The following is a 55,001-nucleotide window of genomic DNA, read 5'->3' as shown; positions in this document are numbered from 1 at the left end:
CCATCACATGTGCTTCGAGGTGGACGACATCCTGGCCGCCCGCGACCGGCTGAAGGCCGAGGGCGCGCGTGTTCTTGGCAGCGGAGAACCCAAGATCGGCGCCCATGGCAAGCCGGTCCTGTTCCTGCATCCCAAGGATTTCAACGGTTGCCTGATCGAACTGGAGCAGGTCTGATGAACCTGACCGGGGCAATCGTCCTTTACGCCGTGTTGTGGTTCCTGACCCTGTTCGTCGTGATCCTGATCGGTCAGCAAAGCCAGCAGGACGCAGGAGAGGTGGTGCCGGGCACGCCTGCAGGCGCCCCCGCAGACCTGCGCCTGAAGCGCAAGCTGATCTGGACTACGGCCATCGCGGCGGTGATCTGGGCCGCGATCGCCGTCGTGATCCTGGGGGGCTTTGTCACCCGTGGGGATATCGCGAACCTTGACCGGGTGTTCCGCTGATCAGATGGAACAGGTGCGTGAAGGCCGCCGCCGCCAGCAGCGGCACCGCGATGTTCACGAACGGAATCGCCAGGGCCACCGCCACCAGCACCCCGGCCAGCGTCACGCGGCCCGCATTGGCCTTGCGCAGCGCCGTGGCCTGCGGTTCGTCCAGGTGACGGCGCGCGGCCATCTGGAAGAACTCCCGCCCCAGCAGCCAGCCGTTCGCACCGAACAGCAACAAGGGCGCCAGCGGACCCAGGAAGGGCGTCAGGAACAGCGACAGGATCGCCACCACCAGCACGGCCAGCACGACCGCGACTGATTCCAGCAGCCCATCCATGAAATCCAGCCCCGCCCCCCGGCGGGCCGGATAATGCATTTCCTCGACCACGTCGGCCACGCGTTCTGCAAACAGGCCTGCAAAGCCCGCCGCGACCGGAGCCATCAGGAAGAACCCCATCAAGGGGAACAGCGCCAGCGATCCCCAGGACAGGGTGGACCCGATATCCCAAGGTCCGATCCAGGGCAGGGTCAGGCTGCCCGGCACGAAACTGCGAAGCGCCCAGAAGACGGCCGACTGCAGCGCCACGAACAGCAGGATCGTCAGCGCGATCCCCATCAGCGCCAGCCGCAGGATTCGGGGCCGCAGCAGATCGAGCCAGGCCAGGATCAGCGCGCGAAAGACCGTCATTCGAGCCAGGTCGTCTTGCTGGCGACGTCGGGGCGGGGGCGTTCGGGCGGCGTTTCGCCCCGGCTGCCCAGATGCACCAAGCCCACGATGCGCTCATTTTCGGACAGACCCAGGTGGCTGCGCCCGAAGGTTTCGTCCAGGACCGCCGGACCCGTCAGCCAGGCCGCCCCCCAGCCCGAGGCAAGCGCCGCATTGACAAGCCCCAGGCAGACCGCGCCCGCCGACAGGAACTGTTCCCAGCCGGGCACCTTGTCGCTGGCCACCGGGGCCGAAACGACCGCCACGATGACCGGCGAATCGAAAGCCGAAGCAGCCTTCTCTGCCGCCGCCTGTTCCTGACCCATGGCCAGCACCCGATCCCGCAGGACGGGGGCCAGCCGGTCCAGGGCCGCGCGTTCCAGCACCACGAAGCGCCAAGGTTCCAGCTTGCCGTGATCGGGCGTGCGGGCGGCAATCGTCAGAAGGCGCAGGATCTCGGCCCTGTCAGGGGCGGGGGCGCGCAGCATCTTGGGTGGATGCGACCGCCGGCTGGCCAGGAAATCCACCGCGGCATCGTTGCGATAGGACATGTCAGTCTCCTTTTCCCGCCGTTCTTTCGCAAAGCGGCAGAGGGCGCAAGCTAGCCCCGCTCGATCCGATAGTTGCCCTCGGGCAGGTTTAGCGCCAGCCGCAATTCGGTCAGCTGATGCATCGACAGGGTGATGCGCACCACCTCCTCGTCCGGGCCGATCTGTTCCAGGACCACGCGGTCGTCGAAGGACAGGATCACCACATCCTCGTTCAAGGGGCCGGTATCGGGATCGACCTCGTCGATCAGGGTGATGACCGTGGCGTCGAAATCATGCTCGATGGTGAACATCGTCGTCTCCTTGTTTCACGCCGACATTCGCGTGATGTGCAGCCCCCGACAAGCGGGCAGGGTTTGCACGGGTTTTCGCGACCAGCTAGGATCATGCAAGCGAAGCGCAACGATCGCGCCAAGGCAAGGCGCGGCATCGGCAAGGGGCGGACAATGAAGCAGGTCACGGCGGTTCTGTGTGCGGGGGTTCTGGGAATCGCGGCCTGCGCCCCGGTGCCCGTGGATCAGGTGCCGATCCCCACCGGACCCTACGGCGCGGCGCAGCCTGTGCCGGTCCTGACCAATGACGGAACGCCGCAATCTGCAGCCCGCATGTTCGTGTCCGTGATGCGCCGGATGGAGCCGGCAGTCGAACGCGAATGCCTGCAAAGGCGCACACAGCCCATCAATTGCGATTTCCAGTTCGTGGTGGATGACCGGCCGGGTCAGGAAGCAAACGCTTTCCAGACCATCGACGCCACCGGCCGGCCGATCATCGGCTTTACCCTGTCGCTGATCGCCCAGACCCGGAACGGCGACGAAATCGCCTTTGTCGTGGGGCACGAGGCCAGCCACCATGTCCTGAATCACCTGGATCGCAAGGCGGGTGCCGCTGCGGCAGGGGCGGTGATTCTGGGGAGCATCGCCTCGGTCTATGGCAACAACCCCGACGCCATCGAAGCGGCCCAGCGAATCGGGGCGTCAGTCGGTTCGCGCTATTATTCCCGGGATTGGGAACTGCAGGCCGACTATCTGGGCGCGATCATGACCCTGAATGCGGGGTTCGATCCCATAAATGGCTCGCGTTTCTTCGAACGCATCCCTGATCCTGGCGATCATGTGCTGGGCACCCACCCGTCGCGGGCCGCGCGCCTGGCCCAGGTGCGCCAGGCTGTGGCTGATGTTCAAAGCGGCCGAATACGTTGACGTAAACTGTGAAGGCAGTGGCAAAAAAGTCACGAAAACGCGTCGTTTCGCACAGGCGCTCTCCTTTCCGTGATTCTCGGTAATGAATCCGCCAAAAAAGCCGGCTGGATATCAGCGCGTTATTGCACAAATATCACGTTGATAACCCATAAGGCGAAAACTTGCCGAAAATTCGTGAAAAAAAGGTAACGACCCGGCGGATTTCTGCTTTTGTAGTTATTACCATGCACATAAAGTGCAATCATCTGGATCGGGTTGACGCGATGTCCCTAGGCTCGCGTTTGGAGTAGCGGAATGATCGGCGTAGTCGTATGGAGTAGCGCAGAGCGCGAGAAGGCAGTGATCTGGTGCGAAGATCATGCTTCCCTTGCTTATCTGCAGGGCCGCGAAAACCTTGTCCATGCTGCCCGTTGGCCGCAGCCGGGTGATCTGGTCGAACTGGAAAGCGAGGTTGTCGGCGCGCTGCGCAATGCCCGCAGGGTTGTCATGCTGTCTGAACAGGAATTCGCGCATCTTCCCGGAATGCTGCGGGCCACGGCCACCCCGGCCGAATCGCATCTGCGCGTTGTATCCGTGTCCCCAGCCGCCGAGTCGAGAGAGCGGCTGATCCCCGAGCCAGAGCTTCGAGTCGCCGCCGCCCGCTGACCTTAGCCTCAGACTCCGCGCGACAGGGCTGCGACGCCCGTGCGCGCCAGATCGACAAGCCCAAGCGGCCGCATCAGATCTGCGAATGCATCCAGCTTGGTCGGCGTTCCGACCAGTTCGAAGACAAAGCTTTCCAGTGTCGAATCGACGACATTGGCGCGGAAGATCTCCGCTATGCGCAGGGCCTCGACCCGTTTTTCGCCCTGGCCGCGCACCTTGAACAGCCCCAGTTCCCGTTCCACCGCCGGCCCTTCGACCGTCAGATCGTGAACCTCGTGCACGGGCACGATCCGGCCAAGCTGCGCCTTGACCTGGGCGATGACGGCAGGCGTGCCCCGCGTCACAAGGGTGATGCGCGATCGGTGGCCGGTATGATCGACCTCGGCCACGGTCAGGCTGTCGATGTTGTAGCCGCGCCCGGAAAACAGCCCGATCACGCGGGCCAGGACGCCCGGCTCGTTCTCGACCAGGACGGCAAGGGTATGGCTTTCCTCGACCTGGGAATTGGGGTCGCGCAGGTCATAGGCCGAATGGCTGGACGCGCCCTTCTGGATGTTCAAAGCATTCATTGGTCTGCCCTATCTTCTGTGCAGAAATATCCCGGGGTGTGGGGCAGCGCCCCACATGATCACACCAGCACGGCGCCTTCGGATTCGATCACGCCGAATGTCGCGGCCTCGCCCAGCAGCATTTCGTTATGCGGCTTGCCCGACGGGATCATCGGGAAGCAGTTCTCGTGCTTCTCGACCAGGACGTCCAGGATGAAGGGTCCGTCGTAATCCAGCATCTGCTGGATCGCGTCATCCAGTCCCTTCGGGTCGCGGACCACGGCGCCTTTGCAGCCGAAGGCCTCGGCCAGCTTGACGAAATCGGGCAGGCTGTCCGACCAACTCTGGCTATAGCGTTCGCCATGCAGCAACTGCTGCCACTGGCGAACCATGCCAAGCCGTTCGTTGTTCAGGATGAACTGCTTGACCGGCAGGCGGAACTGCACCGCCGTGCCCATTTCCTGCATGTTCATCAGCCAGCTTGCATCGCCCGCCACGTTGATCACCAGGGCGTCGGGATGGGCCATCTGCACACCGATGCTGGCAGGCAGGCCGTAACCCATCGTTCCCAGCCCGCCCGAGGTCATCCAGCGGTTCGGCCCGTCGAAATGCAGGTATTGCGCGGCCCACATCTGATGCTGGCCAACCTCGGTCGTGATATACCGGTCGCGCCCCTTGGTCAGCGCCTCCAGCCGTTCAAGCGCGTATTGCGGCTTGATCAGCGTGTCGCTGTTCCGATAGGCGAGACAGTTCTTCGCCTTCCATCCTTCGATCGTCTGCCACCAGTCGCGCAAGGCTGCGCTGTTCACCTTGCGGCCGCGCGATTTCCAGACCTTCAGCAAATCTTCCAGGACATGGCCCACGTCGCCGACGATGGGGATGTCCACGCGGATCACCTTGTTGATGCTGGAAGGGTCGATGTCGATGTGGGCCTTGACCGAATGGGGGCTGAAATCGGCGACCCGCCCGGTGATCCGGTCGTCGAAGCGCGCGCCGATGTTGATCATCAGGTCGCAGCCGTGCATCGCCAGGTTCGCCTCGTAAAGGCCATGCATCCCCAGCATTCCCAGCCAGTTCTTGCCCGACGCCGGATAGGCGCCAAGCCCCATCAGGGTCGAGGTGACGGGGAATCCCGTGGCATCCGCCAGTTCGCGCAGCAACTGGCTGGCGCCGGGACCGGAGTTGATCACGCCGCCGCCGGTGTAAAGGATCGGGCGCTCGGCCCCTTCCATCAGTTCGGCCAGACGGGTGATGGCCTGGATGTCGCCCTTGCGCGCCGGCTGGTAACGCCCCGGCTCGACCTGCTTCGGCGCGACATAGGTGCCGCTGGCAAACTGCACGTCCTTCGGAATATCGACCAGAACCGGTCCGGGGCGGCCCGAGGTCGCGACCTGGAACGCCTTGTGGATGGTTTCGGCCAGCTTCTCGGTATCCTTGACCAGCCAGTTGTGCTTGGTGCAGGGCCGGGTGATGCCCACCGTATCGGCTTCCTGGAAGCCGTCGGTTCCGATCATGAAGGTCGGGACCTGGCCCGACAGCACGACCAGCGGGATCGAATCGAGCAGCGCATCGGTCAACCCGGTGACGGCATTCGTGGCGCCCGGTCCCGAGGTGACCAGCACGACCCCCGGCTTGCCCGTGGACCGGGCATAGCCTTCGGCCATGTGGACCGCCCCCTGTTCGTGGCGGACCAGGACATGGGTGATGTCGTTCTGCTGGAACAGTTCGTCATAGATGGGTAGCACCGCCCCGCCCGGATAGCCGAATACCGTGTCGACGCCCTGATCGCGCAGCGCCTCGACAACCATTCTTGCACCCGTCATCGTTCGGGACATGCCTTCCTCCATCCTGTTCACACGCGGCCATACCCGCCCGCGAGTCGGCGCAAACTATGGAGGCAGGCGATCAGGGTCAATGGGGTGGCGCGGATAAAATGGCGCGGTTCACACGAAATTTGTAATTTTCTTTCGCGGATCAGCGATCGAATTGCGGCAGCGCGATCCGGGCGACCTGTTCGACAATGGGATCGACGGACAAGGGATGGGCCTCGTTCGAATGATCCTCGGGATTGCCGATGTTCTGCCAGACCCCGCCCTTGTAGATCTCCAAGGCCGAGAACTTGGCCTTGTAGTCCATCTTGCGGCTGCCCGGCACCCAATAGCCCAGATAAATATAGGGCAGCTTCGCCGCCCGCGCGATCTCGATGTGATCCAGGATCAGGTATGTCCCCAGGCTCGCCGGTTGCAGGACGGGATGATAGAAGCTGTAGACCAGGCTAAGGCCATCATCCAGCACGTCGGTCAGGCAGACGGCCGCCAGGAAGTCGTCGCCGGGCGCCAGCCGTTCCGGCTGGTCGCCGCTGCAGCGGTATTCGATCACCCGCGTCTTGACCGGCGTTTCCTCGATCATGGCGGCGAATTCGAAGATGTCCATGTCGGCCATGCCGCCATCGGCGTGGCGGCTGTCCAGGTAACGGCGGAACAGTTCGAACTGCTCTTCCGTGGCCCAGGCGCTTGTCGCCAGACGCCGCAGCCCTGCGTTGCGGCGCATCAGCCGGCGCTGCGTGCGCGAGGGCTGGAAATCCGCAACCCGGATCCGGGCGGACATGCAGGCCACGCAGCTTTCGCAGCTTGGGCGATAAAGGACGTTCTGCGACCGCCGGAAGCCCTGCCGGGACAGGGCGTTGTTCAGGTCGGACGCATTGTCGCCATGCAGCGCGGTGAACAGCTTGCGTTCGGCACGGCCATGCAGATAGGGGCACGGCTGCGGTGCCGTCACATAGAATTGCGGCGCATGGGGCAGGGTATGTCGCATCAGCGCAGGCCCTTATGGCGGATTGTCGTTGCAGAACTGATCATGCGCCAAAAAGGATCCGTATGCTCATCCGTTGATTTTCGCGAAAGCCTAACAATGATTGCACCAACCGCCAAGCCGGGAAAGGGTTAAACCTTGAAGTGATCCGCTGGCCGACGTTGACGAGGCGGGGGCTTTGGCTAGTCTGCCGCCCATGGATTTCGCCGCACGCATTACCCGTCTTCCCCTTGTCGCCGATCCCGACCGTGCCCGGCATGTCCTTGCCCGGTTTCCCGCGCTGGATCCCGCCCTGATCGCGCTGATCGGCGGTGCGGCAGGGTGCAGCCCCTATCTGGCGGGCCTTTTGCAGAAAGAGGCGGAGTGGCTGCCCGGCGCCCTTGATCACGAGGATGTGGTCGCACGCGAGACGGCGAAGTTCGACGACCTGCCCCCCGACGATCTGGCGGTGGCTTTGCGCCGGGCCAAGCGGCGGGTCGCGCTTCTGGCCGCCCTGGCCGATCTGGGCGGCGTCTGGACGCTGGAACAGGTCACGGGCGCGCTGTCCGACTTGGCCGACCGGGCCGTCGATCTGGCCCTGCGTGCCCAGGTTGCCCAGGAACGGCGCCGGGGCAAGCTGCCTGAAACGGACGCCCCGGCCAGCGGGGTCTTTGCCCTGGCGATGGGCAAGGGGGGCGCGCGCGAACTGAACTACAGTTCCGACATCGACCTGATCGTGCTGTTCGACGAAACCGCATATGCGGACGCCGACCAGCAAGAGGCGCGGGCGGCGCTGATCCGGGCCACGCGCAAGATGGCGACGACGCTGTCCGATGTGACCGAACACGGCTATGTCTTTCGCACCGACCTGCGGCTGCGGCCCGATGCCTCGGTCACACCGGTCTGCATCTCGGCCGCCGCGGCCCTGGCCTATTACGAGGCCGAGGGCCGCACCTGGGAACGCGCGGCCTTCATCAAGGCGCGCGCGGCGGCGGGCGACATCGCGGCGGGCGAACGCTTCCTGCGGGAACTGCGCCCCTTCGTCTGGCGCAAGCATCTGGATTTCGCGGCCATCCAGGACGCGCACGACATGCGCCTGCGCATCCGCGACCACAAGGGACTGGGCGGGCGGCTGGAAATCCCCGGCCACAACATGAAGCTGGGCCGGGGCGGCATCCGCGAGATCGAATTCTTCACCCAGACCCGCCAGTTGATCGCGGGCGGGCGCGATCCCGACCTGCGATGCCGCGACACCGTGGGCGGGCTGGCGGCCCTGGCGGACAAGGGCTGGATCCCGGCGGATGTGGCGCGCGACCTGGCCGATCATTACCGCCAGCACCGCGACATTGAACACCGCATCCAGATGGTGAACGATGCCCAGACCCATTCCCTGCCCAGGGACGGGGCCGGGATCGCCCTGATCGCCGCGATGATGGGAGAGGGGGATGCCGATGCCTGGTGCACCCGGCTGCGCGCGCGGCTGGATCATGTGCATGACCTTACGGAAACCTTCTTCGCACCGGGCGAGGCTGTTCAGCGTCCGTCGATCTCGGTCGAATCGCAGGCGATCATTGACCGCTGGCAGACCTATCCGGCGCTGCGGTCGGCCCGCGCGCAACAGATCTTCCGGCGGGTCGAACCGGAGCTTTTGTCCCGCATGGCCAGGACCGGCCACCCCGACGAGGCGCTGTCGCGGTTCGACGGGTTCCTGTCCGCGCTGCCCGCCGGGGTGCAGATCTTTTCCCTGTTCGAGGCCAATCCCCAGTTGATCGACCTGCTGGTCGATATCTGCGGCAGCGCGCCGGGGCTTGCGGCCTATCTGACACGTCATTCGGCGGTGCTGGATGCGGTGCTGGGGGGCAGCTTCTTTTCGGCCTGGCCGGGCGCCCAGGGCTTGCGCGCCGATCTGGACCGTGTGCTGCAGGCCGCGCTGAACGGCCCCGGCGGCGGATATGAGACGGCCTTGGACAGTGCCCGCCGCTGGGCGCATGAATGGCATTTCCGCGTGGGCGTCCATCACCTGCGCGGCCTGATCGACGCGGACGAGGCGGCCGGCCAATATGCCGATATCGCCGATGCCTGCATCGCCGCGCTGTTTCCCGTCACCACCGCCGATTTCGCCCGCAAGCATGGCGCGCCGCCGGGCCGGGGGGCCGTGGTGCTGGGCATGGGGTCGCTGGGCGCGCGCACGCTGAATGCCGGGTCCGACCTGGATCTGATCGTGATCTATGACGCGGACGGTGCCGAGGCCTCGGACGGCCCGCGCCCCCTGGCGGCGCGTCCCTATTACGCGCGGCTGACGCAGGCCATGATCACCGCCGCCTCGGCCCCGACTGCCGAAGGGCGGCTCTACGAGGTGGACATGCGGCTGCGCCCCTCGGGGCGGCAGGGGCCGGTGGCGACCGCGATCCAAAGCTTTGAAAGCTACCAGATGACCGAGGCCTGGACCTGGGAACATCTGGCCCTGACCCGCGCCCGCGTCGTGGCCTGGGCGGGCGAGGGGGCCGAGGGGCTGGCCCATGACGTCGAAGCCTTGCGTCTGGCGGTGCTGCGGCGGCGGGGCGGGGATCCGCGGGTGATGCCTGATCTGGCGGACATGCGCGAACGGATCTTTGCGGCCAAGCCCATGGACGGCGCCTGGGAGGCGAAAACCGGACCCGGTCGGCTGCAGGACATCGACCTGCTGGCGCAATCGCTGGCGCTGCGCACGGGGGATCCGGCACGGGGGACGCTGGCGCAGTTGCGGGCGGGCAGGCGGGCGGGGCTGATCGCGCCCGCGGACGCCGACAGGCTGGGGTCGATCTGGCGATTCCTGTGGCGTCTCCACGCCTCGGGCCGATTGCTTACGGGCAAGCCGCTGGACATGGACGACATAGGTCTGGGCGGGCAGGAATTCCTGTTGCGGGAAAGCGGCGCGGCATCGGTTGCCGAACTGGCCGACCGGCTGCGCCATTCCTGCGCCGAGGCGGCTGGCCTGATTGACGCGGGCCTGCCGGTGGCCTCGGGTGCGCCGCTGGCCTAGGCGCTCTTGCGGATGGGCAGGGCGGGGGTCGCCTCGACGGCGGTCGCGACCGCCGGTTCTTTCGGCAGGACCGCATCCCGGCGTTCACCGATCTGGCCCAGCAATGGCACCGCCACCGTCCCGTCCGCCATCACGACCGCAGCGTCGGCCGCGTCATAGATGCCGTGCGCGGTCTTGTCCCAATAGAAGGGCTTCACGACCACCTCGTAGATCGCCTTCCAGCCCGCCAGGCAGCCCAGCGGGAAATACAGGTGCAGGCTGGGCACCCAGGCCATCAGGTGCCGGTGCTTGTCGGCCCGGACGGCCCACATGCCCACCCCGATGGACAGCAATTCGGACGCGACAAAGGTGCCGAACAGGGCAGGGATCGCGTAACCGCCCCAAACCCCGGACAGGGGTTCGCGCAGGGGATGCGGCAGGCCCAGGCTCAGCAGCCAGAAGCTCCACAGGATCGGGGCCAGCAGATATTGCGACAGGCTGCCCAGGAACTGGATCTGGAAGCCCAGGAACCGCCACGCCCCCAGTTCGCGCCACAGCGCGCGCGGGTTGCGCATGTGGACGCCCCAGGTCATCGCATAACCCTTGAGCCAGCGGGATCGCTGCTTGATCCAGGGCAGGGCGCGGCAGTTCGCCTCCTCGTCGGTGGTGGTGTCGATGATCTTGGTCCGCCAGCCGCGCCGCGCCAGGCGCACGCCCAGGTCGGCATCCTCGGTCACGTTCCAGGCGTCCCAGGCGCCGACCTGTTCCAGCGCGTCGCGGCGGAAGAACAGGGTGGTGCCGCCCAAGGGGACGACCAGGCCCAGCCGCGCGACGCCCGGCAGGATCACCCGGAACCAGGCGGCGTATTCGATGGTAAAGCATCGGGCCAGCCAGTTGGTGCGGGGGTTGTAGTAGTCCAATGCCCCTTGCAGGCAGGCCACGTCGGCCGGCGCAAAGTGAAAGCGCCGCGCCACCTTGTGCAACTGGTCGGGATCGGGGCGGTCCTCGGCGTCCCAGACGCCGATGATCGCGCCGCGGCAGAAATTCAGCGCATAGTTCAGCGCGCGCGGCTTGGTCTGGACCGGGCCGTTCGGCACCTCGACCACGCGGATCCAGCCGGGCAGGCGGGCGCCCTGAATGGCGTTGCGGGTGACCTGGTCGCTGGCCTCGATCACCAGAAGGATGTCGGTCAGTTCGCGCGGATAATCCAGCCGGGACAGGCGGCCCACCAGCTTGCCCGCGACATCGCTTTCGCGGAACAGGGGCACCATGACCGAGATTACCGGCAGCGGCCGGGTCATCTCTGTCCTGGCGCGGCGCCCTTGGGCCAGATTCTCGGCCAAGGCGCGGCCCTCTGCCTCGATCCGGCGGCTGGCGATCAGCGCCGCCAGCTTCAACCCGCTTTGCGCCACAAGGGATGCAGTGGCCCACAGGGTCAGCGCCGACAGGACGAACACCGGGACCAGCCAAAGCCCGATGGCCAGTGCCGCCATCAGCCCCATGGCGATGCGCCCGGTGCGCGCCTCGTTCCGGGACCGGCAGGACTCGCCGGCGGGAACGCGCGTCTCGGCCTGGCGGATCATGGCGATGCGGCGGACGGCCAGGATGGCGGCCTGGACCTGATCTTCGCTGCACAAAAGCATTCGGACCTGGCCAAAGCTTTCGGGGAAGAGCGGGATAAGCGCCGCAAAGGCTTCGGGTCGGGCCGTTGCGATCCAGGTCACCCCCCCGATGCGGCGCCAGGGCAGAATGGCATTGGTCAGGCAGAATTCCGTTCCCAAGGCGTCGATCAGGCGCGGATCGCCCGGCGTTTTCGCGGGATCCAGCGCGGTGGTGCGCCATTGCCGGCACAGGGCGCGCAACAGCGCCTCGGGCGTGACCCAGCCTTGCGACAGGAGGATCTGGCCCAGGCGGCTGTTCTGCCGCCCGCGCATGACGCTGGCCTTCAGCAGGTTGCCGGGATCGACGGCGCCGTCTTCCAGAAGCAACTGGCCCAGGGGCGCCTGGTGCCGGGGGGCCATGGTCGGCGCAACCGCAGGCGCAGTCGCATCGGCGGAAACAAAGGCAACTGGCTGCGGACTGACCATGGGCGATTCCCTTTCGGATCGCCCATGGGTGGCATGAAAGCGGTTAAGAAGGCGTTAAGCGCCGGTCCGGCGGTTGCGCATCGCGTCGGTGAAACGCTGGAACAGGTAAAGACTGTCCTGCGGACCCGGCGCGGCCTCGGGGTGATATTGCACCGAGAAGACCGGCTTGTCCTGAACCCGGATGCCGCAATTGCTGCCGTCGAACAGGCTGACATGGGTTTCGATCACGCCGGCGGGCAGGGTCTGGCTGTCCACCGCGAAGCCGTGGTTCATCGAGGTGATCTCGACCTTGCCGGTTTCGGTGTCGCGCACCGGATGGTTCGCGCCGTGATGGCCGTGGCCCATCTTCACCGTCTTCGCGCCAAGCGCCAGGGCCAGCATCTGATGACCCAGGCAGATGCCGAAGATCGGCATGTCGCGGTCCAGCAGGTCCTTGATCATCGGCACGGCATATTCGCCGGTCGCCGCCGGGTCGCCGGGACCGTTCGACAGGAACACGCCTTCGGGGTCATGCGCCAGAACCTCCTCGGCGGTGGCGGTGGCGGGCAGGACGGTCACGTCGGCCCCGAAGGCCACCAGGGACCGCAGGATGTTGCGCTTGGCGCCGTAATCCAGCGCGACCACCTTGAAAGGCTTCTGTTCGGGCGATGTGCCGAAGCCCTTGCCCCATTCCCAGGCGCCCTGATCCCAGCGATAGCTTTGCCGGCAGGTGACATCCCTCGCCAGATCCAGGCCGACAAGGCCCGTCCAGTCGCGGGCCTTGGCGACCATGGCGGCGATGTCGAAATTGCCATCCGGGTCGTGGGCCAGCACCACATGGGGGGCGCCCTGCTGGCGAATTGCGCGGGTCAGGCGGCGGGTATCGACCCCGCCGATGCCGATGCGGCCGCGCCGGGCCATCCAGTCGGGCAGGTCGCCCGCCGCGCGCCAGTTCGACGGATCGGTCGGATCCCAGCGGACGACGATGCCGCTGGCGACGGGATCGGGGGCCTCGTCATCTTCCGGCGTGATGCCGGTGTTGCCGATATGGGGGAAGGTGAAGGTGACGACCTGGCTGGCATAGGAGGGATCGGTCATGATCTCCTGATAGCCGGTCATCGCGGTGTTGAAGACCAGCTCCGCCACGACCTCTCCGGGGGCGCCGAAGCCCTGGCCGTAGAAGACGGTCCCGTCGGCAAGCGCAAGGCAGGCGGTCGGCTTGTTGGCCATGGCAGGCACCCTCTGTCTGAAATCTGCCGGTGAATAGGGGGCATGGCGCGCAAGGTCAAGAACAACGCCTGTCTTGATTTGGCGGGTCCACTGGCCTAGATCGCAGGCTTTCGTGCCCACGGAGACGCAAATGGACCTGCGAGCCACCCTGCAAGCCGCCACCAAGGACGCCATGAAGGCCAAGGACAGCGCCCGTCTGTCAACGCTGCGCCTGATCGGCGCCGCCATCAAGGACCGAGAGATCGCGGCCCGCGTGGGCGACGGCGACGGCACGCTGAGCGAGGCTGACCTGATCGCGATCCTGTCCAGGATGGTCAAGCAGCGCCAGGAATCGGCCAGAGCCTATGAGGAAGGCGGGCGGCTGGAGCTGGCAGAAAAGGAAGAAGCCGAAATCGGCATCATCCAGGAATTCCTGCCTCGCCAGTTGTCCGAGGCGGAAACCGCCGCTGCCATCGACGCAGCCATTTCGGCATTGGGCGCCACCGGCATTCGTGACATGGGCCGGGTCATGGCTGAACTGCGCGACCGCCACGCGGGGCAGATGGATTTCGGCGCTGTCGGGCCAATGGTCAAGGCGCGGCTGCTGAACTGAACGCCCTGCGGGCGCTCATCGGGGCAGGAGGAGACCGCCATGCCCGCCAAATCGAAAGCCCAGCAGAAAGCCGCTGGCGCGGCGCTCTCCGCCAAGCGGGGAGATGCGACGGTCAAAGACCTGAAAGGCGCGTCCAAGGACATGCATATAGCATGAACAACCCGCAGCTGAAGGACCTTGCCAAGACCGGCCACAAGGGCAAACCTGAACATAAACGCGACTGATCAGCGCAGGCTGGCCAGCCTGCGCAACAGGTCGTCATGCAGGCTGCGGCGTTCCTGGGGCGTCAGGAAGGCGCCCAGTTCGATTTCCCGCCGGCCGTCGGTCAGTGTCAGATAGGATTCGACCGGCCCGCGCCGCAGGATCGGCCGCAGCCAATAGCTGTTCGTGGTCCATTCCCGCAGGCGTCCGCCCGGATCATGGCGCACCACCCGCGCGGTCCTGCGGTCCAGGACCAGTTCCTCGGCCATCTCGCCCTGGGAGTAGCTGCGCTGGATTGCATACCAGACCCCGCCGATTACCAGCAGCACGAAGGGCAGCAGGCCCCACAACACCGCAGTTCCCAGCATCGCCACCACCGGCAGCGCCATGAAGCCCGCCGTGACCCCGATGAACCACACGAATCCCTTGCGCGGCAGCGATTGATAGGGCCACAGCCGCAGCCGATATGACAAGGCCCCGGAGTGATCCGGGGCCGTATCCTGCCATTCATAGGGCATCAGTGTGCGCGGCTGTGGTCCCAATCCTCGCGCTTGGGCAGTTGCTCGAACGTGTGTTCGGGCGGGGGCGAGGTCAGGGTCCATTCCAGCGTGTCCGCATGTTCGTTCCAGTAGTTGTTCTGGGTCACGCGTTCGCCCGCACGCAGGGTATAGAACACGATACCGATGAAGAACAGGAACGATGCAAAGGACAGATAGGCGCCCAGCGAGCTGATATAGTTCCAGAAGGCGTATTCCACAGGATAGTCGATGTAGCGCCGGGGCATCCCCTGGCGGCCCAGGAAGTGCTGCGGGAAGAAGGTCAGGTTCGCCCCGATGAACATCATCCAGAAGTGCAGCTTGCCCGCCCATTCGGGATACTGGCGGCCCGACATCTTGCCGATCCAGTAATAGACGCCCGCGAACAGCGCAAAGACCGCGCCCAGCGACATGACGTAGTGGAAGTGCGCCACGACGTAGTAGGTGTCGTGATAAACCCGGTCCAGCGGCGCCTGGCTGAGGACAACGCCGGTCACGCCGCCCACGGTGAACAGGAACAGGAAGCCGAAGGCCCAGAGCATCGGCGTCTTGAATTCGATCGAGCCGCCCCACATCGTCGCGATCCACGAGAAGACCTTGATGCCCGTGGGCACGGCGATCGTCATGGTGGCCAGCATGAAGTAGGACTGCTGGGTCAGCGACATGCCGACCGTGTACATGTGGTGCGCCCAGACGACGAAGCCCAGCACCCCGATCGCGGCCATGGCCAGGACCATCGGCAGATAGCCGAAGATCGGCTTCTTGGCGAAGGTCGAGATGACGTGGCTGATGATGCCGAAGCCCGGCAGGATGATGATATAGACCTCGGGGTGGCCAAAGAACCACAGGATGTGCTGGTACAGCACCGGGTCACCGCCGCCGGCCGGGTTGAAGAAGTTCGTGCCGAAGTTGCGATCCATCAGCAGCATGGTGATGGCGCCGGCCAGAACGGGCAGGGCCAGCAGGATCAGCCAGGCGGTGATGAAGACCGACCAGGCGAACAGCGGCACCTTGAACAACGTCATGCCGGGGGCGCGCATGTTCAGGAAGGTGGTGATGATGTTGATCGAGCCGAGGATCGAGGATGCGCCCGACACGTGGACCGCGAAGATCGCCAGGTCCATCGAATAGCCGGCCTCGGTCGTGGACAAGGGCGGATAAAGAACCCAGCCGACGCCCGAGCCGAGCTGGTCCGACCCGCCCGGCGCCAGCAGCGAGGCGATGCCCAGGGCGACGCCCGCCACATACATCCAGTAGGACAGGTTGTTCAGGCGCGGAAAGCTCATGTCCGGGGCGCCGATGTGCAGCGGCATGAAATAGTTGCCGAAGCCGCCGAACAGTGCGGGAATCACCACGAAGAACATCATCAGGACGCCGTGATAGGTGATCATCACGTTCCAAAGATGCCCGTTCGGGGTGCATTCGGCAGTCGAGTCGGCAATGAAGCGGGCGCCTTCCAGGCACATGTACTGCACGCCGGGGCTTTGCAGTTCCATCCGCATGTAGACGGTGAAGCTGACCGCGATCAGCCCCACGATCCCGGACGTGAACAGGTAAAGAATACCAATGTCCTTATGATTGGTGGACATGAACCAGCGGGTGAAGAACCCGCGTGTGTCGTGATGGTCGTCGTGGCCATGAACGGCTGCGTCTGCCATACCCGAACTCCCTCAGATATCATGATCCGGTCCGGCAGACCGGCTATTCCCTTCGGGTGGTTCTAGACCAGCCGTGCCGACCCGGCAATGCCCTAAGGGCGCCGGGACGGCAGCTTTTGGTCGCAGATGTGCCGACCCGGTTCAGCGATAGACCAGAACCGGGATCTTGGAATGCGTCAAGAGCTTGGTCGCCTGGCTGCCCATCACCACCGCCGCCATGCCGCGGCGCCCGTGGGACGCCAGGGCGATCAGGTCGCAGCCTTCGTTTAGGGCGGTGTCGATGATCGCCTGATAGGGGCTGTCATGCCATTTGTGATGGGTTTCGATCCTGACCCCCGCCGCCGCGGCCTTGTCGCGCGCCGCCGCAAGAACCTTGTCCGCGTAGGCGCGTGCATCCGCATCATAGCTGGCGCGCGAACTTTCGACCTGCATCGCATCCGCGCTGAGGATGTGGAAGGGTTCGGTCACAGTGACGACCGTTACCGCCGCGCCGATGCTGGCGGCCAGGGCCATGCCCTTGTCGACCGCCTGCGTGGCCAGTTCGGATCCGTCGGTCGGGATCAGGATATGCTTGAACACGATGCTCCTCCTGTGGTGACGGCCACGCGCCTGCGCGACCTGGTTGCGCGATGGACGCTGCCACGGAGAAAGCGTTGAAAGAATGATCTGAATCAAATTGGCCGACCCAAGGACGGATCGGCCCGAACCAGTTGGGGGGGGGTGCGTCACTGCGCCGCAGGCGACGCGCTTGCCAGATAGGCCGCGATATCGGCCTGGTTCTTGTTCAGCTTGAACGTCATCTTGGTGCGGGCCGAACTGTCGCCGGTCTTTTCCTGCACGAACTTGTTCGGGTCGGTGATATAGGCAGCCAGATCCTCGACCGTCCAGACCTCGCCCGCGTCCTTCAACGCGATCAGCGCCTCGGAATACTTGTAGCCTTCCTGGGACGCGGCGGGACGTCCCACGATGCCATAAAGGTTCGGCCCGGTCGCGCCGCCCTTCACGATATCCTCGCCTTCCGGCGACTGGATCATGTGGCAAGCCTTGCACTTGCGGAATTCCTTTTCGCCGACCGTGGCATCGCCGGCATCCTGTGCCAGTGCGGGCATGGCTAGGGTTGCACCCATCAGGGCGCCGATGATCGCAAATCTCATTCTTTCCTCGCTATTCCAAAGAAATTGGAAGTCCCAACCAACCTTCTTAAGGGCGATCGGTTCATTTGCCACCCGTCAGAAGGTCGCATCCGGCAAAAATCAGTTATCCGAAGATCGTATCGAAGCTTCGGCGCAACGCCACGTCCAGATCCGCCATGCCGACAGGCAGGCCCAGATCGACCAGGCTGGTCACGCCGTGCCCGCTGATTCCACACGGAACGATGCCGGAGTAATGCGACAGGTCGGGTTCGACATTGACGGCGATGCCGTGGAAGCTAACCCAGCGGCGCAGCTTGACCCCGATGGCCGCGATCTTGTCGTCGCGGATGCTGCCGTCGGGCAGGGGCGCCTTGTCGGGGCGCGGCACCCAGACGCCCACGCGCCCTTCGCGGATCACGCCCGTCACGCCGAAATCCGCAAGGGAGGCGATCACCCAGGCCTCGAGCCGCGCCACGAAGGTCCGCACGTCGCGGCCGCGCCGGTTCAGGTCCAGCATCACATAGACGATGCGCTGCCCCGGTCCGTGATAGGTGTATTGCCCGCCCCGACCGGCCGCATGGACCGGGAAGCGCGCCTCAAGCAGGTCGGTCTGCCGTGCGCTGGTTCCCGCGGTATAGAGCGGCGGATGTTCGACCAGCCAGATCAGTTCGTCCGCCTGCCCCGCATGGATCGCCGCGACCCGCGCCTCCATGAAGGCTATCGCGTCGTCGTATCCCGTCAAGCCGTGTGCCGTCATCCATTCCACCATGGGCACGGTCTGGCCCGGCCTGCGCGCGGCGTCAAGCAGGGGCGTCAGAATCCCCCTTTTCAATCCCCCGCGCCTCGGCTATCACCCGGCCCACTGCCCGGATGCGGTCGTGGCGGAATTGGTAGACGCGCAGCGTTGAGGTCGCTGTTCCTTAACCGGAGTGGAAGTTCGAGTCTTCTCGACCGCACCATCTTTCCCTTACATCCATCCATGAAAACAGGGCGTAGGCCCGTTACGGATGAGAGATGCGATGAAGATTGCCGTGGTGGGTCTTGGCTATGTCGGCTTGTCGAATGCGGTCCTGCTGGCCCAGCATTCCAGTGTCGTGGCCCTGGACATCGACGCAGGGCGGGTCGCCGCCGTCAATGCCCGCCAAAGCCCCATCGAGGATGCCGACATCACCCGCTTCCTGGCCGAGCGTGATCTTGACCTGACGGCCACCACCGATCCGCAGCAGGCCCTGTCAGGCGCCGATTTCGTGATCGTGGCCACGCCGACAAACTACGATCCCCGCACCAATGGCTTCGACACCGCCTCGGTCGAGGCTGTGATTGCCCTGGCCCGCCAGCACGCGCCCGGCACGCCGATCATCGTCAAGTCCACCGTGCCCGTGGGCTTCACCCAAAGGATGCGGGCCGCCACGGGGTTCGACGGCATCATCTTCTCGCCCGAGTTCCTGCGCGAGGGGCTGGCGCTGCACGACAACCTGCATCCAAGCCGGATCGTGGTCGGCGACAAGGGCGAAGCAGGGCGGTGCTTTGCGGCGCTTCTGGCGCAGGGCGCGATCGACGCCGATGTGCCGGTCCTGTTCACCGACTCGACCGAGGCCGAGGCGATCAAGCTGTTCGCCAATACGTTCCTGGCCATGCGCGTCGCCTATTTCAACGAACTGGACAGCTATGCCCTGACCAATGGCCTCGACCCCTATGCCATCATCCGGGGCGTAGGCCTGGATCCGCGGGTGGGTGATTACTACAACAACCCTTCCTTCGGTTACGGCGGCTATTGCCTGCCCAAGGATACCAAGCAATTGCTGGCGAACTATTCGGCCGTGCCGCAGAACCTGATCACGGCCATCGTCGAGGCCAACCGCACCCGCAAGGATTTCATCGCCGACCAGATCATCGCCCGCAATCCCCGGACGGTCGGCATCTATCGGCTGGTGATGAAGGAAGGTTCCGACAATTTCCGCGACAGCGCCGTCCAGGGAATCATGAAGCGGATCAAGGCCAAGGGCATTTCCTGCATCGTCTACGAGCCGGTCCTGCAAGCCGATCACTTCTTCCATTCCCCGGTCGAGCGCGACCTGGAAACGTTCAAGGCCAAATCCGACCTGATCATCGCCAACCGCCGCCACGACGACCTGGCCGATGTGGGCGACAAGCTGTTCACCCGCGACCTGCTGCAACGCGACATATGACCCCGGCCGCCCGCATATCCGCCGCGATCGAGGTTCTGGACCACATCCTTGCCGGACAGCCTGCGGAACAGGCTCTGCTGCGATGGTCGCGGGCCAGCCGCTTCGCGGGGTCGGGCGACCGGGCGGCGGTGCGCGATCTGGTCTTTGACGCGCTGCGCTGCCGCGACAGCCACGCGGCCCTGGGCGGCGGGTTGACGGGCAGGGGGCTGATGATCGGCGGATTGCGCGCAGCGGGCCGGGATCCGGCGGAATACTTCACGGGCCAAGGCCATGCGCCCGCCCCTCTTGGACCGCAGGACAGCCCGGAAAACGCCTATGAGGCGCTGGATATCCCAGGCTGGCTGCGCCCGCTGTGGGATGCCTCTCTGGGCGATCGGGCCAAGGCCGTGGCCGGGCTGATGCGGCAGCGGGCGCCGGTCTGGCTGCGGGTCAATCCGATCAGGGCCGATGCCGGGCAGGCGGAGGCAGCCTTGAGCCAGGATGCCATAACGGTCGAACCTGATTTCCGGCTTGGCACCGCCCTTCGGGTGACGGCGAATGAACGCCGCCTGTCGCAAAGCCGCGCTTATCGCGACGGCCTGGTCGAACTTCAGGATCTGTCCCCGCAAATGGCCTGTGCGTCCTTGCCGGTGACGACGGGAATGCGGGTCCTGGACTACTGTGCCGGGGGTGGAGGCAAGACGCTGGCCATCGCGGGGCGCGCACCGGATCTGACGCTGGTCGCCCATGACGCCGACCCCGCCCGGATGCGCGATCTGCCGCAGCGCGCGGACAGGGCGGGGGCCAGGGTGCGGATCGCCGCCCGCCCGTCCGGCAGCTTCGACCTGGTGATCGCGGACGTGCCCTGTTCGGGATCCGGGACATGGCGGCGCACGCCTGATTCGAAATGGCGCCTGACCCAGGCAGGCCTCGACGAGCTTGTGGCGTTGCAGGCGCAGATCCTGCGGCAGGCGGCGACCTTGGTCGGGTCGGGCGGGCATCTGGCCTATATGACCTGTTCGCTGCTTGATCCCGAAAACGGTGCCCAGATCGACCGCTTCCTGCGCGACAACCCGGACTTTCGGCAGGTGGCGCGGCATCTGTGGACCCCGCTTGATGCCGGCGACGGCTTTTTCCTGGCGCTGATGGTGCGCGGATGAGCAGCCGAGGCGCCATTAACGCCTTGTTAAGCGGTTTGGCGGTATCGAGCATCTGGAAGGCTTGGAAGGGGGCTAGACGGATGAACCTGGGGGACACGCAGACCGCCGTGTCGCGCAATGCCGCGGTGGCGCTTCCGTTCCTGATGCTGCCGGTGGTCATCGCTGCCGTCGCGGCGCTGGCCCTTCCGCAAAGCGGCTATGGCCTGCTGGCCCTGGTCATCGGCACTATTGCGGTCGCCTGGTATATCCTGGGGGGCGTGATCTCGATGGGGTATGTGCTGGATCGGCTAGCGGCGCGGCGGGCGCTGGCGGCCATCCGGCAGGAGGTTGGCGATACAGCCGACCCCGTCTGGATCTGCGATTCCGACGGGCTGGTGATGATGCAGAACGACACCGCGCGCCAAGGGTTCGGCGACATTGCCGGACAGAACATCCTCCGGCTGATCGCGCAGCTTCGAGCGGATGCGGATGACGACCTGAAAGGCCTGATCCGTCGGGCGGGCTATGCAGGCTGCGCCGATCTGGCGCTTGCGTCCGGGGACACGCTGACGCTCAGCCGGGCCGAAGATGCGCCGCTGCAAATCTGGTCCTATCACAGGCGTGGATCGCTGCCCCCCGTCCCGTCGATCGAGGAGGACGTCGATACTCCCGACGACTTCGAGGCGATCCCCGTGGCCCTGCTGCGCATCGCGCCCAGCGGCCATATCCGCCGGGCGAACGCGGCGGCCCGCCGGCTGCTGGGACGCAGCTTGCCCCAGGGGGCCGAGCCGGTCCATATCGGCAGCCTTCTGGACGGACCTGGCCGCCCGGCGGGGGAATGGATCGCCGAAACCCATGCCGCCCGCCGAAACGACGCCCGGTCCGAGGTGCTGCGCCTGCGTGCCCCGGACGATGCCTCGAAGGAGCAGCATTTCCAGGTCACGCTGGCCCTCGATCCGGTCGAACAGTCCGGCCTGATCGCGGTCCTGCACGATGCAAGCGCCCTGAAGACGCTGGAGGCGCAGTTCGTCCAAAGCCAGAAGATGCAGGCGATTGGCCAGCTTGCAGGCGGGGTCGCGCATGATTTCAACAATCTTCTGACCGCCATCAGGGGGCATTGCGACCTGCTGATGCTGCGCCACGACAAGGGCGATCCCGATTATGCCGATCTGGATCAGATCGGCCAGAACGCCAACCGTGCCGCGGCCTTGGTGGGCCAGCTTCTGGCCTTTTCGCGCCGTCAGCAGCTCAAGCTGGAAACGCTTGACCCGCGGGACGTGCTTGCGGACCTGACGCATCTTCTCAATCGGCTGGTCGGCGAAAAGGTAACGCTGACCATCGCCCATGATTCCGCCCAACGCGCAATTCGCGCCGACAAGAGGCAACTGGAGCAGGTCATTATGAACCTTGTCGTGAATGCCCGCGACGCGATGCCCGCGGGCGGCAACATCCAGATCAGGACCGACGTGCTGACCATCGACGGCGATCTGTCCCGGGACAAGGTTTCGCTGCCCAAGGGCGACTATCTGCGCATCCGCGTCACGGACGAGGGCTGCGGGATCGATCCGGCGCTGCGCGACAAGATCTTCGAGCCGTTCTTCACCACCAAGCGCGTGGGCGAGGGGACCGGCCTGGGCCTGTCCACCGCTTACGGCATCGTCAAGCAGACCGGCGGCTATATCTTCTGCGACAGCGAAGTGGGCAAGGGCACCTGCTTCTCGCTCTATTTCCCGGCGCAGACTGCGATCGAGCAGGTGGTCCGGCCGACATCCTCGCCAGCGGCGATCCCCCAGCCCGCGCAGCGCGCAAGCGTTCTTCTGGTCGAGGACGAAGCCCCGGTTCGCGCCTTTGCCGCGCGCGCCCTGCGCCTGAAAGGCTACGAGGTCCACGAGGCCGCCAGCGCCGAGGAGGCCTTGGGCCTTCTGGACAACGCGCTGCCCGTGGACATCTTCGTCACCGATGTGGTCATGCCGGGCATGGACGGGCCAAGCTGGGTTCGCGCCGCCTTGCAGGACCGGCCGGGGACCAAGGTGATCTTCATGTCAGGCTATACCGAGGATATCTTCGGCGAGGGCCATGACCCGATCCCCAATGCCGCTTTTCTGTCCAAGCCCTTCACCTTGAACGAACTTGTCCAAGCCGTCGCCAGCCAGTTGCAGTCTCCGCCCCGCCGGCTGGATGCATGAACGATTTGTTAATCATTCATCGTCCAGATTGGTTAAGGAAATGCGAATCCAGGCAGGATAGTCCTTGAAAAAGGCGCGCCGAACGCGCATTTATCCACAAGAACAAGAAGTGAACATGAACCCCCTGAAGGCCGGCAGATTGCCGCGCCGGCCGGGCTGTGAAATAACGGTAAGGACCATATGGCACAGGCGAGCATCTTCGACATGAACGACAAGCGCAGCGCGGACAAGCAGAAGGCGCTCGACAGCGCCCTGGCGCAGATCGAGCGTCAATTCGGCAAGGGCTCGATCATGAAGCTGGGCAAGGACAGCCCCGTGGCCGAGATCGAGGCGACCTCGACCGGATCGCTGGGCCTGGACATCGCGCTTGGCATCGGCGGCCTGCCCAAGGGGCGCATCATCGAAATCTTCGGGCCAGAAAGCTCGGGCAAGACCACGCTGACGCTGCATGTCGTGGCCGAGGAACAGAAAAAGGGCGGCGTCTGCGCCTTTGTCGATGCGGAACATGCGCTTGACCCGCAATACGCCAAGAAGCTGGGCGTGAACCTGGACGAGCTGCTGATCTCGCAGCCTGACACCGGCGAACAGGCGCTCGAGATCGTGGACACGCTGGTCCGTTCCGGTGCGGTCAGCCTGGTCGTGGTCGACTCGGTCGCGGCGCTGACGCCCAAGTCCGAGATCGAGGGCGACATGGGCGACATGCAGATGGGCAGCCAGGCCCGCCTGATGAGCCAGGCGATGCGCAAGCTGACGGCCTCGATCGGGCGGTCCAACTGCATGGTGATCTTCATCAACCAGATCCGCATGAAGATCGGCGTGATGTTCGGCAACCCGGAAACCACCACGGGCGGCAACGCGCTGAAATTCTATGCCTCGGTCCGCCTGGACATCCGCCGCACCGGCGCCGTCAAGGACCGCGACGAGGTGATCGGCAACACCACCCGGGTCAAGGTCGTCAAGAACAAAGTCGCGCCCCCGTTCCGGCAGGTCGAGTTCGACATCATGTATGGCGAGGGCATCAGCAAGGTCGGCGAGTTGATCGACCTGGGCGTGAAGGCCGGCGTGGTCGAAAAGTCGGGCGCCTGGTATTCCTATGGCGACGAACGCATCGGCCAGGGCCGTGAGAACGCCAAGCAGTTCCTGCGTGACAATCCCGACCGCGCCACTGCGATCGAGGACAAGATCCGCGCCAGCCACGGTCTTGAATTCGCGGTCGAGGGCGGAGAGGACGACAGCCTGACCGAGGAGTGATCGGTCCAGTCGGAAAATGGCGAAGGCGCGGCATCTGCCGCGCCTTTTGCATGTCCCGGCCCTGCCTTCAGAAGATCAGGGACAGGATTCCGACCACGACCAGCAACCCGATGATGAAGATGACGCCGATCGTGCCGCCGATGAATTTGAGCATGTGATCCTCCTGCTTGTCCGAAACAACGGGTGCGTGGCGCAACTTGTTCCGGCCAGCGGTCGCTGGACAGGAACCCGCGCGCCGGATAGACCATGCCAGCCCGGTGACGGCCGGTGTGCGACCCAGCGATGAAGGCCTGCCATGCCCAGTCTGAACGACATCCGATCCACATTCCTGAACTTCTTCGAGCGAAACGGCCACAAGGTCGTCGACAGCTCGCCCCTGGTGCCGCGCAACGATCCCACGCTGATGTTCACCAACTCGGGCATGGTGCAGTTCAAGAACCTGTTCACCGGGGTCGAGACGCGCGACTACAAGCGCGCCACGACGGCGCAGAAATGCGTGCGGGCAGGCGGCAAGCACAACGACCTGGACAACGTCGGCTATACCGCGCGCCACCACACCTTCTTCGAGATGCTGGGCAATTTCAGCTTCGGCGACTATTTCAAGGAACAGGCCATTCCCTTCGCTTGGGAACTGCTGACCAAGGATTTCGGCATCCCCCGGGACAAGCTGCTGGTCACTGTCTATCACACCGACGACGAGGCCGCGAACATCTGGAAGAAGGTCGCGGGCCTGACGGATGACCGGATTATCCGCATCCCCACCGACGACAACTTCTGGCGGATGGGCCCGACCGGCCCCTGCGGCCCCTGCACCGAGATCTTCTTCGACCACGGCGACCACATCTGGGGCGGCCCTCCGGGTTCGGCCGACGAGGACGGCGACCGCTTCATCGAGATCTGGAACCTCGTTTTCATGCAGAACGAGCAGTTCGAGGACGGGTCCATGCGCGCGCTGGACATGCAGTCGATCGACACCGGCATGGGGCTGGAACGGATCGGCGCGCTGCTGCAGGGCAAGCACGACAACTATGACACCGACCTGATGCGTTCGCTGATCGAGGCTTCGGCCCACGCCACCAGCAGCGACCCCGATGGGCCGGGCAAGGTCCATCACCGAGTGATCGCGGACCACCTGCGGTCCACCAGCTTCCTGATTGCCGACGGGGTGATGCCCAGCAATGAAGGGCGCGGCTATGTGCTGCGCCGGATCATGCGCCGGGCGATGCGCCACGCGCATATGCTGGGCGCTCAGGATCCGGTGATGCACAAGCTGGTCCCTGCCTTGGTCCGCCAGATGGGCGCGGCCTATCCCGAACTGACCCGCGCGCAGGCGATGATCGAGGAAACCCTGCGCAGCGAGGAGACCCGCTTCCGCCAGACGCTGGACCGCGGCCTGCGGCTGCTGGACGATGAACTTGCCAAGCTGCCCGAAGGGGCGAACCTGCCGGGCGAGGCGGCTTTCAAGCTGTATGACACCTATGGCTTCCCGCTGGACCTTACCCAGGACGCGCTGCGCGAGCAGGGTCGGGCGGTCGATACGGCCGGTTTCGACACCGCGATGGCCGAACAGAAGGCGAAGGCCCGCGCGGCCTGGGCGGGTTCTGGCGAGGCGAAGGACGCCGCCATCTGGCTTGAACTGGCCGAAAAGCATGGCTCGACCGAGTTCCTGGGCTATGACACCGAGGAGGCCGAGGGCCAGATCCTGGCGGTCGTAGCCGATGGCGCGGACGTCGGCGAGGCCACCGAGGGGCAGTCCGTGTCCATCGTCGTGAACCAGTCGCCCTTCTATGCGGAAAGCGGCGGACAGGTGGGCGACACTGGCCTGATCAAGACCGAAACCGGCGCGGCCCGCGTGACCGACACGAAGAAGGTCGCGGGCGTCTTCCTGCACCTGGCCGAGGTGACGCTGGGCACCATCAGCCGCGGCCAGGGCGCCACGCTGTCGGTCGATCACGACCGCCGCAGCGCGATCCGCGCCAACCATTCGGCCACCCACCTGCTGCACGAGGCGCTGCGCCGCGCGCTGGGCGACCACGTCGCGCAGCGGGGCAGCCTGAACGCGCCTGACCGCCTGCGCTTCGACTTCAGCCACAACAGCGCCGTTTCCCCCGAGGAACTGTCGCAAATCGAGGCCGAGGTGAACGACTTCATCCGCCAGAACAGCCCGGTCGAGACGCGGATCATGACGCCTGACGACGCGCGGGGCCTGGGTGCGCAGGCGCTGTTCGGCGAGAAATACGGCGACGAGGTTCGCGTAGTGTCGATGGGCAGCCTGGCCGGCAGCGGCAAGGGCGCGGACGGCCAGACCTATTCGCTGGAACTCTGCGGCGGCACGCATGTGGTGCGCACGGGCGACATCGGCGCCTTCGCCCTGTTGGGCGACAGTGCCAGCAGCGCGGGCGTGCGCCGGATCGAGGCGCTGACCGGGCAAGCCGCCTTGTCGCATCTGCGCGACTCCGATCGGCAACTGTCCGAGATCGCAGGCATCCTCAAGGCGCAGGCCGGCGACGTGGTCAATCGCGTCAGGTCGTTGGCCGACGAGCGCAAGGCCCTGGCGAACGAGGTCGCGCAGCTGAAGCGCCAGCTTGCTATGGGCGGCGGCGGTGCGGGCCAGGCTGCCAAGGACATCGGCGGCGTCAAGTTCATCGGCCGCCGGGTCGAGGGCGTGGGCGGCAAGGAACTGGGCGCGCTGGTCGATGAGATGAAGTCGCAGCTGGGCAGCGGCGCGGTGCTGGTCCTGGCCGAGGCCGATGGCAAGGCCACGGTCGCGGCGGGCGTGACGCCGGACCTGGTGGACCGGATCAGCGCCGTGACGCTGGTGCAGACCGCAACGGCCGCGCTTGGCGGCAAGGGCGGCGGCGGTCGTCCCGACCGCGCCCAGGGCGGCGCACCCAGCCTGGCGGCTGCCGACGACGCCATCGCCCAGGTTGAAAAACTGCTGGAGGAAACGGCATGACTGCCCTGTGGATCGCCCATGTGACCGTCACCGACCCTGACGCCTATGCGAAATACGCGCAGGCCGCGGGTCCGGCCATCGCCGCGCATGGCGGGGTTTTCCTCGCCCGCGGCGGGCGTTACCAGCAGATGGAAGGGAACGACCGCCCCCGCAACGTGGTCGCCCGCTTTCCCAGCTTCGATGCGGCCGTTGCCTGCTATAACAGCAGCGAATACCAGGCGGCGCTTGCCCACGCGAAGGGCGCGTCGGAACGCGACCTTGTGATCGTCGAAGAGACGCCGCCGCCCGCGAAATAGGCTAGGCATATCATCCTTTCGTGGTATTTCTGGGGCAAGAACAGAAACGCGAAGGGGCAGGGTCATGTGCCGTTGGGCCGCCTATGTGGGCCAACCGATCTTTCTTGAGGACATCGTCAGCCGGCCGGATCATTCGCTGATTCGGCAAAGCCAGGGCGCGCGGCGATGTGTGACGCCGGTCAATGCGGACGGCTTTGGCCTCGCCTGGTATGGCGAGCGGCCCGAGCCGGGGCTTTACCGCGACGTGATGCCTGCCTGGTCCGATCCGAACCTGCACAGCCTTGTGGCGCAGGTCCGGTCCGGGTTGTTCATGGCCCATGTCCGCGCGTCCACCGGAACGGCGACCAGCCGCAACAACTGCCATCCCTTCGTGTCGGGCCGCTGGTCCTTCATGCACAACGGCCAGTTCGGCGGCTATGCCGCCTTCCGCCGCGATGCCGACGTGATGATCCCCGACGATCTTTACCCTTATCGCAAGGGCGCCACCGACAGCGAGGCGCTGTTCCTGATCGCCCTGGGCGAGGGGCTGGACCGCGATCCCAAGGGGGCGATGGAACGGGCCATGGCGCGCCTGACCGATCTGGCGATGCGGCGCGGCTCGGCACCCCATGTGCGCGCCGCCTGCGCCTTTTCCGACGGACAGCGGCTTTACGCAATCCGCCATGCCAGCGACGACCAGGCGCCCAGCCTTTTCCACCGCTGGTCACAGACCAGGGGCGGCCGCGCGGTGGTATCGGAGCCGCTGGAGACCGAAGAAGACGATTGGATCGAGGTGCCGCCCGGCAGCTTCTGCATCTTCGACCGCGACGGTGTGACGGTCGAGCCGTTCCAGCCCCAGATCCAGGCTTGCGCCGCCTGACCCTTCAGACCTGCGAAGGGGCAGTGCGGGGCGCGGGGGGCGTTGCCTCATCCATCGTCGCGCCCGCGTCGGTCGTGTTGCCCGCGACGATTTGGTCGCTGGGTTTTGGTGCGGCGGCGCGGGGCAGGTCGGGCATGGGTTCCGGGGCGCGCGCGGGCGAGGCTGCGGCGGGATATTCCGGCTGCGGCTGGCGCGCCATCGTCCCGGCCGTCGGGGCCAAGACCGTGCGGCGGAAGACCAGCAGGTTGTGATAGACGGTGCTGCGCCCGGTCAGGCCGCTGCGTTCCTCGCTGGGCAGGACATCGGCGCGGACATATTCCCAGCCGTCCCTTGCCATCCGGTTCAGTTCAGCCGTCAGGGCGACCGAGTATCGGTCCGCGGGGGTCTTGGCATCCTTGGCCTTCTCTCCGCGCAGGGGGGCCGGAATGACGCTGTATTCGAACTGGCTCAAGACGATGCTCCCTATGATGCGCGGCCTGCATCCCGCGATAACCTGATGCAGCGATTGCGGTTCCGGCCGTCGGAACCGCCCCCGTCACATGCCGAGTTTCCGGGCGACCAGGTCGTTGACCGCCGCCGGATTGGCCTTGCCGCCGGTGGCTTTCAGGACCTGGCCCACGAACCAGCCCGCCAGCTTGGGATTGGCGCGGGCCTTTTCGACCTGGGCGGGGTTCGCGGCGATGATCTCGTCCACGGCCTTTTCGATGGCGCCCAGGTCGGTCACCTGGCGCATCCCGCGGGCCTCGACGATCTGCGCGGGATCGCCGCCCTCGGTCCACAGGATTTCGAACAGGTCCTTGGCGATCTTGCCCGAGATGTCGCCCTTGGCGATCAGGTCGATCACGCCGCCAAGCTGGTCGGCCGACACGGGCGAGGTGTCGATCGTCAGGCCTTCCTTGTTCAGGCGGCCGAACAATTCGTTGATGACCCAATTCGCCGCCTGCTTGCCGTCGCGACCCTTGGCAACCGCCTCGAAGAAATCGGCATTCTCGACCTCGGCGGTCAGGACGCCCGCGTCGTATTCCGACAGGCCCAGTTCCTTGACGAAGCGCGCCTTCTTTTCGTCCGGCAGTTCGGGCATGGCGCGGGCGATGTCGTCCACCCAGGCTTGTTCGATGTCCAGCGGCAGCAGGTCGGGGTCGGGGAAATAGCGATAGTCATGCGCTTCCTCCTTCGACCGCATGGACCGCGTCTCGCCCTTGTCGGGATCATAGAGGCGGGTTTCCTGCACCACCGCGCCGCCGTCCTCGATGATGGCGATCTGGCGGCGGGCCTCGTATTCGATGGCGGCCTGGATGAACCGCAGCGAGTTCATGTTCTTGATCTCGCAGCGCGTGCCCAGGTGGCTGAAATCGCCGCTTTCCTGGTAGCGTTCATAGGCGCCGGGTTCGCAGACCGAGACATTCACGTCGGCGCGCAGGTTGCCGTTCTGCATGTTGCCGTCGCAGGTGCCCAGGTAGCGCATGATCTGGCGCAGCTTGGCGACATAGGCGGCCGCTTCCTCGGGGCCGCGGATGTCGGGGCGGCTGACGATCTCCATCAGGGCCACGCCCGTGCGGTTCAGGTCCACGAAGGACATGTTCGGATCCATGTCGTGGATCGACTTGCCCGCGTCCTGTTCCAGGTGGATGCGTTCGATGCGCACGCGGCGGGCGACGCCCGGGGCCATGTCCACGATCACCTCGCCCTCGCCCACGATGGGGTGGTAAAGCTGGCTGATCTGATAGCCCTGCGGCAGGTCCGGGTAGAAATAGTTCTTGCGGTCAAAGGCCGAACGCAGGTTGATCGCGGCCTTCAGCCCCAGGCCGGTGCGAACCGCCTGGGCCACGCAGAATTCGTTGATGACTGGCAGCATGCCGGGCATGGCCGCATCGACGAAGGCCACGTTGCTGTTGGGTTCCGAACCGAAGGCGGTCGAGGCACCGGAAAACAGCTTGGCCTTTGAGGCGACCTGGGCATGCACCTCAAGCCCGATGACCAGTTCCCAATCGCCTTTCGCCCCAGCGATGGTCTTGGGCTGGGGTGCGGTGAAGGAAAGATGGTCAAGCATCGGGAACCTCGGATAGGTCGGGCGCGTATGTCAGATGCAGCCTTTTAGGTCAGCGCGCGGGTGATGTCACGGGGCGGCAAGGCCAAAATCGCGTCGTTCCCGTCGGCGGCGAATCGCCGATCTGACGGAAAATTCGCCATAAAGAGTTAACAGCCGACATCAAAAGGCGCCTTTCGGCGGATTTCCGACCATCGAACTTCTGCCTCTTGGCGTGTTGTCGCCGACGATTTTGCTGCTGTCTTGCCAGATTTTCCGTCCGGGATATGCGGTTGTTCAGCGAAACAACCCCCGAGGCCCAGATGCGCGCTGCGCTCCTTCCACTCGCCGCCCTGGCTTTCCTGGCTGCGTGCCAGTCGACCCTGACCCCGCAATCCGAATCCAAGGCCGAGGCAGAAGCGCAGCAGATGCAGCTTGCCGTCAAGCCGCCGATGCGGTGGGGACAGGCAGCCGGGTCCGAGCAGTGGACGCAGGCGACGCTGGCGGCACTGGACCGCGAGGGGGTCACGATCCTGTCCCGCGTGCCAGGCGACATCGACAGCTTCTGCCCCAATTATGAACAGTTGAACGCCACCGGGCGCAAGGCGTTCTGGGCGGGGCTGCTGTCGGCAGTGGCCAAGCATGAAAGCACCTACAACCCGCAGGCCAGCGGCGGCGGCGGGAAATGGCTGGGCCTGATGCAGATCGCGCCAGCGACCTGGCGCAACTATGGCTGCAATGGCAACATCAAGAACGGCGGCGATAATATGTCCTGCGCGGTCAAGATCATGTCGCGGCAGGTCGCGCGCGACAACGCGGTCGCCCATGACGGCAACGGCTGGCGCGGCATCGCCCGCGATTGGGCTCCGCTGCGCAATGCCTCCAAGCGCGCGGATATCGCCGCCTGGACCAGCAGTCAGAGCTATTGCCAGCCGAAGGCATAAGGGGCTTCGCCCCTCGGCCCTTCGGGCCTCACCCCAGGATATTTGAACACAGAAGATGAGGGCGGGTTTTTCCCGCCCTTTACCTTATCGCAGCGCGGCAAGGATTCGCGCCCAGGACCGTGCGCCCTTGGCGAAGCTTTGCACGTCGTATTTCTCGTTCGGGGAGTGGATGCGGTCGTCGTCGCGCGCGAATCCGATCAGCATCGAATCCATGCTCAGGATCGTCTTGAAATCGCCCGCGATCGGGATGGATCCGCCGCTGCCGATGAAGGCGGCCTCTTGCCCCCATTCGTCGCCAAGCGCCTGGCGGGCGGCAGCAAAGGCCGGGTCGCGGGTGTCCATGACGCTGGCCGGGCTGCCGCCGTGTTCGTGGAACTCGACCGTGCAATCGGGCGGCAGGAAGCGGTGGACATGGTCGCGGAAGTCTGCGCGGATGCGGGCCGGATCCTGTCGGCCGGTCAGGCGGAAGCTGACCTTGGCGCGGGCCTCGGCCGGAAGCACGGTCTTGAAGCCCTCGCCTGTATAGCCGCCGGTGATGCCGTTGATTTCCGCCGTGGGACGGTTCCAGGCCATCTCGACCGGCATCCGGCCCTTTTCGCCGATGGGGTCCGACAGGCCCACGCGGCCCAGCATCGCGCCCGCATCGAAGCCCAGCGATTCCCAGTCACGGCGCAGTTCTGGCGTCAGCTCATCCACGCCGTCATAGAAGCCGGGCAGGGTGACGCGGCCATCCGCGTCCTTCAGCGCCGCCAGGGCTTGCGCGAGCACCATGACCGGATTGGCCGCCAGCCCGCCGAACAGGCCGGAATGCAGGTCACGGTCCGCGCCGCGGATCACGACCTCCTCGCCCACCAACCCGCGAAGCTGCGTGACGATGGCGGGCCGGGTGCCGCCGAACAGTTCGGTGTCGCAGATCAGCGCCAGGGATGCCCGCAATTCATCGGCATTCTCGTGCAGGAAGGGGCGCAGGGAAGGGGAGCCGGACTCTTCCTCTCCCTCCAGCAGCAGGATCAGGTCGCTGGGCAACTCGCCATGGACCTCGCGCCAGGCGCGGAAGGCCTCGACAAAGGTCATCAGCTGGCCCTTGTCGTCCGATGCGCCTCGGGCGCGGATGACGCGGCCCGCAGGGGTTTCCTCGACCTGCGGGTCGAAGGGCGGGTGGTCCCAAAGCGACAGGGGATCGACCGGCTGCACGTCGTAATGGCCATAGAACAGCAGGGGCCGCGCACCGCCCGGCTGCGACCGGGCGACCACCATCGGATGCCCCGGCGTGTCGCGGATTTCGGCGTGGAATCCGATCCCTGCCAGTTCGTCCCGCAACCACGCGGCGGCGGCCCGGACATCGGCCGCATGGGCGGGATCCGTCGAAACCGAGGGAATGCGCAGAAGCTCTGCCAGCCGGCCCAGGGCCGCATCCAGTCCCTCATCCAGCCGGTGCAAGATCGCGTCCAATGTGGTATGCTGTGCCATGTCGTCCTTTGTCTTTCCGAGTCGTTTTCTAAGTATTCACAATGGTCCTTTGGTCCACATGCGACAATTTTAACCTGTCATTCGCGGCATTTGACATGTATCAACGTCAGACCGCGCGCGATCTGACAATGATTGCCCCCAGCCAGCTATGCAAGGGAACGCCCGCAATGAATTATGATGCCGCCCTGGACCAGGCTATCGGTCGGCTGCACGAGGAAGGGCGCTATCGCACCTTCATCGACATCGAGCGGGTGAAGGGCCAGTTTCCCCAAGCCATCTGGACGCGCCCCGATGGCGAGAAACAGGACATCACCGTCTGGTGCGGCAACGATTACCTGGGGATGGGCCAGCATCCCGTGGTGCTGGCGGCGATGCACGAGGCCCTGGACGCCGTGGGCGCCGGTTCGGGCGGCACGCGCAACATCTCCGGCACCACCGTCTATCACAAGCGGCTTGAGGCCGAGCTGGCCGACCTGCACGGCAAGGAAGCCGCGTTGGTCTTTTCCAGCGCCTATATCGCCAACGACGCGACGCTTTCCACGCTGCGCAAGCTGTTCCCCGGCCTGATCATCTATTCGGACGAGCTGAACCACGCGTCGATGATCGAGGGGATCAAGCGATTCGAGGGCGCCAAGCGCATCTTCCGCCACAACGACCTGGTCCATCTGCGGCAGTTGCTGGAAGCTGACGACCCCAGCCTGCCCAAGCTGATCGCGTTCGAATCCATCTATTCGATGGACGGCGACTTCGGGCCGATCAAGGCAATCTGCGACCTGGCGGACGAATTCAACGCCCTGACCTATCTGGACGAGGTTCATGCAGTCGGCATGTATGGTCCGCGCGGCGGCGGCGTGGCCGAACGCGACGGGCTGATGGACCGCATCGACATCTTCAACGGAACGCTGGGCAAGGCCTTCGGTGTCTTCGGCGGCTATATCGCGGCAAGCGCCAAGATGGTGGACGCGATCCGGTCCTATGCGCCGGGCTTCATCTTCACGACCTCTCTGCCGCCCGCAGTGGCGGCCGGGGCGGCGGCCTCGATCCGGTTCCTGAAGGGGGCGGAAGGCCAGCACCTGCGCGATGCCCAGCAGCTTCATGCGCGGATCCTGAAGATGCGGCTGAAGTCGCTGGGGATGCCGATCATCGACCACGGCAGCCACATCGTTCCGGTCCATGTGGGCCATCCGGTCCACTGCAAGATGCTGTCGGACATGCTGCTGCGCGACTATGGCATCTATGTCCAGCCGATCAATTTCCCGACCGTGCCGCGCGGCACGGAACGGCTGCGTTTCACGCCGTCTCCGGTCCATGCGCCGCGCCAGATCGACCATCTGGTCAAGGCGATGGACAGGTTGTGGTCACATTGCGCACTCAACCGACAGGAAATGAGCGCGTAACGCATTCCACGAGTGAACTGCTCTCGCCTGCGTGATAAGCTCGCGTTAAAGAACAAAAGATATCGTCCGATTCGGGCGATCTCTGGCAGCGGGCGATGAGGCGGACAGAAGATGAGCAGGCTGCGGGCTGAGAACCCGGCAGAGGAGATTTCGCAGGTGGAGGAAGTGCATCATTTCCTCGACGATGACACGCGCCTTGGCGATATCATGCGGGGCGAACGGGCGACTTTGGGCAAGTCGCTGCTGGATGTGCAGCGGGAATTGCGCATCCGTGCCTCTTACGTTGCCGCGATCGAGAATTGCGACATCACCGCCTTTGACGCGCCCAGCTTCGTTTCAGGGTATGTCCGGTCCTATGCCCGGTATCTGGGAATGGATCCCGACTGGACCTTTCGGCGCTTCTGCCTTGAATCGGGCTTCCAGCCCACGCATGGCATGGCACAGGCGGCGGCGGGCCCGAAGCCGCTGAAGCGGCCCTCGGATCCGGTCGAGGCGCTGGCCAATCCGAAGGCGTTGTTCATTCCCCAGCAGGAAAGCTTCTGGTCCGACATCGAACCGCGTGCGATCGGCGCATTGCTGGTGCTGGTCGCGCTTGTCTGCGGTCTGGGCTATGGCGGCTGGGCCGTCCTGCAGGAGGTGCAGCGCGTGACGCTGACCCCGGGCGAGAACGCGCCGGGCGTCGTGACCGCGCTTGATCCGGTCGAGGGTGCGGGCATGGCCGAACCCGCGCTGGATCTCTCCGATACCACGAACCTGGCGCAGGCTCTGCCGCAGCCCGAGGGGTTGGACAGGCTCTATCGCCCGCAGATCCTGGAAGCGCCGGTTCTGACCGCGCGCGACGGTCCCATCGCCGCCATCGACCCTGGCCTGACATCGGTGCCTGCCCCGACGGATCAGGCCCAGGCCGGTCCCGAAACGGCCACCGCCATCCAGCGCGCCCTGGCCGAAGCCGGAGCGGTCGAATTCGGTCCGCCCATGCCGGCAGAGGCCACTGCCGCGATCACCGTCGCGCCCGACGCCCCGGCCCTGGAGCTTCTGACGGCGCGGCCCGCCTGGGTGCGCGTGACTTCGGCCGACGGGACGGTTCTGCTGGAAAAGATCATGGATGCAGGCGAACGCTTCACGCTGCCTGCCCTGGAGGAGCCGCCCCTGCTGCGCACGGGCAATTCGGGCGCCGTTTATTTCGCGGTCAACGGCCAGACTTATGGTCCGGCGGCGCCCGGTCCGCAGGTGGTCAAGAACATCAAGCTGTCGCCCGAGGAGGTGACGGGCAGCTTTGCCCTGGCCGATCTGACTGCCGACCCCGAACTGGCGCAGCTGATCGCCGTGGCGCAGGCAACGCCCGTCACCGATGGGCAGACGACAACGGAATAGCGTCCCGCGATCGCCGGGGGACTTTGCGTCCCCCGGACCCCCTGCAGGATATTTGGGCCAGAATGAATGAAGGGGGTTATTCCCCCCAGGTGCGTTCCAGCAGGTTGATCCAGTTTTCGCTGGCGATCTTGCGGATCAAGGCCTCGCCATAGCCATGCGCTTCCATTTGGGCCAGCAGGGCGGGAAGGGCGGCGGCATCCGGCAGGTCGCGCGGCATCAAAGCACCGTCGAAGTCGGATCCTAGGGCCACCCCATCCTCGCCCAGGATCGCCAGCAGGCGATCCAGATGGCGCAACATCGTATCGAAGCCTTCCAGTGGCAGGCGGCGCCCGTCTTCCCGCAGAAAACTTGAGGCGAAGTTCAGACCAACCAGCCCGCGGCTGTCTGCGATCACCTGCAACTGCCGATCGGTCAGGTTGCGGCTGCTTCTGCTGACGCCGTGCACGCAGCTGTGGCTGGCGACCAGCGGCGCGGTGGACAGGGCGGCGACGTCGTTGAAGCCCGCCTCGTTCAGGTGCGACAAATCCAGCATGATCCGCAGGCCGTTGCATTCGCGGACCAGGGTGCGGCCTGCATCCGTCAGCCCGTCCCCCGTGTCGGGCGACGAGGGAAAGGCGAAAGGCACGCCGTGGCCATAAGCAGTAGGGCGTGACCAGACCGGTCCCAGGGACCGCAGCCCCGCCGCGTGCCACAGATGCAGGGCATCCATGTCGGAAATCGCCTCGGCCCCCTCCATATGCATGATCGCGGCAATGCGGCCTGCGGCCACGGTTTCGCGGATGCCGCGCGCGGTGGTGACGATGTCCAGCGTGCCGGTCCGTTCCAGCGCCTTCAGCGCGGCGGCTTGGGCGAAGGCATGGGGCAGGGCCTGGACAAAGGGGATCTGTTCGGGCAGGGGCATGGCAAAGGGCGGGTTTTCCATCAAGGCCACCGCGGCGGCGTCGTTCGGCCCCTGGGGCGAGGGGATCCAGATCGCGAAGAACCCGCCGATCATCCCGCCTGCCCGCGCGCGCGGCAGGTCCAGATGACCCGTGCCATCACCGTCCAGCCAGACCCCGGTGCCCCCCGTCACGACGCGTTGCAGGAAATCGTTGTGGCCGTCGAATACCGGGATCATCCGCTTCTCCTTCAATCTTGCCCCGACCATGCACATCCCGGCGCGCGCGGCAATGGCTGGCGCTTGGCGCGCGGCGCGATTCGGCCTTAGGCTGGCCTCGCAAGCGACAGGAGACGCCAGCCATGCCCGACATCCGCCCCGATTTCGATGGACAGACCGTCATCACCACCTTCGAGGTGACGCCCGGCAGTGCCCATGACGTGCTGGATCTGCTGACCGAGGCCTGGGACCAGGTGATCCGCCGCCAGCCGGGCTTCGTGTCGGGGGCGATTCATCTGAACGACGCGCAGACCCGCATCGCGACCTATTCGCAATGGCGCGATCGCAATGATTACCAAGCCATGCTGCGCAGCGACGAGATGCGGCGCAGGAACCGCGACATCAACAGCATGTGCAAGAGTTTCGAGCCGGTGATGTACGAAGTGCAAGCGGTCTTCGACACCGATGCTGCGACTGCGAAATAACCCGTGCAATGGCAGCGCCTGACCGCTAACCTTCCGTCAACCCCGAGGGCAGGAGAGGGCGATGGCAGGCAGGATCATCACGGTCGCGCAGCAGAAGGGTGGATCGGGCAAGACGACGCTGGCTGTCAACCTGGCTGTCAGCCTGCATGGCCGGGGCCATTCCGTGGCCCTGATCGACACCGATCCGCAGGGCAGCCTGGGCCGCTGGTTCATCGAACGGATGCAGACGCGGGGCGAGGATGAGGCGATGGATTTCTCCACCTCGTCCGCCTGGGGGGCCAGCTATGAATCCGAAAAGCTCAAGAAGCGGTTCGATTTCGTGATCATCGACACGCCGCCCAAGATCGACAGCGACCTGCGCCCGGCGCTGCGGGTGGCCGACCTGGTGCTGGTGCCGGTCGCCACGAGCCATGTCGATCTGTGGGCGACCGAAGGGGTGCTGGATCTGGCGAGGCGCGAAAAGGCGCCGGTGCTGGTGGTGATGAACCGGGTGCGTCCCAATACGCGGCTGTCGGCCGAGGTCGCCCAGAAGGCCGCCGACCTGGGGGCGGATGTGGCGGAAACGCAGGTCGCCAACCGGGTGCTTTATGCCGAGACGCTGGGCCAGGGGACAGCCGCCCTGGAGCGTGCCAACAGCGGTCCCGCGCGAAACGAGATCGCGGCCCTGACGGATGAGGTTCTGGCGGCGATGGCCTAGACCGGCAGGATCGCCGGACCGTCGGGGGTTTCCACGCGGCGCGCGGTGATGCCGAAGGCGCGGCGCAGCAGGTCGTCGCCCAACACTGCATCGGCGGGACCGTCTGCCAGAACATGCCCACCGGACAGCAGCACCAGCCGCGTGCAGAACCGCGCCGCAAGCCCCAGGTCGTGGATTGATGCCAGCACCGTCCGCCCTTCCGATGCGAGGTCGCGGAACAGGCGCAGGCAGGTCAGCTGCTGCGCCGGGTCAAGGCCGGCGATGGGTTCGTCCGCGATCAGCATGGGCGTGTCCTGCGCAAGCGCCCGTGCGATCAGGGCGCGGTTCTGTTCGCCCCCCGACAGCCGAAGGGCGGTGCGCTTGCGAAACGCCTCCAGCCCCATGCGGGCGATGGCGGCGTCGATGGCTGCGCGGTCTTCGTCGCTGCGCCCCCCGCCGGGCCAGGGGATGCGTCCCAGGGCCACCAGATCTTCCACACTGACGGGCCAGGCGATTTCGCGCGACTGCGGCAGATAGGCCGCATGACGCGCGCGCCTGTCGGCGGGCATCGCGGCCAGGGTCGAGGCGCCGGTGAAGGGGATCAGACCAAGCGCAGCCTCCATCAGGGACGACTTGCCCGCGCCGTTGGGACCGATCACTCCCACGAATTCGCCGCCACAAACCGTCAGGTTGACGCCGTGCAGCACCGGTCGGCGGCGGCGGGTGACGGAAAGGCCGGACAGCCGCAGGACCATCAGACGCGCCCCCCGCTGCGGGTTTTCCAGATCAGGTGCAGGAACAGGGGCGCGCCGACGATGGCGGTCAGCACCCCCAGTTTCAGGTCGCGGTCGGGCACGATCAACCGCACCGCAACGTCGGCCGCAAGCAGCAGCGCCGCCCCGCCCAGGGCCGAAGCGGGCAGCAGGGCGGACGGACGCGCGCCCACCAGGGGGCGCAGGATATGCGGGATCACCAGCCCCACGAAGCCGATGGCGCCCGCCACCGCCGTCGCCGGTCCGACGATCAGGGCGGTCCCCGCGATCAGGTGCCAGCGCAGCGCGGTTCCCGATATGCCCAAGGTCTGGGCGGCAGCCTCGCCCAGCGTCAGCGCGTCGAGGGCGCGGCGGGCCGACAGGATCAGCGCGGCGCCCAGCATCATGGGCGGCAGCGCCAGCCAGACATGCAGCATGGACTTGTCGGCAAGCGATCCCATCAGCCAGAAGACGATCTCGTTCGCGGCATAGGGATTGGGCGACAGGTTCAGCACAAGGGCGGTGCCCGCGCCCGCCAGGGCCGAGATGGCGACCCCTGCCAGGATCAGCGTCACGGACCCGCCGCGCGGACCCGCCAAGGCCACCAGCAATGCCACCCCGACCGCCGCCCCGGCCATGGCAGCCAGGGGCAGCGCCGACATCGCCACCAACGACAGCCCGGTCTGGATCGCGATCACGGCGCCCAGGGCGGCCATGCCGGAGATGCCGATCAGTCCCGGCTCGGCCAGCGGATTGCGCAGATAGCCTTGCAGCGCGGCCCCGGTCAGGCCCAGGCCCGCCCCAATGACAAGCCCCAGGATCGCGCGGGGCAGGCGGATTTCCCGCATGACGATGGGCATCGGTCCGTCACCCCCGAAAGCCAGCGCGATCAGAGCATCCGCCGGCGGCAGGCCAGCCGGGCCTGTCAGCAGGGATGCCACAAGCAACGCCCCGGCAAGCACCGACAGGGTGACGGGCCATCCCTTCATCGCAAGGACCGGATGGCACGCGTGACGAACGGCGTGCCGCAGATCCAGTTGCGGTCGGTGACCTGCCTGCTTGTCGGGGCGATGCCGGCAAGCGCGGGATGGTCCAGGATCGCCTCGCCCTGCGACTGGCCGGGCCATGTCGCGCCGGTGATCAGGCGGTCCGGCCGGGCCATGACCAGCACTTCCATCGGCAGGTGGGTTGTGGCCGAGATGCCGTAATCCGCTGCGATGTTGTCGTAGCCTGCCGCCTTGAGGATCGAACCCGCCAAGGTGTCGCCTCCCGAGGTGAAGCCGTTGGCATAATACAGCGCCGCCCGGCCCCGCCCGGACGGAACACGTGCCGCCGCCAGATCCGCGTCAAAGCGCGCCAGCAGGTCGCGCGCGGCGACCTGCCTTTCCAGCAGGGCGCCCATCCGGGTGATCTGGGCGCGGATGGCGTCGAAATCCTCGGCCGGGGGCAGGATCTCGACGCGCAGCCCCAGGCGGCGCAGCATCGCCAGCGTGGCTTGCGGCGTATAGGTGCCCGCGATCACCAGATCGGGGCGCAGCAGATAAATTTCCTCGGCCCGCCCGGTATTCGGGGTGAGGGCCGCGGCCTGTTCTGCCATGGGCGACAGGCGCGGATCCCGTGCCAGACCGCTGACCGAGACCAGTTGCCCCGGCGCGGCCAGCATCATCGCCAACTGGTCGATGCACAGGTTCATCGACACCACGCGCTGCGGTGCCGCAAGCGCGGGCAAGGCTGCGGCGGCTATCAGGACCGCCGCCAGGACGGCCCTAGAACGACGCACGCAGCCCTGCATAAACCGCCCGACCCGAGGTGCCGTAGCCTTCGACCCACTGGTAATCCTCGTCGAAGACGTTTTCCAGGCGCAGATAGGCGGTGGCATTGTCGCGCAGCGGATGGCTGACCAGCAGATCGACAGTGGTGAAATCGTCAAGATCGCCTGACCGCCCGGCGACATGCTGCAATTCGACTCCTGCGGTGGTGCCGGTTGCGAAGGTCGTCTCGGCCCCCAGGTTCAGGACGCGTTCGGGCACCTTGGCCCATTCCGCATCCGTTTGGTTGTCGATAAAGGTATAGCTGGCAGTCAGCGCCTGGTCCGTGCCGAAGGCATAGCGGCCGTCGATCTCGACCCCCCGGCGGCGGGCGGTGCCGTCCACCTGCGCGTAACAGCCTGGCCAGCCGCCGGGCGCCTGGGCCGATTCACATCTGGTCGAATCGAAATCGAAGCCGATCAGGTTTTCCGCCTTCATCCAGAAAGCCGTGGCACGGATATGGCTGTCGCCCCACTGCTTTTCGACGCCGACCTCGTATGTGCGGCTTTCCTCGCGTTCCAGGGTGCTGTCGCCATAGATGCTGAAAAGCTCGTAAAGAGACGGGGCGCGGAAGCCGTTGCCAAGCGCCGCCCTGAACAGCAGGCTGTCATCGGCGCGATAGACGGCGGCGACCCGGCCCGACGTAAACCCCCCGAACCGAGAGTGATCGTCGCGGCGCAGGGATGTGCTGACGTCGATGCTGTCGTTTAGGGCCGTCGTGGTTTCCACGAAAACGCCGCTGATGCGCGCATCGCCGTTGCCCTGGGCTTCCTCTTTCTCGGTATCGGCGCCGAAGACGATGCGGGTTCGGGCATCCAGGTCGGCCCCACCTTGCCAGGACAGCTTGGTGCGCGTGCCGACAAAGGTGTCTTCCCATCCATCCGATGAACTGAGACGGTCTATACGGTAACGGGTCAAGGCGATATCGTGATCGACCGGCCCGGTCGTGAAGCTGGCAAATCCCCGAAGGCCATAGCTTTCCCGGTCGGTGTAGTCGTCGCCCGGCGTGCCGGCGACATCGCCGTTGAAATCGTCGAAGTCGGTCGTGCTGTCTTCCCAGAAACCGTTGAAGCCGATCACCGCGCCGTTCTGCAATTCATGCGCGGAATAGAAGGACAGGCGCGTCGCCTCGTATCCGTCGTCTTCGAAATTGCCGTCGCTTTCGTCCTTGGCCGAAAAACCGTCGCTGCGGACATGACTGGCCTGGAAGGCCAGGTCGGTGCCGTTCCGGCGCAAGGTGGCGCCATAGTTTGCGGCAAGCGTGTTGTAGCTGCCGGCCTCGATCCCGAAATGGTGGCGCAGGCCGTCCTGGTCGGGGCGCAGCGATTGCAGGGACAGGACGCCTGCCACGGCGCGCGAACCGTAAAGCGCCGATTGCGCCCCGCGCAGCAACTCAGCCCGGCCGATGGTCTGGCCGATCTGCCCGCCGATGTCGTAATAGGGCTGGCCCGCGGCGGGATCGGACACCTCGATCCCGTCGATCACGATCGGCAGATACTGGGCGGGCGCCCCGCGCAGTTGCAGCGATCCCGTGGCGCCCAGCGGCCCGGTCTGCCGCATGGTGACGCCGGGCAGGTGCGTAAGGCTGCGCGACAGCGGTTGGCCCGCACGGTTTTCCAGATCCTCGCTGGTCAATACGGATACGGAACTGCCCGACCGGCTGAGTTCGATAGGTTCGCGGTTGGCGGTCAGGGTGATGTCGTCCAGGACAAAGGCGTTCGGCGCTGTCTCTTGTGCCGTGGCGGGCAGGGCGGTCGTCAGTGCAAGAACGGCGGTCAAGGTCAGAAATCGTGCGGTCACGAAGGACGTCCTTCCAGAAACCCGGCGAAACCGGGCGCGATGCGGTTCGTCCAGGGGGATGAACCCACCGGACAGCGACACCACCACGACGGAAGTTTCCGTTTCCGGCGCGCCCCTCGCACGCCGTCAGGGTGATCGCGTTCGGCAGGTCTCCTGACTTGCGGGTCACAGCTTGGCCGGGCCTTCCCAATCCCGCGGGCGGGACCAGTGGCGTCAATCCGGCCTCGCTCTCCGCTGACAGTTGCGGGGGCAGTCGCGGATTTGCACCGCGTTCCCTTTTAACCGGGGATCAACCCGGAACCGAGGCAGGGCTGCCTTTAGCTCACAAGGATGTCATGAAGCAAGGGGTCAGGACAGCGAAGCCACCCATTCGGGCACCGTCCGGCTGGCAGGTCCGGTGATGCGGCGGTGGAAGTCGCGCGCGTTCGCGCTGGTGTCCAAGTTCAGTTCCAGGCATTCGAGGCCGCATCGCCGGGCGTGCTGGGCGAAGCCCGCTGCCGGATAGACATTGCCCGATGTGCCGATGGCCGCGAACAGGTCGGCGTCTTCCAGGGCCGCCCAGATCCGTTCCATGTGATAGGGCATCTCCCCGAACCACACGATGTCGGGCCGGGTCGCGGGGCGGGCACAGGCGGGGCAGGGGTCTTCGCGCTGCATCACCATCGGCGCGGGCCAGCGATGGCCGCAGGCCGCGCAAAGCGCGCCGGTCAGCGCGCCGTGCATGTGGATCACCTCCGGGCTGCCTGCCCGTTCGTGCAGGTCATCGACATTCTGCGTCACCAGCGTAAGGTCATGCCGCCGCGCCAGATCAGCCAGGGCCAGATGCGCCGCATTGGGCCGTGCCCCGGCGGCATTCGCGCGGCGCATGTTGTAGAAGCGGTGAACAAGCGCCGGATCGGCGGCAAAGCCTTCGGGCGTCGCCACATCCTCGATCCGGTGGCTTTCCCACAGTCCGTCGCTGGCGCGAAAGGTTGCAAGGCCGCTTTCGGCGGAAATCCCCGCGCCGGTCAGGACGGTGATGCGCAACGGGGCTTACCGGCAATAGGCCTCGGCCTGGCTGGCGAACCGCTTGTAGCGCGCCCAGAAGGCGTTGTCGCGGTCGCTTTTCGACATGCGGACCTCTTGCGCCTCGTGCGGGTCGCGAAAGAAGGACGCCGCGCGGCGCTGATCGGACCGCGACAGCGTCTGGTTCGCGACCTGCTGGATGCAGCCGCACAGGGGCGCGTTGCCGCGGGCGCGTTCGGACCGGACGCAGGCGCTGTCGATGGGGCCTGCCACGGCCAGGGGGGCGGTCATCATGATGGCCGCGGCCGCAATGACGATGCGGTTGAGCATGGACTGTCTCCTCGGTTTCACGTTGTTTGGCGGGGCCGGTTGTCCCGGTCTTCGATGCCCATCCAGGGGTGATGCTATCAGGAACGGGCTGCCCGCTCAATCAGGCGGTGTGCCGCAGGGTTCATGCGCGCCGTCAAGAGGTTGCCTGCGAAACCTCGTATCCCGCGTCGCGAATCGCCTGGGCCGCGCGGTCCTGGTCCAGGCCCTCGACGGTGACGGTCTTTTGCGCAAGATCGACGGTGGCGCGGCCGCCCGCCTGGGCGATGGCGGTCTCGACGGCGGCCTTGCAATGGCCGCAGGTCATGTCGGGGACGGTGAAGGTCATGGCTGTCCTCCTTCGGGGGTTTGACAAGTCGGGTGCAGCATGATCCTGCAAGGCGGCAAGGGCAAGGCATGAGGAATGCGATGATCGACGCGATCGGGCTGGATGCCGACGATACCCTGTGGGAAAACGAGACCTTCTTCCGCGTGACCGAGGGTGAATTCGTGGCCCTGCTGGGCGAATATGCGGACGGCGCCGACATCGCCAGCCGCCTGCTGGACGTGGAACGCGCGAACCTTGCGCGTTACGGCTTCGGCATCAAGGGCTTCATGCTGTCGATGGTCCAGACCGCGATCGAACTGACCGACGGGCGCATCGACGGCCACGCCATAGGGCGCATCCTGGAACTGGGGCAGGAAATGCTGGCCCATCCGGTCGATCTGCTGCCCGGCGTCGCGGAAGCCCTGGATGCCCTGGCGGATCGGCGGCTGATCCTTATCACCAAAGGCGACCTGATCGACCAGGAACGCAAGATCGCCGCATCGGGCCTGGCAGACCGCTTCGACGCGATCGAGATCCTGGCCGACAAGTCCTCGGAAACCTATTCCCGCGTGCTGTTTCGCGCCGATGTCGCGCCGGACCGCTTCGTGATGGTCGGCAACTCCATGAAAAGCGACGTGCTGCCAGTCGTGGAACTGGGCGGGCATGGCGTCTTCATCCCGCACGCGATGACCTGGGCCATCGAACATGCCGATGCGCCCGATCACCCCCGCGCGCACCGGCTGGATACCATCACGGCTCTGCCAGCTCTGATCGCCAGGCTGGAGGATGGTCGTGCATAACCTGCGCGCCGCCTTGCTGATGGTCCTGGCCATGGCCGCCTTCGCCTGCGAGGACGCGCTTCTGAAGGGCCTGTCGGGCGCGGTTCCCACGGGCCAGCTTCTGGCGGTGATCGGCTTTGCCGGCATGGCGGTCTTTGGCCTGTGGATCGCCATAGGCCCCGAAGGCCTGCGCCTGCGCAACCTGCTGCGCCCCCAGGTCGCCCTGCGCAACCTGTGCGAAGGCGTCTGCGCCATCACCTTCGTCACCGCGCTTGCCACCGGCGATCTGTCCATCGCCTCGGCCATCCTGCAGGCGCAGCCGCTCCTGATGACGCTGGGCGCGGCGCTTTTCCTGGGCGAACAGGTCGGCTGGCGCCGCTGGCTGTCCATCGCGGTGGGCTTTGCGGGCGTGTTGCTGATCGTCAAGCCCGGGACCGCCGCCTTCGAGTTCAGTTCGGTCCTGGCGATCATCGCCGTGATGACCCTGGCCGTGCGCGACCTGGTCACGCGCCGCCTGCCGCCCGAGGTGGGGTCGGGCCTGCTGTCCGCCGGGGCCTTCGGGTCGATGGGGGTCGCGGGCCTGGTCCTGATCGCCATTGGCGGCCAGCAGGCGATCCTGCCGACGGCAGGGCAGGGGGCGCTGCTGGCCGCGACGCTGGGCTTTGGCCTTCTGGGCTACATCACCATGGTCGTCGCCACCCGCTTGGCCGAAATCTCGGTGATCGCCCCCTTCCGCTATTCGCGGCTGCTGTTCGCGATGCTGCTGGCGGTTGCGATCTTTGGCGAACGGCCCGACGCCGCGACGCTGCTGGGGGCCGCGCTGATTGCCGGCGCGGGCATCTATGCCATGTGGCGCGAGGCGCGGCTGCGGCGGGCGCGTCTGACCGCAGTGTAAGGGCTGCAAAATCCCCTTCCCGCAGGGCCAAAGCCCTTGTATAGCCCGGCCATGACCGAGCTTTCCCTGATCCGCAATTTCTCCATCGTGGCCCATATCGACCACGGCAAATCCACCCTGGCCGACCGGCTGATCCAGCTGACGGGCACTGTCGCCGAACGCGACATGAAGGCCCAGCTTCTGGACAGCATGGATATCGAGCGGGAACGCGGCATCACCATCAAGGCCAACACCGTCCGCATCAGCTATCCGGCAAAGGACGGGCAGACCTATGTGCTGAACCTGATCGACACGCCGGGCCATGTGGACTTCGCCTATGAGGTCAGCCGGTCCATGCGCGCGGTCGAAGGCAGCCTGCTGGTCGTGGACGCCTCCCAGGGGGTCGAGGCGCAGACGCTGGCCAATGTCTATCAGGCCATCGACGCGGGGCACGAGATCGTGCCGGTCCTGAACAAGATCGACCTGCCCGCCGCCGAGCCGGACCGGGTCAAGGAAAACATCGAGGAAGTGATCGGCATCGACGCCTCGGACGCGATCCCGATTTCCGCGAAGACCGGCCTTGGCATCCCGGACGTGCTGGAAGCCATCGTCACGCGCCTGCCTGCGCCCAAGGGGGACCGCGACGCGCCGCTCACGGCGATGCTGGTGGATTCGTGGTATGACGCCTATCTGGGCGTCGTGGTGATGATCCGCGTGATGGACGGGGTGATCCGCAAGGGCGACCGCGTGAAGATGATGCAGACCGGCGCGGTTTACGGCATCGACAAGCTGGCCGTCCTGACCCCGCAGATGGTGGACATTGCCGAACTGGGACCGGGCGAGATCGGCGTCTTCACCGCATCCATCAAGCAGGTCCGCGACACCCGCGTGGGCGACACCATCACGCATGAAAAGAAGGGCGCCGACGTGGCCTTGCCGGGCTTCAAGCCCGCCCAGCCGGTCGTCTTCTGCGGGTTGTTCCCCGTCGACGCCAACGACTTCGAGGCCCTGCGCGACGCCATCGAGAAGCTGGCCCTGAACGACGCTTCCTTCAGCTATGAGATGGAGACCTCGGCCGCGCTTGGCTTCGGCTTCCGCTGCGGTTTCCTGGGGCTGCTGCACCTGGAGGTGATCCGCGACCGGCTGGAACGCGAATACGACCTGGACCTGATTACCACCGCGCCGTCGGTGGTCTTCAAGCTGCACATGCGCGACGGGGAAGTCCGCGACCTGCACAACCCCGCCGACATGCCCGACCTGACCCATGTGGACCATATCGAGGAGCCGCGCATCAAGGCCACGATCATGGTCCCCGACGAATACCTGGGTGACGTGCTGAAGCTGTGCCAGGACCGCCGCGGCATCCAGCTGGACCTGACCTATGCGGGCAGCCGCGCCATGGTCGTCTATGACCTGCCCCTGGCCGAGGTCGTCTTCGACTTCTACGACCGCCTGAAATCCGTGACCAAGGGCTATGCCAGCTTCGACTACCAGATCAGCGAATACCGCGAGGATTTCCTGGTCAAGATGTCGATCCTGGTGAACGACGAGCCCGTGGACGCCCTGTCCATCATGGTCCACCGCGACCGCGCCGAGGCGCGCGGCCGCGTCATGGTGGAAAAGCTGAAGGAACTGATCCCCCGGCACATGTTCAAGATCCCGATCCAGGCGGCCATCGGCGCGCGGGTCATCGCGCGCGAAACGCTGTCGGCCATGCGCAAGGACGTGACCGCCAAGTGCTATGGCGGGGATGCGACGCGGAAAAAGAAGCTGCTGGAGAAGCAGAAGGCCGGGAAGAAGAAGATGCGCCAGTTCGGGAAGGTGGAGATCCCGCAGACGGCGTTTATTCAGGCGTTGAAGATGGAGTGAGAAAATGCATTTGGTGACAACATCGTACTTTGATGCTTTCTGTGATGAGTTTGCCTTTGAAAAAGGATCTACGAAATCATTCGAAGCTTTTGCAAATTGTTGCATAAATAACAGATTTTCAGACGATGAGGTTAAACCTGCTGAGCTTGTCTATGAGGGACCGGATCCAGGAATTGACGGCGCAATGTTGTATGTCGATGGGCGCCTTGTTCTCAGTGAGGAGGAGCTTGTCGAAATACTAGCTGCTGGGAAGAGGGAGCTGGACTTTGAGGTTGTGTTTACACAAGTTAAAACTTCCGAGTCATGGTCTAAGAAGGAGATAGATACGTTCTCAGCTGCGATTGTTGATTTGCTGAGCGAGCAACCGGCCCAGCCACTGTCTGACTACCTTCAGGATTTCAAGAAACTGTTCAAGGCGATATTCTCTAATATCAAGAAAGTCAAAGGGGGACGCCCTACTGCCAATGCATTCTTTGTATCTGCAGCGCCCGATACTGAGGCGGCGGAGATAAATGCTGCAGTGATTGTTGGACACAAACAGCTTGCGGGAACTGGATTCTTTCGTGAAGCTGAATTCCGGAAAGTACCTCGTGAAGTTCTACATGAATGGTGGCTAGCATGTGGCGCTGCGGATGAGGCGACTCTCCCAGTTTTCAACTATTCTCCATTCCCTGCTGCTCCCAACGTGAAAAGCGCCTATGTTGCTACGGTAAGTGCAAAGTCTTTCATTGAAAGAGTATTGAAGAATGATGATGGTACTAAGCGCAAGAAGCTGTTCGAGATGAATGTGCGCGACTTCTTAGGCGAAAGTGAGGAGGTGAACAGTGAAATCTCTGAAACCCTGAAAAGTGAGCTGCGTAAGAGCCGTTTTGGTTTAATGAACAACGGTGTTACAATAGTTGCCGAAAGTGTAAGACCAGCGGGTCAAGAAATTTTTATTGGAAACTACCAAATTGTAAACGGCTGCCAAACTTCTAACGTCTTGTTGAGCAATGAGTCTGTTGTGGATGAGACGGTAAGTCTGATGGTGAAGTTTATTGAAAGCAGTGACGCGGAGACGGTGGAGGATATTGTTCGCGCTACCAATCGGCAGTCTAAGGTAGAGGACGAGCAATTTGCTTCAACTATGGAGTCTTTGCGTGCGCTTGAAGAGTATTTTGTAGCACGAGGTTCTGAGCAACAAAATAAAATAGTTTTCGAGCGCCGCCGAGGGCAATAACGTGCAGAAGGCATTCCGCAAGCTCGGATTGTGGATGTTAGGGAATTGGCGCGCGCAATTGCCTCAACACGGCTACAAAGGCCAGATTTGGCAAGCCGGTTCGTAAGTCGACTCACGGGAGAAATGCGTAGTGAAATCTTCAAGGCTGGAGTTGGTGATGAGTTGGCGTACTTGTCCTGCTTTGCCAACTATCGGCTAAGGATTCTAATATCAAACAGAAGATTTGACCCAAAATACTCTAAGCTGCGTTGGCATATCTTGTGTTCCACGTGGAGAGTGTGCTTGGATCAACATAAAAAGTTTGACTGCAAAACCGCAGAAAAGGCATTTGAGCGATTGTATGTTGGGGCTGACGATGTGTGGAACGAACGCTTGGCTGCTATCGTGCAGGCGGCGCTTCCAGATCCAGATGTGTCTAGGGATGTTCTTAAAGGCCAAGCGTTTACAGGTGATATGCTCAAGAGCCTTGCAGCAGCAGATATTAAGTAGCAAGCGTAGGGTGCGTGCTTGCACGCACCACTCCGACCTTACCACTTGGGCAACGGTGCGTGTAAACACGCACCCTACGCCACCTTTGCGGCGGCCTTGTCGCGGTGAAACGACGAATACAGCCAATCTTCGGGCCGTTCCACCAACCCATGCTTTACCGGGTTCCACCAACAATACCGCATATGCGCGGCGTAATCCTCTTCATTGCGAATATGATGTTCGTAGAACCGCCGCTGCCATATGCCGCGCTCCTTCCGCACCACATGACTGTCACGCAATTGCCCCACCGGCAAGCCGCAAGAGAACCGCGCTTTGATTAACCGCCACCTTGTTGAATAATCGCAATCCCCCTCGGGCAAGCGCCAGACGCAATGCAGGTGATCCGGCAAGACCACCCAGGCGTCTATCCCGAAAGGCCGCTCCACCCGCGTCACCCTCACCGCGTCGCGCAAACCTTCGACCTGCTCCACCAGCAGCCGACTGCCACGCTGCGCCAAGGCAACGGTGAAGAAGATCGGAACGCCTGGCAGGCGAGGGCGAAGATAGCGCGACATGCTTTGTCATCGCACAGGCAGGTTAATAAACCGTAGGGCGCGTGCCTGCACGCACTACCTCCACCCTTGCCAATGGTGCGTGCAAGCACGCACCCTACGACTGATCAACCCTGCCAATCTGATCCCGATCAAGGCGCATCTGCCCGAATCGTGCCATCCCTCACCCGAACCATGTTCGGAGATCACGATGGCCCGTCTTTTCATGCTTTTGTTGTCGATCGTCATGACCTCGCTCGCGGGGATCGGTGTGGTGGCCGTGCTGGCGATGGGGTTCTATGACTGGAAGTCCATCCTGATGGCGGCGGCCAGCGGCGCGGTCCTCGCGCTGCCCGTCACCTGGGCTGTGGCGCGGCAGATCGCCTAGCGCCGCCGTCTGCCGGGGCGGTTCGGCAGCCCTGGCCAAAGCCAGGGTTCCTGGGACAGGGCCTCGCCCGGTCAGTCCCAATAGGGCACGATCACCCGGCAAAAGCTGCCGACCGCCATGCTGACCGGGATAGACCCATCGCGCGGGCCGCTGCCGAACTGCGACAACCCCGCGCCGGGGGCCGCCTTTGCCGGATCCAGCGTGAAGACGATCCCGTCCCCCGCCCGCCGCGGCCTGGGCGAGGCGCGCCAAAGCCGTGTGTTTCCCGGCAAACCCAAGGCGCGCTGCGCAAAATCGCCCGCCGCGCACCAGTAATCGGTGTCGCCGCGCCGGACCTCGTGGATGACGGTGATCTCGGACGGGGCGGTCTGCACCGCCGTCATGCCGTTCTGCGCGGTAAAGGCCGCCGCAGGCAGGGGCAGCAGCAGGGCCGCAAGAAACATCAGTCGCATTGCATCCTCCTGAACTGGAACCGCCGTCGCTGCCCGTTCGTTTCACCGGGACATTCCATCGGAGCATGATCATGCATCTTCGAATGTTCCTGATCCATATCTGGGTCGCCTCGATCGCCGGGGCGGTGGTGATTGCCGGGCTGGCGATGGGCTATTTCACCGTGGCTACCTTCATCTGGGGCGCGGTCATCGGCCTGGCCCTGGGCGTGCCTGCCGCGCTGCTGAACTGGGTTTATCTGCGGCCCAACCGCTCGAAAGAGATCGGCTAGACCTGGCCGATCGCTGACAGGATACGGGCCACGGCGAAACAGCACCCCTCGACCCGATAAGCGCAAAGGCGGCCCCGAAAGGCCGCCTTTGATCCGGTCACATCGCCTCGGCGCTTTCCTGCTGGATCACCTGCCCTGCGGTCGAAACGTCCTGGCCAAAGCCCTGGGCGGTCTGGCACCCGGCCAAAGTCAGCATCGCAAGAATGGCGCCAAGGCCGATAAAGGTCTTCTGCATTCGTTACACTCCTTTGCCATGATCTGCGACCGAACGCGATTTTGCAGGACAGGTTCCGCAGCGTCAGAACGCCACGCCCGACCACAGCGCGACATTGGCATAGGGCGTGAATTCCCCGGTGCGCACGATGGCGCGGGCGTCGCGGGTCAGGACCTTGAAGGCGTCATGCGCCAGGGTCCGGCCTTCGCCCAAGGCGCGCGCCCGCAATTCGGCATCCAGTTCTGCCGATGCCTCGCCGGCCCAGGCGGAACGTTCCACCACCAGTTCCGCCAGAACGGCATCCAAAACGTCGAAGAAACGGGGCACGCCGCGCGTCACGGCCAAGTCGATGCAGCGCACGCCTGGCGGAACCGGCAATCCGGCATCGCCTATGATCAGCAGGTCGCCGTGCCCCATGGCGGCAATCAGCCCGGACAGTTCGGAATGCAGCAGGGTGGTGCGCTTCATGGCTCAGCCCTCGGGCAAAGTTTCAGACAGGTATCGGATCATGTTGCCGCCCATGACCTTGGTGATCTGGCCTTCGGACAGGCCCTCGTCCAGCAGCGCCTGCGTCAGCGCCGCCAGATGCGCCGCGTCAAAGGGCACACCGACAGAGCCGTCATAGTCGGATCCCAGCGAAACGTGATCCTCGCCCACCAGGCGGATGGCCGCGACGATGCTTTCCGCGACATGGGCGGGGGTGCCGCCGCAGACCACGTCGGCCCAGAAGCCGATGCCGATCACGCCTCCTTTGGCCGCGATCTGGCGGACCAGGTCGTCATCCAGGTTCCGCGCACTGCCGCAATGGCTGCGGATGCCGGTATGGGACAGGATGGGCCGCGCATCCGGGACCGCCAGCACGTCCTGCACCATCAGGGGCGAGGCATGGGCCAGGTCGATCACCATGCCCCGTTCGATCATCCCCTCCACCACCTGGCGTCCGAAATCCGACAGGCCCGCGCCGCTGCCGCCTTCCCCATGCAGGCTGCCGCCCAGTTCGTTGTCGAAGAAATGCGTCAGACCCATCAGCCGGAAGCCTGCGTCATGCAGCACGTCCAGGTTGGCGATGTCTCCCTCCAGTGGATGGCCGCCCTCGGACCCAAGGATCGCCCCCAGCACGGGCTGCCCGCTGGCACGCGCATCCAGAACGGCCTGCAGATCGGCCCGCGTGCGGATCAGCGTCAGGCGGTCGGGCGCCTCCTTGATCGCGCGGTTCAGCGCCTCGGCCTGCACCAGGGCGCGTTCGCGCAGCGAGAACCACGACCGCACCGGGCGCAATTGGCCCATGAACAGCGGCGTGATGTTGTCGGGGGCGTCAGTGCTGTTCTGGTCATAGTTCTGGCCGCGCGGGCTTTTCGTCACCGTGGTAAAGACCTGAACCGCGACATTGCCTTCGGCCAGGCGGGGCACGTCGGTATGGCCGCGATCGGCCCGGTCCAGGATGTCGCGGTCCCACAAGAGCGCGTCTGAATGCCAGTCGCCGATCACCAGGCGGTCATGCAGGGCCTGCGCCTCGGGGCTGACAGGCCAGCCGCCGTCGGGCATCCGCAGGGGGTTCAGCGCCCGTTCGACATAGCCCGGCGCAAAGGCGAAGAACGCCGCCGCCCCCAGCACGACCAGCACCGCCACCGCTGCAAGTATCCGTTTCAGCATGGCCACCATCTTCTGTGTAAAAATATCCGCGGGGGATCCGCGCAGCGGATGGGGGCGGCAGCCCCCTATGCCTCCAATGCCTCAAGCTCGTCGATGAAGCCTTCGATCATCGACAGGCCCTTGTCCCAGAACTTCGGGTCGGACGCGTCCAGCCCGAAGGGGGCCAGCAGGTCCTTGTGGTGCTTCGATCCGCCGGCTGCCAACAGGTCGAAATACTTGCCCTGGAAATCCGGCAGCCCGCCTTCATAGGCCGCGTATAGCGCGTTCACCAATCCGTCCCCGAAGGCATAGGCATAGACGTAGAAGGGCGAATGCACGAAATGCGGAACATAGGTCCAGAAGGTCTCGTATCCCGGCATGAACTCGAACACCGGGCCAAGGCTTTCGTGCTGGACCGACATCCACAGCGCATTGATGTCGTCTGGGGTCAACTCGCCCTCGGCCCGCGCCGCGTGCAGCCTGCATTCGAAATCATAAAAGGCGATCTGGCGGACGACCGTGTTGATCATGTCCTCGACCTTGCCGGCCAGCAGGGCCTTTTTCTGGACAGGATCGGTGGTTTTCGCCAGCAGGGCGCGGAAGGTCAGCATCTCGCCGAAGACGGATGCCGTTTCCGCCAGGGTCAGCGGGGTCGATGCCAGCAACTCGCCCTGGCCTGCGGCCAGGCGCTGGTGGACGCCGTGGCCCAGTTCGTGCGCCAGGGTCATCACGTCGCGCGGCTTGCCCAGATAGTTCAGCAGCACATAGGGATGCACGGTGGTCACGGTCGGATGGGCAAAGGCGCCGGGCGCCTTGCCGGGCGTCACGGCGGCGTCGATCCAGCCCTTGTCGAAGAACGGCTGCGCCAGATCCGCCAACCGGGGCGAAAAGCCTGCATAGGCGTCCAGCACGGTTCGCCGCGCCTCGTCCCAGCCGATCACCTTGTCCGAAGCCGTGGGCAGCGGCGCATTGCGGTCCCAGACTTGCAGCTTGTCCAACCCCAGCCACTTGGCCTTCAGCGCATAGTAGCGGTGCGACAGGCGCGGATAGGCGGCGGTGACGGCGTTGCGCAGCGCCTCGACCACCTCGGGTTCGACATGGTTCGACAGGTGGCGGCCATATTGCGGCGTGGGCATCTTGCGCCACTTGTCCTCGATGGCCTTTTCCTTGGTCAGCGTGTTGTGGATGCGGGCAAACAGCTTGACGTTCTTGCCGAAAACCTCCGCCAGGGCGCGGGCAGCGGCTTCGCGCCGCGCGCGGTCGTGGTCGGTCAGCAGGTTCAGCGTGGCTTCCAGGCCCAGGGTCTCGCCCTCGACATCGAATTCCAGCGCGGCGGTGGTTTCATCAAACAGCCGGTTCCAGGCAGCGGCGCCCACGACCGAGTTGTCGTGCAGGAACTGTTCCAGTTCGTCCGACAACTGGTGGGGCCGCATGGCGCGCATCCGGTCGAAGACGGGCTTGTAGCGCGCAGGACCGTCCGCGGCGGCAAAGACCGCCTGATAGGTTTCGTCAGGGATGCGGTTGAATTCCAGGCTGAAGAAGACCAGCGGCGTGGTAATGTCGGTGATCCGCCCCTGCAGGTCGCCCAGCATCTTGGCGCGCGCGGCATCCGTGGTGTTCTGGTAATAACGCAGCCCCGCATAGGACATGATGCGGCCTGCGGTGATGTCGATCTTCTGATAGGCCTCGATGCAGGCCAGCATCTCAGAGGGCGACAGGCTGGCCAGCTTGCCCTGATAGCGGGACGCGAATTCCCTGGCCTCGGTTTCCAGCAGGGCGATGTCGGCGGTCAGTTCGACCGAATCCGGCGCGGGATAGAGATCGCTCAGATCCCATGCCGGAAGGGTGCCAAGGTCGCTGCCCGTGACCTGTTCGCGGGCGTCGAAGGTCGGTTGTCCTGCCATGGGAATTCCTTTCCTGATCGTCCCAGATGTAACCCGCCTTGACCGGGACGCAAGGCTGCGCAGGCTTACAGCGTCTCAAAAGCCGGTGCGTGACGCAGAACGCTGCCCTTGGGCAGGTCGCCGATCATCTGCATCGCCAGCCCGGCATAGGGCGAGCGAAGATCGGCGGGCTTGAAGCCAAGCTGCCCGTAATAGCTTGGCGCGCCCACGACCACCACGGCAGCCGTGTCCGCCCAGGCTACCGCCTGCTGCACCAGGGCCATGCCGATGCCCAGCCGCTGGGCCTTGGGCGCGACGGACAGGGGCGCCAGGGCATGGGCCGGCGCCTCGGCGACCAGCGGCGACAAGGCGACATGACCCAGCAGGGTGCCCGCCGCATCGGCCACCAGCGACAGCGACAGATCGCCGTCCTGGCGCAGCTTGCGCACCAGGCGCGCCTCGTCATCGCCCCCGAAGGCGGCGTTCAGAAGGGCGTCGATGGCGTCCAGATCCTGGCGGGTTTCGCGGCGGATGACGGGAAACACCTCGTGGCGCTGAAAATCGCGCCCGATTCCCGCGCTTTCGCGGCCCCATGCGCTGTCTGCGGTCCGCGCGCCATGCGCCGCAAAGGCCTCGGCGTCGATGAACAGTTCGGACAGGTTCCAGATCAGCGGATCCTCGTCCTGCCACAGGTCGAAGCGCAGGCAGCCCGGTTCCTCGCGGCTCAGCCGAAGGTGTTCGGGCAGCAGCGACAACGCGGTCATCATCTGGCCCGCGTCCTGACAGACCAGCCGCCCGG

At 65.2% G+C, this 55,001-nt stretch carries 57 protein-coding genes, 1 tRNA gene, 1 pseudogene and 1 riboswitch (2 of these 60 running past the window's edge); of the genes and pseudogenes, 27 read left to right on the top strand and 32 right to left on the bottom strand.

Annotated elements, in window-relative coordinates:
* Positions 1-175 carry the final stretch of a methylmalonyl-CoA epimerase gene (gene mce, locus RAH32_RS06650; RefSeq protein ID WP_306606305.1) on the top strand. It extends 230 nt beyond the left edge of the window, so the window shows 175 of its 405 coding nt (coding positions 231-405); the start codon falls outside the window, past its left edge; its stop codon occupies positions 173-175.
* Positions 175-444: a DUF1467 family protein gene (locus RAH32_RS06645; protein WP_306606304.1), complete on the top strand. Its 270-nt coding sequence runs from the start codon at positions 175-177 to the stop codon at positions 442-444. Before mce ends, RAH32_RS06645 begins: the two co-directional genes overlap by 1 nt.
* Here RAH32_RS06645 and RAH32_RS06640 read toward each other — a convergent pair.
* Genes RAH32_RS06640 through RAH32_RS06630 form a run of 3 tightly spaced genes read right to left on the bottom strand, consistent with a single transcriptional unit; the run spans position 401 to position 1,976 of the window.
* Entirely contained in the window at positions 401-1,117 is a 717-nt protein-coding gene (locus RAH32_RS06640; protein WP_306606302.1) for an EI24 domain-containing protein, read from the bottom strand. The two genes, RAH32_RS06645 and RAH32_RS06640, sit on opposite strands and share 44 nt — an antisense overlap.
* Positions 1,114-1,686, bottom strand: a complete 573-nt coding sequence (locus RAH32_RS06635) for a nitroreductase family protein (protein ID WP_306606300.1) — start codon at positions 1,684-1,686, stop codon at positions 1,114-1,116. Before RAH32_RS06635 ends, RAH32_RS06640 begins: the two co-directional genes overlap by 4 nt.
* A gap of 50 nt (positions 1,687-1,736) precedes the next feature.
* Positions 1,737-1,976: a DUF8831 family protein gene (locus RAH32_RS06630; protein WP_103172962.1), complete on the bottom strand. Its 240-nt coding sequence runs from the start codon at positions 1,974-1,976 to the stop codon at positions 1,737-1,739.
* Between the two features lie 153 nt (positions 1,977-2,129).
* Here RAH32_RS06630 and RAH32_RS06625 point away from each other — a divergent pair, with 153 nt between their 5' ends.
* A complete protein-coding gene (locus RAH32_RS06625) occupies positions 2,130-2,882 on the top strand; it encodes a M48 family metallopeptidase (RefSeq protein ID WP_306606298.1) in 753 nt (250 codons plus the stop codon).
* Between the two features lie 294 nt (positions 2,883-3,176).
* A complete protein-coding gene (locus tag RAH32_RS06620) occupies positions 3,177-3,527 on the top strand; it encodes a hypothetical protein (protein WP_306606296.1) in 351 nt (116 codons plus the stop codon).
* 8 nt (positions 3,528-3,535) lie between these two features.
* Here the strand turns inward: RAH32_RS06620 and ilvN are convergent, their stop codons facing one another.
* From ilvN to RAH32_RS06605, 3 genes are all read right to left on the bottom strand, one after another.
* The gene (gene ilvN / locus RAH32_RS06615; protein ID WP_103172959.1) at positions 3,536-4,096 is read right to left on the bottom strand and encodes an acetolactate synthase small subunit; all 561 of its coding nucleotides are present in this window, start codon (positions 4,094-4,096) and stop codon (positions 3,536-3,538) included.
* 59 nt (positions 4,097-4,155) lie between these two features.
* Positions 4,156-5,910 (bottom strand): acetolactate synthase 3 large subunit, encoded by a 1,755-nt coding sequence (locus RAH32_RS06610; RefSeq protein ID WP_373429674.1) that lies wholly within the window; start codon positions 5,908-5,910, stop codon positions 4,156-4,158.
* 139 nt (positions 5,911-6,049) lie between these two features.
* Complete coding sequence (locus RAH32_RS06605; protein WP_103172957.1) at positions 6,050-6,889, bottom strand: arginyltransferase; 840 nt, start codon at positions 6,887-6,889, stop codon at positions 6,050-6,052.
* A gap of 193 nt (positions 6,890-7,082) precedes the next feature.
* Here RAH32_RS06605 and RAH32_RS06600 point away from each other — a divergent pair, with 193 nt between their 5' ends.
* On the top strand, positions 7,083-9,887 hold the full coding sequence (locus RAH32_RS06600; RefSeq protein ID WP_306606578.1) for a [protein-PII] uridylyltransferase family protein: 2,805 nt from the start codon (positions 7,083-7,085) through the stop codon (positions 9,885-9,887).
* Here the strand turns inward: RAH32_RS06600 and RAH32_RS06595 are convergent.
* Together RAH32_RS06595 and carA are read right to left on the bottom strand one after the other, a co-directional pair.
* The gene (locus tag RAH32_RS06595; RefSeq protein WP_306606293.1) at positions 9,884-11,953 is read right to left on the bottom strand and encodes a glycosyltransferase; all 2,070 of its coding nucleotides are present in this window, start codon (positions 11,951-11,953) and stop codon (positions 9,884-9,886) included. The two genes, RAH32_RS06600 and RAH32_RS06595, sit on opposite strands and share 4 nt — an antisense overlap.
* A gap of 54 nt (positions 11,954-12,007) precedes the next feature.
* The gene (carA, locus tag RAH32_RS06590; protein ID WP_306606291.1) at positions 12,008-13,162 is read right to left on the bottom strand and encodes a glutamine-hydrolyzing carbamoyl-phosphate synthase small subunit; all 1,155 of its coding nucleotides are present in this window, start codon (positions 13,160-13,162) and stop codon (positions 12,008-12,010) included.
* Between the two features lie 130 nt (positions 13,163-13,292).
* Between carA and RAH32_RS06585 the strand changes: the two genes are divergently transcribed.
* On the top strand, positions 13,293-13,754 hold the full coding sequence (locus tag RAH32_RS06585) for a GatB/YqeY domain-containing protein (protein WP_306606289.1): 462 nt from the start codon (positions 13,293-13,295) through the stop codon (positions 13,752-13,754).
* A gap of 39 nt (positions 13,755-13,793) precedes the next feature.
* A pseudogene (locus RAH32_RS06580) lies at positions 13,794-13,978 on the top strand (DUF3008 family protein).
* Here RAH32_RS06580 and RAH32_RS06575 read toward each other — a convergent pair.
* The 5 genes from RAH32_RS06575 to lipB form a co-directional block, all read right to left on the bottom strand.
* Positions 13,979-14,473, bottom strand: coding sequence for a DUF2244 domain-containing protein (locus tag RAH32_RS06575; protein ID WP_306606287.1), 495 nt, complete (start codon positions 14,471-14,473; stop codon positions 13,979-13,981). It lies immediately after the preceding pseudogene.
* Positions 14,473-16,149, bottom strand: coding sequence for a cytochrome c oxidase subunit I (gene ctaD / locus RAH32_RS06570; protein WP_306606285.1), 1,677 nt, complete (start codon positions 16,147-16,149; stop codon positions 14,473-14,475). Before ctaD ends, RAH32_RS06575 begins: the two co-directional genes overlap by 1 nt.
* Before the next feature lie 141 nt (positions 16,150-16,290).
* Complete coding sequence (locus RAH32_RS06565; protein WP_306606283.1) at positions 16,291-16,728, bottom strand: universal stress protein; 438 nt, start codon at positions 16,726-16,728, stop codon at positions 16,291-16,293.
* Between the two features lie 146 nt (positions 16,729-16,874).
* Positions 16,875-17,303, bottom strand: a complete 429-nt coding sequence (locus RAH32_RS06560; RefSeq protein ID WP_306606281.1) for a c-type cytochrome — start codon at positions 17,301-17,303, stop codon at positions 16,875-16,877.
* A 103-nt stretch (positions 17,304-17,406) separates the two neighbouring features.
* Positions 17,407-18,051: a lipoyl(octanoyl) transferase LipB gene (lipB, locus tag RAH32_RS06555; protein WP_306606576.1), complete on the bottom strand. Its 645-nt coding sequence runs from the start codon at positions 18,049-18,051 to the stop codon at positions 17,407-17,409.
* A 103-nt stretch (positions 18,052-18,154) separates the two neighbouring features.
* On the opposite strand from lipB, the gene RAH32_RS06550 reads away from it, so the two are divergent.
* From RAH32_RS06550 to recA, 5 genes are all read left to right on the top strand, one after another.
* Positions 18,155-18,241: transfer RNA gene (locus tag RAH32_RS06550), tRNA-Leu, on the top strand.
* Positions 18,242-18,301: 60 nt separating this feature from the next.
* Positions 18,302-19,471 carry a nucleotide sugar dehydrogenase gene (locus RAH32_RS06545; protein WP_306606279.1) on the top strand — a complete coding sequence of 390 codons (1,170 nt, stop codon included), beginning with the start codon at positions 18,302-18,304 and terminating at the stop codon, positions 19,469-19,471.
* Positions 19,468-20,610: an RsmB/NOP family class I SAM-dependent RNA methyltransferase gene (locus RAH32_RS06540; RefSeq protein ID WP_306606277.1), complete on the top strand. Its 1,143-nt coding sequence runs from the start codon at positions 19,468-19,470 to the stop codon at positions 20,608-20,610. The genes RAH32_RS06545 and RAH32_RS06540 overlap by 4 nt, the downstream gene beginning before the upstream one ends.
* 80 nt (positions 20,611-20,690) lie before the next feature.
* Positions 20,691-22,775, top strand: coding sequence for a hybrid sensor histidine kinase/response regulator (locus tag RAH32_RS06535; protein ID WP_306606276.1), 2,085 nt, complete (start codon positions 20,691-20,693; stop codon positions 22,773-22,775).
* 180 nt (positions 22,776-22,955) lie between these two features.
* Positions 22,956-24,026 (top strand): recombinase RecA, encoded by a 1,071-nt coding sequence (recA, locus tag RAH32_RS06530; protein WP_306606274.1) that lies wholly within the window; start codon positions 22,956-22,958, stop codon positions 24,024-24,026.
* Positions 24,027-24,093: 67 nt separating this feature from the next.
* Here recA and RAH32_RS06525 read toward each other — a convergent pair whose 3' ends face one another.
* Entirely contained in the window at positions 24,094-24,222 is a 129-nt protein-coding gene (locus tag RAH32_RS06525; protein ID WP_306606272.1) for a small membrane protein YohP, read from the bottom strand.
* A 99-nt stretch (positions 24,223-24,321) separates the two neighbouring features.
* On the opposite strand from RAH32_RS06525, the gene alaS reads away from it, so the two are divergent.
* The 3 genes from alaS to RAH32_RS06510 all read left to right on the top strand — a co-directional run bounded on the left by alaS (position 24,322) and on the right by RAH32_RS06510 (position 28,137).
* Entirely contained in the window at positions 24,322-26,982 is a 2,661-nt protein-coding gene (alaS, locus tag RAH32_RS06520; protein WP_306606270.1) for an alanine--tRNA ligase, read from the top strand.
* Positions 26,979-27,278: a DUF1330 domain-containing protein gene (locus tag RAH32_RS06515; RefSeq protein WP_306606268.1), complete on the top strand. Its 300-nt coding sequence runs from the start codon at positions 26,979-26,981 to the stop codon at positions 27,276-27,278. The genes alaS and RAH32_RS06515 overlap by 4 nt, the downstream gene beginning before the upstream one ends.
* A gap of 64 nt (positions 27,279-27,342) precedes the next feature.
* Positions 27,343-28,137 (top strand): class II glutamine amidotransferase, encoded by a 795-nt coding sequence (locus tag RAH32_RS06510; protein ID WP_306606266.1) that lies wholly within the window; start codon positions 27,343-27,345, stop codon positions 28,135-28,137.
* 4 nt (positions 28,138-28,141) lie between these two features.
* Here RAH32_RS06510 and RAH32_RS06505 read toward each other — a convergent pair whose 3' ends face one another.
* Positions 28,142-28,588 (bottom strand): DUF4177 domain-containing protein, encoded by a 447-nt coding sequence (locus RAH32_RS06505; protein ID WP_306606264.1) that lies wholly within the window; start codon positions 28,586-28,588, stop codon positions 28,142-28,144.
* A gap of 84 nt (positions 28,589-28,672) precedes the next feature.
* Positions 28,673-30,187, bottom strand: coding sequence for an Asp-tRNA(Asn)/Glu-tRNA(Gln) amidotransferase subunit GatB (gene gatB / locus RAH32_RS06500; RefSeq protein ID WP_306606262.1), 1,515 nt, complete (start codon positions 30,185-30,187; stop codon positions 28,673-28,675).
* Between the two features lie 269 nt (positions 30,188-30,456).
* Between gatB and RAH32_RS06495 the strand changes: the two genes are divergently transcribed.
* Positions 30,457-31,107, top strand: coding sequence for a transglycosylase SLT domain-containing protein (locus RAH32_RS06495; RefSeq protein ID WP_306606260.1), 651 nt, complete (start codon positions 30,457-30,459; stop codon positions 31,105-31,107).
* Between the two features lie 84 nt (positions 31,108-31,191).
* On the opposite strand, the gene RAH32_RS06490 is transcribed toward RAH32_RS06495, so the two are convergent.
* Positions 31,192-32,577: a M20/M25/M40 family metallo-hydrolase gene (locus tag RAH32_RS06490; protein WP_306606258.1), complete on the bottom strand. Its 1,386-nt coding sequence runs from the start codon at positions 32,575-32,577 to the stop codon at positions 31,192-31,194.
* 167 nt (positions 32,578-32,744) lie between these two features.
* Between RAH32_RS06490 and hemA the strand changes: the two genes are divergently transcribed.
* Both hemA and RAH32_RS06480 read left to right on the top strand, forming a co-directional pair.
* Complete coding sequence (gene hemA / locus RAH32_RS06485; RefSeq protein ID WP_306606256.1) at positions 32,745-33,974, top strand: 5-aminolevulinate synthase; 1,230 nt, start codon at positions 32,745-32,747, stop codon at positions 33,972-33,974.
* Positions 33,975-34,085: 111 nt separating this feature from the next.
* A complete protein-coding gene (locus RAH32_RS06480; RefSeq protein ID WP_306606254.1) occupies positions 34,086-35,348 on the top strand; it encodes a helix-turn-helix domain-containing protein in 1,263 nt (420 codons plus the stop codon).
* Positions 35,349-35,424: 76 nt separating this feature from the next.
* On the opposite strand, the gene RAH32_RS06475 is transcribed toward RAH32_RS06480, so the two are convergent.
* Positions 35,425-36,465: a dipeptidase gene (locus tag RAH32_RS06475; protein WP_306606252.1), complete on the bottom strand. Its 1,041-nt coding sequence runs from the start codon at positions 36,463-36,465 to the stop codon at positions 35,425-35,427.
* 122 nt (positions 36,466-36,587) lie between these two features.
* On the opposite strand from RAH32_RS06475, the gene RAH32_RS06470 reads away from it, so the two are divergent.
* Both RAH32_RS06470 and parA read left to right on the top strand, forming a co-directional pair.
* Positions 36,588-36,929, top strand: coding sequence for an antibiotic biosynthesis monooxygenase family protein (locus tag RAH32_RS06470; RefSeq protein ID WP_306606250.1), 342 nt, complete (start codon positions 36,588-36,590; stop codon positions 36,927-36,929).
* A gap of 61 nt (positions 36,930-36,990) precedes the next feature.
* Entirely contained in the window at positions 36,991-37,626 is a 636-nt protein-coding gene (gene parA / locus RAH32_RS06465; protein ID WP_306606248.1) for a ParA family partition ATPase, read from the top strand.
* Here parA and RAH32_RS06460 read toward each other — a convergent pair.
* From RAH32_RS06460 to RAH32_RS06430, 7 genes are all read right to left on the bottom strand, one after another.
* Positions 37,623-38,363: an ABC transporter ATP-binding protein gene (locus tag RAH32_RS06460; RefSeq protein ID WP_306606574.1), complete on the bottom strand. Its 741-nt coding sequence runs from the start codon at positions 38,361-38,363 to the stop codon at positions 37,623-37,625. The two genes, parA and RAH32_RS06460, sit on opposite strands and share 4 nt — an antisense overlap.
* Entirely contained in the window at positions 38,360-39,346 is a 987-nt protein-coding gene (locus RAH32_RS06455) for a FecCD family ABC transporter permease (protein WP_306606246.1), read from the bottom strand. The genes RAH32_RS06460 and RAH32_RS06455 overlap by 4 nt, the downstream gene beginning before the upstream one ends.
* Entirely contained in the window at positions 39,343-40,137 is a 795-nt protein-coding gene (locus tag RAH32_RS06450) for an ABC transporter substrate-binding protein (protein ID WP_306606244.1), read from the bottom strand. The genes RAH32_RS06455 and RAH32_RS06450 overlap by 4 nt, the downstream gene beginning before the upstream one ends.
* Positions 40,124-41,965, bottom strand: coding sequence for a TonB-dependent receptor plug domain-containing protein (locus tag RAH32_RS06445; protein ID WP_306606242.1), 1,842 nt, complete (start codon positions 41,963-41,965; stop codon positions 40,124-40,126). Before RAH32_RS06445 ends, RAH32_RS06450 begins: the two co-directional genes overlap by 14 nt.
* A 126-nt stretch (positions 41,966-42,091) precedes the next feature.
* Positions 42,092-42,285: riboswitch (cobalamin riboswitch) on the bottom strand.
* 28 nt (positions 42,286-42,313) lie between these two features.
* Positions 42,314-42,991 carry an NAD-dependent deacylase gene (locus RAH32_RS06440; RefSeq protein ID WP_306606240.1) on the bottom strand — a complete coding sequence of 226 codons (678 nt, stop codon included), beginning with the start codon at positions 42,989-42,991 and terminating at the stop codon, positions 42,314-42,316.
* A 6-nt stretch (positions 42,992-42,997) separates the two neighbouring features.
* Positions 42,998-43,300 carry a hypothetical protein gene (locus tag RAH32_RS06435; RefSeq protein WP_306606238.1) on the bottom strand — a complete coding sequence of 101 codons (303 nt, stop codon included), beginning with the start codon at positions 43,298-43,300 and terminating at the stop codon, positions 42,998-43,000.
* A 133-nt stretch (positions 43,301-43,433) separates the two neighbouring features.
* The gene (locus tag RAH32_RS06430) at positions 43,434-43,625 is read right to left on the bottom strand and encodes a heavy-metal-associated domain-containing protein (protein ID WP_306606236.1); all 192 of its coding nucleotides are present in this window, start codon (positions 43,623-43,625) and stop codon (positions 43,434-43,436) included.
* Positions 43,626-43,705: 80 nt separating this feature from the next.
* Here RAH32_RS06430 and RAH32_RS06425 point away from each other — a divergent pair, with 80 nt between their 5' ends.
* The 5 genes from RAH32_RS06425 (at position 43,706) to RAH32_RS06405 (ending at position 48,834) form a co-directional block, all read left to right on the top strand.
* The gene (locus RAH32_RS06425) at positions 43,706-44,404 is read left to right on the top strand and encodes an HAD family hydrolase (RefSeq protein ID WP_306606234.1); all 699 of its coding nucleotides are present in this window, start codon (positions 43,706-43,708) and stop codon (positions 44,402-44,404) included.
* Positions 44,391-45,278, top strand: a complete 888-nt coding sequence (locus tag RAH32_RS06420; protein ID WP_306606232.1) for a DMT family transporter — start codon at positions 44,391-44,393, stop codon at positions 45,276-45,278. The genes RAH32_RS06425 and RAH32_RS06420 overlap by 14 nt, the downstream gene beginning before the upstream one ends.
* Positions 45,279-45,329: 51 nt before the next feature.
* Positions 45,330-47,126, top strand: a complete 1,797-nt coding sequence (gene lepA / locus RAH32_RS06415; RefSeq protein WP_306606230.1) for a translation elongation factor 4 — start codon at positions 45,330-45,332, stop codon at positions 47,124-47,126.
* 4 nt (positions 47,127-47,130) lie between these two features.
* Positions 47,131-48,345, top strand: coding sequence for an AIPR family protein (locus tag RAH32_RS06410; RefSeq protein ID WP_306606228.1), 1,215 nt, complete (start codon positions 47,131-47,133; stop codon positions 48,343-48,345).
* A gap of 282 nt (positions 48,346-48,627) precedes the next feature.
* Positions 48,628-48,834: a hypothetical protein gene (locus RAH32_RS06405; RefSeq protein ID WP_306606226.1), complete on the top strand. Its 207-nt coding sequence runs from the start codon at positions 48,628-48,630 to the stop codon at positions 48,832-48,834.
* 74 nt (positions 48,835-48,908) lie between these two features.
* Here RAH32_RS06405 and RAH32_RS06400 read toward each other — a convergent pair whose 3' ends face one another.
* Entirely contained in the window at positions 48,909-49,388 is a 480-nt protein-coding gene (locus RAH32_RS06400; protein ID WP_306606224.1) for an REP-associated tyrosine transposase, read from the bottom strand.
* A gap of 187 nt (positions 49,389-49,575) precedes the next feature.
* On the opposite strand from RAH32_RS06400, the gene RAH32_RS06395 reads away from it, so the two are divergent.
* Entirely contained in the window at positions 49,576-49,752 is a 177-nt protein-coding gene (locus RAH32_RS06395) for a hypothetical protein (protein ID WP_306606222.1), read from the top strand.
* 71 nt (positions 49,753-49,823) lie between these two features.
* On the opposite strand, the gene RAH32_RS06390 is transcribed toward RAH32_RS06395, so the two are convergent.
* Positions 49,824-50,204 (bottom strand): hypothetical protein, encoded by a 381-nt coding sequence (locus RAH32_RS06390; RefSeq protein ID WP_306606220.1) that lies wholly within the window; start codon positions 50,202-50,204, stop codon positions 49,824-49,826.
* A 71-nt stretch (positions 50,205-50,275) separates the two neighbouring features.
* On the opposite strand from RAH32_RS06390, the gene RAH32_RS06385 reads away from it, so the two are divergent.
* Positions 50,276-50,473: a hypothetical protein gene (locus RAH32_RS06385; protein WP_306606219.1), complete on the top strand. Its 198-nt coding sequence runs from the start codon at positions 50,276-50,278 to the stop codon at positions 50,471-50,473.
* A gap of 97 nt (positions 50,474-50,570) precedes the next feature.
* Here RAH32_RS06385 and RAH32_RS06380 read toward each other — a convergent pair whose 3' ends face one another.
* From RAH32_RS06380 to RAH32_RS06360, 5 genes are all read right to left on the bottom strand, one after another.
* A complete protein-coding gene (locus RAH32_RS06380; RefSeq protein ID WP_306606216.1) occupies positions 50,571-50,708 on the bottom strand; it encodes an entericidin EcnAB in 138 nt (45 codons plus the stop codon).
* A 63-nt stretch (positions 50,709-50,771) separates the two neighbouring features.
* Positions 50,772-51,155, bottom strand: coding sequence for a D-ribose pyranase (gene rbsD / locus RAH32_RS06375; protein WP_306606214.1), 384 nt, complete (start codon positions 51,153-51,155; stop codon positions 50,772-50,774).
* Positions 51,156-51,158: 3 nt separating this feature from the next.
* Positions 51,159-52,349: a dipeptidase gene (locus tag RAH32_RS06370; protein ID WP_306606212.1), complete on the bottom strand. Its 1,191-nt coding sequence runs from the start codon at positions 52,347-52,349 to the stop codon at positions 51,159-51,161.
* 56 nt (positions 52,350-52,405) lie between these two features.
* Positions 52,406-54,223, bottom strand: coding sequence for a M3 family oligoendopeptidase (locus RAH32_RS06365; protein WP_306606210.1), 1,818 nt, complete (start codon positions 54,221-54,223; stop codon positions 52,406-52,408).
* Between the two features lie 65 nt (positions 54,224-54,288).
* Positions 54,289-55,001 carry the 3' portion of a GNAT family N-acetyltransferase gene (locus tag RAH32_RS06360; RefSeq protein WP_306606208.1) on the bottom strand. 94 nt of this gene lie beyond the right edge of the window, so only the last 713 of its 807 coding nucleotides appear in the window; its start codon lies beyond the right edge, outside the window; its stop codon occupies positions 54,289-54,291.

The sequence above is a fragment of the Paracoccus yibinensis genome (genome assembly GCF_030846195.1).
GTDB lineage: Bacteria > Pseudomonadota > Alphaproteobacteria > Rhodobacterales > Rhodobacteraceae > Paracoccus > Paracoccus yibinensis.
The sequence above is the reverse complement of the archived record's forward strand: the minus strand, read 5'-3'. Positions and strand labels throughout refer to the sequence as shown.

Coding starts and splice junctions, on each gene's coding strand:
- gatB (WP_306606262.1), bottom strand. CDS start 30,187: ATGCTTGACCATCTTTCCTTCACCGCACCCCAGCCCAAGACCATCGCT.
- RAH32_RS06365 (WP_306606210.1), bottom strand. CDS start 54,223: ATGGCAGGACAACCGACCTTCGACGCCCGCGAACAGGTCACGGGCAGC.
- ilvN (WP_103172959.1), bottom strand. CDS start 4,096: ATGAATGCTTTGAACATCCAGAAGGGCGCGTCCAGCCATTCGGCCTAT.
- RAH32_RS06480 (WP_306606254.1), top strand. CDS start 34,086: ATGAGCAGGCTGCGGGCTGAGAACCCGGCAGAGGAGATTTCGCAGGTG.
- RAH32_RS06535 (WP_306606276.1), top strand. CDS start 20,691: ATGAACCTGGGGGACACGCAGACCGCCGTGTCGCGCAATGCCGCGGTG.
- RAH32_RS06540 (WP_306606277.1), top strand. CDS start 19,468: ATGACCCCGGCCGCCCGCATATCCGCCGCGATCGAGGTTCTGGACCAC.
- RAH32_RS06640 (WP_306606302.1), bottom strand. CDS start 1,117: ATGACGGTCTTTCGCGCGCTGATCCTGGCCTGGCTCGATCTGCTGCGG.
- RAH32_RS06515 (WP_306606268.1), top strand. CDS start 26,979: ATGACTGCCCTGTGGATCGCCCATGTGACCGTCACCGACCCTGACGCC.
- RAH32_RS06595 (WP_306606293.1), bottom strand. CDS start 11,953: ATGGTCAGTCCGCAGCCAGTTGCCTTTGTTTCCGCCGATGCGACTGCG.
- RAH32_RS06435 (WP_306606238.1), bottom strand. CDS start 43,300: ATGCTCAACCGCATCGTCATTGCGGCCGCGGCCATCATGATGACCGCC.
- RAH32_RS06370 (WP_306606212.1), bottom strand. CDS start 52,349: ATGGTGGCCATGCTGAAACGGATACTTGCAGCGGTGGCGGTGCTGGTC.
- RAH32_RS06635 (WP_306606300.1), bottom strand. CDS start 1,686: ATGTCCTATCGCAACGATGCCGCGGTGGATTTCCTGGCCAGCCGGCGG.
- lipB (WP_306606576.1), bottom strand. CDS start 18,051: ATGGTGGAATGGATGACGGCACACGGCTTGACGGGATACGACGACGCG.
- RAH32_RS06390 (WP_306606220.1), bottom strand. CDS start 50,204: ATGCGACTGATGTTTCTTGCGGCCCTGCTGCTGCCCCTGCCTGCGGCG.
- RAH32_RS06430 (WP_306606236.1), bottom strand. CDS start 43,625: ATGACCTTCACCGTCCCCGACATGACCTGCGGCCATTGCAAGGCCGCC.
- RAH32_RS06610 (WP_373429674.1), bottom strand. CDS start 5,910: ATGTCCCGAACGATGACGGGTGCAAGAATGGTTGTCGAGGCGCTGCGC.
- RAH32_RS06510 (WP_306606266.1), top strand. CDS start 27,343: ATGTGCCGTTGGGCCGCCTATGTGGGCCAACCGATCTTTCTTGAGGAC.
- RAH32_RS06600 (WP_306606578.1), top strand. CDS start 7,083: ATGGATTTCGCCGCACGCATTACCCGTCTTCCCCTTGTCGCCGATCCC.
- RAH32_RS06420 (WP_306606232.1), top strand. CDS start 44,391: ATGGTCGTGCATAACCTGCGCGCCGCCTTGCTGATGGTCCTGGCCATG.
- RAH32_RS06620 (WP_306606296.1), top strand. CDS start 3,177: ATGATCGGCGTAGTCGTATGGAGTAGCGCAGAGCGCGAGAAGGCAGTG.
- ctaD (WP_306606285.1), bottom strand. CDS start 16,149: ATGGCAGACGCAGCCGTTCATGGCCACGACGACCATCACGACACACGC.
- RAH32_RS06560 (WP_306606281.1), bottom strand. CDS start 17,303: ATGAGATTTGCGATCATCGGCGCCCTGATGGGTGCAACCCTAGCCATG.
- rbsD (WP_306606214.1), bottom strand. CDS start 51,155: ATGAAGCGCACCACCCTGCTGCATTCCGAACTGTCCGGGCTGATTGCC.
- RAH32_RS06630 (WP_103172962.1), bottom strand. CDS start 1,976: ATGTTCACCATCGAGCATGATTTCGACGCCACGGTCATCACCCTGATC.
- lepA (WP_306606230.1), top strand. CDS start 45,330: ATGACCGAGCTTTCCCTGATCCGCAATTTCTCCATCGTGGCCCATATC.
- RAH32_RS06575 (WP_306606287.1), bottom strand. CDS start 14,473: ATGCCCTATGAATGGCAGGATACGGCCCCGGATCACTCCGGGGCCTTG.
- RAH32_RS06475 (WP_306606252.1), bottom strand. CDS start 36,465: ATGATCCCGGTATTCGACGGCCACAACGATTTCCTGCAACGCGTCGTG.
- parA (WP_306606248.1), top strand. CDS start 36,991: ATGGCAGGCAGGATCATCACGGTCGCGCAGCAGAAGGGTGGATCGGGC.
- RAH32_RS06455 (WP_306606246.1), bottom strand. CDS start 39,346: ATGAAGGGATGGCCCGTCACCCTGTCGGTGCTTGCCGGGGCGTTGCTT.
- alaS (WP_306606270.1), top strand. CDS start 24,322: ATGCCCAGTCTGAACGACATCCGATCCACATTCCTGAACTTCTTCGAG.
- RAH32_RS06410 (WP_306606228.1), top strand. CDS start 47,131: ATGCATTTGGTGACAACATCGTACTTTGATGCTTTCTGTGATGAGTTT.
- RAH32_RS06645 (WP_306606304.1), top strand. CDS start 175: ATGAACCTGACCGGGGCAATCGTCCTTTACGCCGTGTTGTGGTTCCTG.
- RAH32_RS06380 (WP_306606216.1), bottom strand. CDS start 50,708: ATGCAGAAGACCTTTATCGGCCTTGGCGCCATTCTTGCGATGCTGACT.
- RAH32_RS06585 (WP_306606289.1), top strand. CDS start 13,293: ATGGACCTGCGAGCCACCCTGCAAGCCGCCACCAAGGACGCCATGAAG.
- hemA (WP_306606256.1), top strand. CDS start 32,745: ATGAATTATGATGCCGCCCTGGACCAGGCTATCGGTCGGCTGCACGAG.
- RAH32_RS06605 (WP_103172957.1), bottom strand. CDS start 6,889: ATGCGACATACCCTGCCCCATGCGCCGCAATTCTATGTGACGGCACCG.
- RAH32_RS06425 (WP_306606234.1), top strand. CDS start 43,706: ATGATCGACGCGATCGGGCTGGATGCCGACGATACCCTGTGGGAAAAC.
- RAH32_RS06400 (WP_306606224.1), bottom strand. CDS start 49,388: ATGTCGCGCTATCTTCGCCCTCGCCTGCCAGGCGTTCCGATCTTCTTC.
- recA (WP_306606274.1), top strand. CDS start 22,956: ATGGCACAGGCGAGCATCTTCGACATGAACGACAAGCGCAGCGCGGAC.
- RAH32_RS06395 (WP_306606222.1), top strand. CDS start 49,576: ATGGCCCGTCTTTTCATGCTTTTGTTGTCGATCGTCATGACCTCGCTC.
- RAH32_RS06490 (WP_306606258.1), bottom strand. CDS start 32,577: ATGGCACAGCATACCACATTGGACGCGATCTTGCACCGGCTGGATGAG.
- RAH32_RS06470 (WP_306606250.1), top strand. CDS start 36,588: ATGCCCGACATCCGCCCCGATTTCGATGGACAGACCGTCATCACCACC.
- RAH32_RS06545 (WP_306606279.1), top strand. CDS start 18,302: ATGAAGATTGCCGTGGTGGGTCTTGGCTATGTCGGCTTGTCGAATGCG.
- RAH32_RS06385 (WP_306606219.1), top strand. CDS start 50,276: ATGCATCTTCGAATGTTCCTGATCCATATCTGGGTCGCCTCGATCGCC.
- RAH32_RS06625 (WP_306606298.1), top strand. CDS start 2,130: ATGAAGCAGGTCACGGCGGTTCTGTGTGCGGGGGTTCTGGGAATCGCG.
- carA (WP_306606291.1), bottom strand. CDS start 13,162: ATGGCCAACAAGCCGACCGCCTGCCTTGCGCTTGCCGACGGGACCGTC.